The 57,671-nt window shown below is 64.3% G+C and carries 48 protein-coding genes, 1 tRNA gene and 5 pseudogenes (2 of these 54 running past the window's edge); 31 read left to right on the top strand and 23 right to left on the bottom strand.

Annotated features, from left to right (window positions below; translation table 11 throughout):
* On the top strand, positions 1-1,726 hold the 3' portion of the coding sequence (locus ACF0H6_RS18630; RefSeq protein WP_395250958.1) for a thioredoxin domain-containing protein. Its footprint begins 539 nt before the window's first position; only the last 1,726 of its 2,265 coding nucleotides appear in the window; its start codon lies beyond the left edge, outside the window; its stop codon occupies positions 1,724-1,726.
* A 73-nt stretch (positions 1,727-1,799) separates the two neighbouring features.
* Here ACF0H6_RS18630 and ACF0H6_RS18635 read toward each other — a convergent pair whose 3' ends face one another.
* Complete coding sequence (locus tag ACF0H6_RS18635; protein WP_395250959.1) at positions 1,800-2,441, bottom strand: hemolysin III family protein; 642 nt, start codon at positions 2,439-2,441, stop codon at positions 1,800-1,802.
* Between the two features lie 243 nt (positions 2,442-2,684).
* Here ACF0H6_RS18635 and ACF0H6_RS18640 point away from each other — a divergent pair, with 243 nt between their 5' ends.
* A complete protein-coding gene (locus tag ACF0H6_RS18640) occupies positions 2,685-3,446 on the top strand; it encodes an isoprenyl transferase (protein WP_395250960.1) in 762 nt (253 codons plus the stop codon).
* A gap of 371 nt (positions 3,447-3,817) precedes the next feature.
* Positions 3,818-5,092, top strand: a complete 1,275-nt coding sequence (locus ACF0H6_RS18645; RefSeq protein ID WP_395251361.1) for a PhoH family protein — start codon at positions 3,818-3,820, stop codon at positions 5,090-5,092.
* 139 nt (positions 5,093-5,231) lie between these two features.
* Here the strand turns inward: ACF0H6_RS18645 and ACF0H6_RS18650 are convergent, their stop codons facing one another.
* Together ACF0H6_RS18650 and ACF0H6_RS18655 are read right to left on the bottom strand one after the other, a co-directional pair.
* Positions 5,232-5,876, bottom strand: coding sequence for a GNAT family N-acetyltransferase (locus ACF0H6_RS18650; protein ID WP_395250961.1), 645 nt, complete (start codon positions 5,874-5,876; stop codon positions 5,232-5,234).
* Positions 5,877-5,980: 104 nt separating this feature from the next.
* A complete protein-coding gene (locus ACF0H6_RS18655; RefSeq protein ID WP_395250962.1) occupies positions 5,981-6,751 on the bottom strand; it encodes a hypothetical protein in 771 nt (256 codons plus the stop codon).
* 58 nt (positions 6,752-6,809) lie between these two features.
* Between ACF0H6_RS18655 and ACF0H6_RS18660 the strand changes: the two genes are divergently transcribed.
* Both ACF0H6_RS18660 and ACF0H6_RS18665 read left to right on the top strand, forming a co-directional pair.
* Positions 6,810-7,391, top strand: coding sequence for a prepilin peptidase (locus tag ACF0H6_RS18660; RefSeq protein WP_395250963.1), 582 nt, complete (start codon positions 6,810-6,812; stop codon positions 7,389-7,391).
* A gap of 123 nt (positions 7,392-7,514) precedes the next feature.
* Positions 7,515-7,988: an NUDIX hydrolase gene (locus ACF0H6_RS18665; protein ID WP_395250964.1), complete on the top strand. Its 474-nt coding sequence runs from the start codon at positions 7,515-7,517 to the stop codon at positions 7,986-7,988.
* Here ACF0H6_RS18665 and ACF0H6_RS18670 read toward each other — a convergent pair.
* From ACF0H6_RS18670 to ACF0H6_RS18695, 6 genes are all read right to left on the bottom strand, one after another.
* Complete coding sequence (locus ACF0H6_RS18670) at positions 7,976-8,176, bottom strand: hypothetical protein (protein WP_395250965.1); 201 nt, start codon at positions 8,174-8,176, stop codon at positions 7,976-7,978. The genes ACF0H6_RS18665 and ACF0H6_RS18670 overlap by 13 nt on opposite strands.
* A gap of 263 nt (positions 8,177-8,439) precedes the next feature.
* Positions 8,440-10,158: an MDR family MFS transporter gene (locus tag ACF0H6_RS18675; RefSeq protein ID WP_395250966.1), complete on the bottom strand. Its 1,719-nt coding sequence runs from the start codon at positions 10,156-10,158 to the stop codon at positions 8,440-8,442.
* Positions 10,155-10,823, bottom strand: coding sequence for a TetR/AcrR family transcriptional regulator (locus tag ACF0H6_RS18680; protein ID WP_395250967.1), 669 nt, complete (start codon positions 10,821-10,823; stop codon positions 10,155-10,157). The genes ACF0H6_RS18675 and ACF0H6_RS18680 overlap by 4 nt, the downstream gene beginning before the upstream one ends.
* Positions 10,824-11,024: 201 nt before the next feature.
* Complete coding sequence (locus ACF0H6_RS18685) at positions 11,025-12,461, bottom strand: class II fumarate hydratase (protein ID WP_395250968.1); 1,437 nt, start codon at positions 12,459-12,461, stop codon at positions 11,025-11,027.
* Between the two features lie 96 nt (positions 12,462-12,557).
* Entirely contained in the window at positions 12,558-13,172 is a 615-nt protein-coding gene (locus ACF0H6_RS18690) for a carbonic anhydrase (RefSeq protein WP_395250969.1), read from the bottom strand.
* A 9-nt stretch (positions 13,173-13,181) separates the two neighbouring features.
* Positions 13,182-13,910, bottom strand: a complete 729-nt coding sequence (locus ACF0H6_RS18695; protein WP_395250970.1) for a DUF4245 domain-containing protein — start codon at positions 13,908-13,910, stop codon at positions 13,182-13,184.
* Positions 13,911-14,111: 201 nt separating this feature from the next.
* Between ACF0H6_RS18695 and glpX the strand changes: the two genes are divergently transcribed.
* The 3 genes from glpX (at position 14,112) to ACF0H6_RS18710 (ending at position 16,242) form a co-directional block, all read left to right on the top strand.
* Entirely contained in the window at positions 14,112-15,131 is a 1,020-nt protein-coding gene (gene glpX / locus ACF0H6_RS18700) for a class II fructose-bisphosphatase (RefSeq protein WP_395250971.1), read from the top strand.
* Between the two features lie 147 nt (positions 15,132-15,278).
* Positions 15,279-15,572 carry a hypothetical protein gene (locus ACF0H6_RS18705; RefSeq protein ID WP_395250972.1) on the top strand — a complete coding sequence of 98 codons (294 nt, stop codon included), beginning with the start codon at positions 15,279-15,281 and terminating at the stop codon, positions 15,570-15,572.
* Positions 15,573-15,597: 25 nt separating this feature from the next.
* Positions 15,598-16,242: an endonuclease domain-containing protein gene (locus ACF0H6_RS18710; RefSeq protein WP_395250973.1), complete on the top strand. Its 645-nt coding sequence runs from the start codon at positions 15,598-15,600 to the stop codon at positions 16,240-16,242.
* An 81-nt stretch (positions 16,243-16,323) separates the two neighbouring features.
* Here ACF0H6_RS18710 and ACF0H6_RS18715 read toward each other — a convergent pair whose 3' ends face one another.
* From ACF0H6_RS18715 to ACF0H6_RS18730, 4 genes are read right to left on the bottom strand one after another with little or no spacing between them, the layout of a single operon-like run.
* Positions 16,324-17,259 carry a lipid II:glycine glycyltransferase FemX gene (locus ACF0H6_RS18715; protein WP_395250974.1) on the bottom strand — a complete coding sequence of 312 codons (936 nt, stop codon included), beginning with the start codon at positions 17,257-17,259 and terminating at the stop codon, positions 16,324-16,326.
* A gap of 3 nt (positions 17,260-17,262) precedes the next feature.
* Positions 17,263-18,513: a mannose-6-phosphate isomerase, class I gene (manA, locus tag ACF0H6_RS18720; protein ID WP_395250975.1), complete on the bottom strand. Its 1,251-nt coding sequence runs from the start codon at positions 18,511-18,513 to the stop codon at positions 17,263-17,265.
* A 53-nt stretch (positions 18,514-18,566) separates the two neighbouring features.
* Positions 18,567-19,130, bottom strand: coding sequence for a 5-(carboxyamino)imidazole ribonucleotide mutase (purE, locus tag ACF0H6_RS18725; protein WP_395250976.1), 564 nt, complete (start codon positions 19,128-19,130; stop codon positions 18,567-18,569).
* Positions 19,127-20,314, bottom strand: a complete 1,188-nt coding sequence (locus ACF0H6_RS18730; RefSeq protein ID WP_395250977.1) for a 5-(carboxyamino)imidazole ribonucleotide synthase — start codon at positions 20,312-20,314, stop codon at positions 19,127-19,129. Before ACF0H6_RS18730 ends, purE begins: the two co-directional genes overlap by 4 nt.
* A gap of 182 nt (positions 20,315-20,496) precedes the next feature.
* On the opposite strand from ACF0H6_RS18730, the gene ACF0H6_RS18735 reads away from it, so the two are divergent.
* Complete coding sequence (locus ACF0H6_RS18735; RefSeq protein WP_395250978.1) at positions 20,497-21,066, top strand: GtrA family protein; 570 nt, start codon at positions 20,497-20,499, stop codon at positions 21,064-21,066.
* Here ACF0H6_RS18735 and ACF0H6_RS18740 read toward each other — a convergent pair.
* Positions 21,053-21,751, bottom strand: a complete 699-nt coding sequence (locus ACF0H6_RS18740) for a TIGR03089 family protein (protein WP_395250979.1) — start codon at positions 21,749-21,751, stop codon at positions 21,053-21,055. The two genes, ACF0H6_RS18735 and ACF0H6_RS18740, sit on opposite strands and share 14 nt — an antisense overlap.
* A 363-nt stretch (positions 21,752-22,114) precedes the next feature.
* Here ACF0H6_RS18740 and ACF0H6_RS18745 point away from each other — a divergent pair.
* From ACF0H6_RS18745 to ACF0H6_RS18755, 3 genes and pseudogenes are all read left to right on the top strand, one after another.
* Positions 22,115-22,661 (top strand): annotated as a pseudogene (locus ACF0H6_RS18745) (WhiB family transcriptional regulator).
* Positions 22,661-26,086: pseudogene (locus ACF0H6_RS18750) on the top strand (glycosyltransferase family 2 protein). The pseudogenes ACF0H6_RS18745 and ACF0H6_RS18750 overlap by 1 nt, the downstream one beginning before the upstream one ends.
* Positions 26,079-27,929, top strand: a complete 1,851-nt coding sequence (locus ACF0H6_RS18755; RefSeq protein WP_395250980.1) for a DUF5719 family protein — start codon at positions 26,079-26,081, stop codon at positions 27,927-27,929. The pseudogene ACF0H6_RS18750 and the gene ACF0H6_RS18755 overlap by 8 nt, the downstream one beginning before the upstream one ends.
* A 12-nt stretch (positions 27,930-27,941) precedes the next feature.
* On the opposite strand, the gene ACF0H6_RS18760 is transcribed toward ACF0H6_RS18755, so the two are convergent.
* Positions 27,942-28,460 carry a metallopeptidase family protein gene (locus ACF0H6_RS18760; protein ID WP_395250981.1) on the bottom strand — a complete coding sequence of 173 codons (519 nt, stop codon included), beginning with the start codon at positions 28,458-28,460 and terminating at the stop codon, positions 27,942-27,944.
* A 97-nt stretch (positions 28,461-28,557) separates the two neighbouring features.
* On the opposite strand from ACF0H6_RS18760, the gene ACF0H6_RS18765 reads away from it, so the two are divergent.
* The 6 genes and pseudogenes from ACF0H6_RS18765 (at position 28,558) to ACF0H6_RS18790 (ending at position 33,718) form a co-directional block, all read left to right on the top strand.
* Entirely contained in the window at positions 28,558-28,932 is a 375-nt protein-coding gene (locus ACF0H6_RS18765; RefSeq protein ID WP_395250982.1) for a DUF3499 domain-containing protein, read from the top strand.
* A 183-nt stretch (positions 28,933-29,115) separates the two neighbouring features.
* Complete coding sequence (locus ACF0H6_RS18770) at positions 29,116-29,340, top strand: Trm112 family protein (RefSeq protein WP_395250983.1); 225 nt, start codon at positions 29,116-29,118, stop codon at positions 29,338-29,340.
* Positions 29,341-29,381: 41 nt separating this feature from the next.
* Positions 29,382-30,875: an adenosylhomocysteinase gene (gene ahcY / locus ACF0H6_RS18775; RefSeq protein ID WP_395250984.1), complete on the top strand. Its 1,494-nt coding sequence runs from the start codon at positions 29,382-29,384 to the stop codon at positions 30,873-30,875.
* A gap of 132 nt (positions 30,876-31,007) precedes the next feature.
* On the top strand, positions 31,008-32,384 hold the full coding sequence (locus tag ACF0H6_RS18780) for an Ig-like domain-containing protein (RefSeq protein ID WP_395250985.1): 1,377 nt from the start codon (positions 31,008-31,010) through the stop codon (positions 32,382-32,384).
* Between the two features lie 100 nt (positions 32,385-32,484).
* A pseudogene (locus tag ACF0H6_RS18785) lies at positions 32,485-33,126 on the top strand (Ig-like domain-containing protein); the annotation flags it as partial.
* A 172-nt stretch (positions 33,127-33,298) separates the two neighbouring features.
* On the top strand, positions 33,299-33,718 hold the full coding sequence (locus ACF0H6_RS18790) for a L,D-transpeptidase (RefSeq protein ID WP_395250986.1): 420 nt from the start codon (positions 33,299-33,301) through the stop codon (positions 33,716-33,718).
* A 6-nt stretch (positions 33,719-33,724) separates the two neighbouring features.
* On the opposite strand, the gene ACF0H6_RS18795 is transcribed toward ACF0H6_RS18790, so the two are convergent.
* Positions 33,725-34,525 carry an RDD family protein gene (locus ACF0H6_RS18795; protein WP_395250987.1) on the bottom strand — a complete coding sequence of 267 codons (801 nt, stop codon included), beginning with the start codon at positions 34,523-34,525 and terminating at the stop codon, positions 33,725-33,727.
* Positions 34,526-34,668: 143 nt separating this feature from the next.
* On the opposite strand from ACF0H6_RS18795, the gene ACF0H6_RS18800 reads away from it, so the two are divergent.
* Positions 34,669-35,661 carry a stage II sporulation protein M gene (locus tag ACF0H6_RS18800; protein ID WP_395250988.1) on the top strand — a complete coding sequence of 331 codons (993 nt, stop codon included), beginning with the start codon at positions 34,669-34,671 and terminating at the stop codon, positions 35,659-35,661.
* Between the two features lie 430 nt (positions 35,662-36,091).
* Positions 36,092-36,902 (top strand): annotated as a pseudogene (locus ACF0H6_RS18805) (TIGR01906 family membrane protein); the annotation flags it as partial.
* A 105-nt stretch (positions 36,903-37,007) separates the two neighbouring features.
* Here ACF0H6_RS18805 and ACF0H6_RS18810 read toward each other — a convergent pair.
* Positions 37,008-38,649, bottom strand: a pseudogene (locus ACF0H6_RS18810) (dolichyl-phosphate-mannose--protein mannosyltransferase).
* Between the two features lie 194 nt (positions 38,650-38,843).
* Here ACF0H6_RS18810 and rsmI point away from each other — a divergent pair.
* Positions 38,844-39,710 carry a 16S rRNA (cytidine(1402)-2'-O)-methyltransferase gene (gene rsmI / locus ACF0H6_RS18815; protein WP_395251362.1) on the top strand — a complete coding sequence of 289 codons (867 nt, stop codon included), beginning with the start codon at positions 38,844-38,846 and terminating at the stop codon, positions 39,708-39,710.
* A gap of 209 nt (positions 39,711-39,919) precedes the next feature.
* Positions 39,920-41,401 (top strand): NAD-dependent succinate-semialdehyde dehydrogenase, encoded by a 1,482-nt coding sequence (locus ACF0H6_RS18820; protein WP_395250989.1) that lies wholly within the window; start codon positions 39,920-39,922, stop codon positions 41,399-41,401.
* A gap of 6 nt (positions 41,402-41,407) precedes the next feature.
* Here ACF0H6_RS18820 and ACF0H6_RS18825 read toward each other — a convergent pair whose 3' ends face one another.
* From ACF0H6_RS18825 to ACF0H6_RS18845, 5 genes are all read right to left on the bottom strand, one after another.
* The gene (locus ACF0H6_RS18825; RefSeq protein ID WP_395250990.1) at positions 41,408-43,015 is read right to left on the bottom strand and encodes a transglutaminaseTgpA domain-containing protein; all 1,608 of its coding nucleotides are present in this window, start codon (positions 43,013-43,015) and stop codon (positions 41,408-41,410) included.
* Positions 43,016-43,020: 5 nt separating this feature from the next.
* Positions 43,021-43,407 carry a DUF3488 domain-containing protein gene (locus tag ACF0H6_RS18830; protein WP_395250991.1) on the bottom strand — a complete coding sequence of 129 codons (387 nt, stop codon included), beginning with the start codon at positions 43,405-43,407 and terminating at the stop codon, positions 43,021-43,023.
* Between the two features lie 83 nt (positions 43,408-43,490).
* On the bottom strand, positions 43,491-43,748 hold the full coding sequence (locus ACF0H6_RS18835; protein ID WP_395250992.1) for a hypothetical protein: 258 nt from the start codon (positions 43,746-43,748) through the stop codon (positions 43,491-43,493).
* A 131-nt stretch (positions 43,749-43,879) separates the two neighbouring features.
* Positions 43,880-45,298, bottom strand: a complete 1,419-nt coding sequence (locus ACF0H6_RS18840; protein ID WP_395250993.1) for a DUF58 domain-containing protein — start codon at positions 45,296-45,298, stop codon at positions 43,880-43,882.
* A gap of 22 nt (positions 45,299-45,320) precedes the next feature.
* Positions 45,321-46,400, bottom strand: coding sequence for an AAA family ATPase (locus ACF0H6_RS18845; RefSeq protein ID WP_395250994.1), 1,080 nt, complete (start codon positions 46,398-46,400; stop codon positions 45,321-45,323).
* A gap of 152 nt (positions 46,401-46,552) precedes the next feature.
* Here ACF0H6_RS18845 and ACF0H6_RS18850 point away from each other — a divergent pair, with 152 nt between their 5' ends.
* The 5 genes from ACF0H6_RS18850 (at position 46,553) to ACF0H6_RS18870 (ending at position 52,707) form a co-directional block, all read left to right on the top strand.
* Positions 46,553-47,437 (top strand): TatD family hydrolase, encoded by an 885-nt coding sequence (locus tag ACF0H6_RS18850; RefSeq protein WP_395250995.1) that lies wholly within the window; start codon positions 46,553-46,555, stop codon positions 47,435-47,437.
* A gap of 267 nt (positions 47,438-47,704) precedes the next feature.
* Positions 47,705-48,865 (top strand): ubiquitin-like domain-containing protein, encoded by a 1,161-nt coding sequence (locus ACF0H6_RS18855; protein ID WP_395250996.1) that lies wholly within the window; start codon positions 47,705-47,707, stop codon positions 48,863-48,865.
* Positions 48,866-48,940: 75 nt separating this feature from the next.
* Entirely contained in the window at positions 48,941-49,822 is an 882-nt protein-coding gene (rsmA, locus tag ACF0H6_RS18860) for a 16S rRNA (adenine(1518)-N(6)/adenine(1519)-N(6))-dimethyltransferase RsmA (protein WP_395250997.1), read from the top strand.
* A complete protein-coding gene (locus tag ACF0H6_RS18865; protein WP_395250998.1) occupies positions 49,819-50,796 on the top strand; it encodes a 4-(cytidine 5'-diphospho)-2-C-methyl-D-erythritol kinase in 978 nt (325 codons plus the stop codon). Before rsmA ends, ACF0H6_RS18865 begins: the two co-directional genes overlap by 4 nt.
* A 75-nt stretch (positions 50,797-50,871) precedes the next feature.
* Positions 50,872-52,707 carry an ABC-F family ATP-binding cassette domain-containing protein gene (locus ACF0H6_RS18870; RefSeq protein WP_395250999.1) on the top strand — a complete coding sequence of 612 codons (1,836 nt, stop codon included), beginning with the start codon at positions 50,872-50,874 and terminating at the stop codon, positions 52,705-52,707.
* Positions 52,708-53,339: 632 nt separating this feature from the next.
* On the opposite strand, the gene ACF0H6_RS18875 is transcribed toward ACF0H6_RS18870, so the two are convergent.
* On the bottom strand, positions 53,340-53,939 hold the full coding sequence (locus tag ACF0H6_RS18875) for a TetR/AcrR family transcriptional regulator (RefSeq protein ID WP_395251363.1): 600 nt from the start codon (positions 53,937-53,939) through the stop codon (positions 53,340-53,342).
* A gap of 275 nt (positions 53,940-54,214) precedes the next feature.
* On the opposite strand from ACF0H6_RS18875, the gene ACF0H6_RS18880 reads away from it, so the two are divergent.
* From ACF0H6_RS18880 to ACF0H6_RS18895, 4 genes are all read left to right on the top strand, one after another.
* Positions 54,215-54,286: transfer RNA gene (locus tag ACF0H6_RS18880), tRNA-Gln, on the top strand.
* A 155-nt stretch (positions 54,287-54,441) separates the two neighbouring features.
* Entirely contained in the window at positions 54,442-55,953 is a 1,512-nt protein-coding gene (gene glmU, locus ACF0H6_RS18885) for a bifunctional UDP-N-acetylglucosamine diphosphorylase/glucosamine-1-phosphate N-acetyltransferase GlmU (protein WP_395251000.1), read from the top strand.
* Positions 55,950-56,930, top strand: coding sequence for a ribose-phosphate diphosphokinase (locus ACF0H6_RS18890; RefSeq protein ID WP_395251001.1), 981 nt, complete (start codon positions 55,950-55,952; stop codon positions 56,928-56,930). The genes glmU and ACF0H6_RS18890 overlap by 4 nt, the downstream gene beginning before the upstream one ends.
* A 277-nt stretch (positions 56,931-57,207) precedes the next feature.
* Positions 57,208-57,671, top strand: partial view of a 50S ribosomal protein L25/general stress protein Ctc gene (locus tag ACF0H6_RS18895; protein WP_395251002.1) — the 5' portion only. It continues 112 nt past the right edge of the window; only the first 464 of its 576 coding nucleotides appear in the window; it begins with the start codon at positions 57,208-57,210; its stop codon lies off the right edge, out of view.

Consider the following 57,671-nt stretch of genomic DNA (forward strand, 5'->3'; position numbering starts at 1 on the left):
CGGCATGGCCGATGCCCAGCTCGCTGCGGCGGTGTTCCTGGACGGATCGCCCGGCATCGTGGACAAAGGCCTGCTGTCGGAAGCGGTGCGCCTTCTCGCCCGTTCCGAGGACCACGACGGCGGTGGTTTCGGTGGCGCGCCCAAGTTCCCGCCGTCGGCCGTGCTGGAGTTCCTGATTCGGCATGCCGCCATGCCCTCGGACACGTCCGACGCCGCCCGCGACATGGCTGGGCGCGCGCTCGCCGCCATGGCCCGTTCCGCTTTGCGCGACCAGCTCGACGGCGGCTTCGCCCGGTACTCCGTCAGCGCCGATTGGTCGGTGCCGCATTTCGAGAAGATGCTTTACGACAATGCCCAGCTTCTCCGCGCCTACGTCCACTGGGTCCGGTTGCGCGGCGACTGGGTCTTGCCGGTTGCTGAGGCTGCAGACGTGGCATCACGGGTGGCCGACTGGATGCTGGGGTCCCTGGGCGTGGCCAATCCCGCTACTCCGGACGGACTTGCCTCATCGCTCGACGCCGACACTGTAGTGGACGGAGTTCATCACGAAGGAGCGACCTACCTGTGGACCCCCGCGAGCCTCGCCGCCGCGCTTGGCCCGGAGGATGGCGCGGCTGTGGCAGGGCTGATGAACGTGGGGCCGTCCGGGACGGTCTCTGAGCTTGGATCTCCGCTCCATCCCGGGCGCAAGCTATCCGGTGCGGAATCGCGGTTGTGGAACCGTGTCGGACCCGTCTTGCGCGCCGCTCGCTCTGCGCGTCCCCAGCCGGCCCGGGATGACAAAGTAGTTGCCGGGTGGAACGGCCTCGCCATCGCCGCACTTGCAGAAGCCGGAGCTGTCCTCGACAGGTCGGAATTGATTGACGCCGCGGGAAGCGTGGCCGAGTACCTGGTGCGCGTGCACTGGCGCGCGGCGCCGGACCCCGGCGCGCCCGACTCCGGCGCGACCGTACCCGGCGCGTCCCGCTCCGGCGCCCACGTGCTGATCCGGGTCTCGCACGACGGCGTCGCCCGGGGGATCACCGGCCTCTTGGAGGACTACGCTTTTTGTGCCGAGGGCTTCCTGGCCCTTTACGCGGTGACCGGTCACCGGCGCTGGTACAGGTTCGCGGAAGAACTGATCAGCGGAGCTTGTACACGCTTCGTGGTGGACGGCAGGTTGTCGGACTCGGTAGGGGAGTCGGCCCAGGTGTTCAACGCGCAGGGGCAGCATGCTGGACTGGACCCCTTCGACAACGCGGCTCCGAGCGGGGCAGCGGCTTTCGCGGGAGCTCTCCTGAGTTACGCGGCGTATTCGGGTTCGCATGTGCACAGGACCATGGCGGGCAACATTCTGTCCCTGCTGCCGCCGATAGCCGTGCGGGCGCCAAGGGTGGCGGGATGGCTGCTGGCGACCGCCCAGGCAGCTGTGGCTGGCCCGGTAGAGGCGGCCGTATCCGGGCCGGCGGGTCCGCAGCAGCGGGAACTCCACCGTGCTCTCCTGGCCTCTTCGAACCCCGGGATTGTGGTGGCCGTCCAGGGGGGCGAAGCTGCTGAACAAGCCGCCGACGACGGCGCGCTGCCGAGTAACGCCGTCGAGGAGCCGGAGGTGCCTCTACTCGAGGCCCGCACGGCTGCCGCGGACGGCTCGCCGCAGGTGTATTTGTGCCGGGAGATGGTCTGCGACTTGCCGCTTGGCTCGGTCGAAGAGCTGGTGCAACGCCTTGCGGCCATGGCGGAGGGCTAGCCCCGCACAGGTCGGCCATGGCGGAGGGCTAGCCCCGCACAGGTCGGCCATGGCGGAGGGCTAGCCCCGCAGGCTAGCTCAGCACAGCGATCATGATCGCGATGAAATGCGCCGCGAAGGCCAGAACCGTGAAGGCATGAAAGAGTTCGTGGAAACCGAAGTTCACCGGGCTGAAGTTGGGCTTCTTGATTCCATAGAAAACAGCCCCGGCGATGTAGAGCGCCCCGCCCACACAGATCAGGACCGCGGATGGAACGTTTGCCGCGAAGAATTCCGGCAAATAGAACAAAGCGCCGCAGCCCAGGGCGATGTAGATGGGCACGTAGAGCCAGCGGGGAGCACCGGTCCAGAGGACCCGGAACAGCACTCCGGCTAAGGCGCCGGACCAGATGACCCACAGCAACACCACGGCCTCGGGCCGCTCCAGCAGTGACCATGCGAGGGGTGTGTAGCTGCCCGCGATCACCAACATGATGTTGGTGTGGTCCAGGCGCTTGAGGACCATTCTGACTTTCGGCTCCCAATTGCCGCGATGGTAGACCGCGGACACGCCAAACAGGAGTATGCCGGTGAGGGCATAGATGGCTGAGGCGATCTTGCGGTCCGCCGTAGGGGCCAAAACCACGAGGACGATCCCTGCTGCGACAGCGAACGGCGTGGCCACAGCGTGTATCCAGCCGCGCCACCTTGGCTTGATTGTGAGCAGCTCCGACATCGTTCAAGCGTACCCCGCGCCCGGATAAGTTACTGCTGAGTAATAGGCTTGGGCGTCGAATGACAAGGCTCCGGTGTGCCGACCGCCCGGCTTGGGAAGGTAGCCTTGGTGATGCACCTACGGCAGCAGTCCGGAGGTGCGGACGGTTGTTTTCCTGGGGGTGGGTTCCCCGCCCGGCCAGCCGCCGTCGTCGTTCTCAATGCTTTTCCGTTGCCGTTCAAAGGGAGTCAGGTGAGTGTCCGGATGGAGTGGCCCGGCTTCCTCTACGGCTTCTACGAGCGCAAACTGCTCCGTTCGCTCGAGCAGGAGAAGATCCCGCGGCACATCGGCGTCATGGTGGATGGCAACCGCCGGTGGGCACGGCAATTCAACGCCCCCACGGCGGAAGGCCATCAGGCCGGCGCGGACAAGATCCACGAGTTCCTTGGCTGGTGCCAGACGCTCGGGGTCAAAGTGGTCACGCTGTACATGCTCTCGACCGACAACATGAACCGTTCCAGCGAAGAGCTCGAACTGCTGATGGGCATCATCGCCAACACCCTGGACCGGCTGGACGAGGATGCCGACATTTCGGTCCATGCCATGGGTGCGCCGGAACTCCTGCCGGATTACCTCGCCGAGCGTCTCACCAAGCTCACCGCCCGGACCCCCATCCGCGAACGGCTGCACGTCAACGTGGCCGTTGGCTATGGCGGGCGGCGCGAAATCGTTGACGCCGTGCGGGAACTGCTGCACGACGCCGTCGCTCACGGCCGCGACATGAGCGCGGTAGCCGACGAACTTTCAGTGGACGACATCTCACGCTTCCTGTACACGCGTGGCCAGCCTGACCCTGATCTGGTGATCCGCACGTCAGGCGAGCAGCGCCTGTCCGGTTTCCTGATGTGGCAGAGCGCATATAGCGAGTTCTACTTTTGCGAAGCACTCTGGCCCGCGTTCCGCAAGATCGACTTCCTGCGGGCACTGCGGGACTACGCAGGCCGCCAGCGCCGCTTCGGTACCTGACCGGAATTTTTTCGGTGAGCCCCCGTTTACGGGAAGTTCACATTTGGCTACACGAATCGCCGTTTGGGGTCACCGGAAATGTAATGGCACGGGAATACGTTAATCCCATCAGCAGGCAAACCGCCGGCTGATCGGGGAGGCCAGTAGATGGAGCGAATCATCGCACCAGTTACGAGGGGGCCGCGCCCGGCCTTCAGGCCGAGCCGCCTCACGAATAAGCCGGGTGTAAGCCCGGGGCTGGAGTCGATGTGGCTATTTCTGAGCAACTGCCCGTAGTCGTTTCCGACGGGGAAAGTTCAGCTACCTCTCGCACCAAGCGGGCCAACGGTGGGCGGACTTCCAAGTCCAATACCCCGGTTGGCCGAAGCTATGTGATTGACACTTCCGTGTTGCTCTCCGATCCGCACGCGCTGTTGCGCTTCGCTGAGCACGAAGTCATTGTCCCGATCGTGGTCATCACCGAATTGGAAGGGAAACGGCACGATCCCGAGTTGGGCTACTTCGCCCGAAAAGCCCTCAGGCTCCTGGACGACCTCCGCATTGAGCATGGCGGGTTGAACCAGCCCATCCCGATCGGATCCGACGGTGGCACGCTCCGGGTGGAGATGAACCATGTCTCCACCGAGGTACTTCCCGCAGGATTCCGGGGGGCGGACAACGACAGCCGCATTCTCGCCGTCGCCAAGAACCTCTCCAACGAAGGCCACAACGTCACGGTCGTCTCCAAAGACCTCCCGATGCGCGTCAAAGCCTCCGCCATGGGGCTGTTCGCGGACGAGTACCGCAACGAACTCGTCAAGGACTCCGGGTGGACCGGCATGGCGGAGATCGAAGCCAACGAGGAAGAAATCAACACCTTGTACGGCCACGAACCGGTTTTCATCCCGGCGGCGGCCGAACTGCCGGTCAACACCGGCCTGGTGCTGCTTTCGAACCGGGGTTCCGCCCTGGGCCGTGTGGGCGCGGACAAACAGGTTCGGCTGGTTAAAGGGGATCGCGATGTCTTCGGACTGCACGGCCGCTCGGCTGAGCAGCGGCTTGCCATCGATCTGCTGATGGACCCCAGCGTCGGAATCGTCTCGATCGGCGGGCGGGCCGGTACCGGAAAGTCCGCCCTTGCCCTGTGTGCCGGACTCGAAGCAGTCCTGGAACGCCGGGAACACCGTAAAGTGATCGTTTTCCGGCCCCTCTATGCGGTGGGTGGACAGGAACTTGGCTACCTGCCCGGTTCCGAGGCAGAGAAGATGAACCCCTGGGCGCAGGCGGTCTTCGACACCCTCGGTGCACTCGTGAGCCAGGAAGTCGTGGAAGAAGTCATGGATCGCGGCATGCTCGAAGTCATGCCGCTGACCCACATCCGCGGACGCTCCCTTCACGACGCCTTCGTGATCGTGGACGAGGCCCAGTCGCTCGAAAAGAACGTGCTCCTTACCGTCATGAGCCGTATCGGCCAGAACTCCAAGATCGTTCTGACCCACGACGTGGCGCAGCGGGATAACCTCCGTGTCGGACGGCACGACGGCGTTGCCGCCGTCGTCGAGACCCTCAAGGGGCACCCGCTGTTCGGCCACATCACTCTGACCCGCTCTGAGCGCTCACCGATCGCGGCACTCGTGACGGAACTGCTCGAAGGGGCGGAGATCTAAGCAGCTCCATTTCAGCCGAGGGTCGTGGCCGGGTTCGCCGGGTCACGGCCCTCCGCCGATCCTCATGCCTTTCCGGCCCGGCGCTCGGGTTTCCTGCCGATGCTCGCTCAAGTATGTCGGGTTTCCTGCCGACGTTCGCTCACATACCTAGGAACTTGGCTGTGGGCTCGTGGCCCTCTACCTTTAGCTTCCAGTCCGGTCTGATGAAGGCTTCCGGAGTGAGTCGAACGCGTTGGACTTCCACGACGTCGGTGTCCCATTGGTCGCGATAACTGCCGTTGAACTCATAGCCGAGGCTGGTGGATACACCCAGGGATTGCTTGTTCCACATGGCAGCTTCCGATATCGCCAATTCTGCGTTCAGGTAGTCGAAGACATAACTGAGGGCGGCCGCGCGCATCTCCTTGCCGAGGCCTTGGCCTTGTGCGCCTTTCTTGAGCCAGGAGCCGGTGGAGACGGTCTTCAACGATGCGAAGTTCTTTGCCTCAACATCCTGGCAGCCAAGGAACTCGTCGTTGTGCCAGATGCCGAGGAGGAGCGTCCATGATTCCGGAGTCATTCCCGCACGGCAGCGCCAGTACCATCGGGCCATGTTGGCACCCAACTCATCTTCGGGCAGTTCCGTCCAGGCGTTCCGGAAGGGCGATTTCCCGGGCTCGTGGATGCCACTGAGGGCGGCCCGGACCGCTGCGGGGATGTCAGCGTCCTGGATAGGGCGCAACTTCAAGCGGGGTGTGGCCAGGGTGAGACCGAAAAGGGGCCAGATCGCACTTAGCTCGTTCATTCGGGAAGCCTAACTGACGGGGTCGGGAAGCTTGTCATCTGTCGACCCGGGCCACCGGATAGGTGAGCGGGGGTTTGGTGGGGGCCCTTCCGGCGGACGCCCTCTCACCTTTGGGGGCCGATATCCCAGCTGATGTGCTTCCGGACGTCCGTGAGATTCATGGATTCGGCGAGGAACAGATCGTCCAGCATGTATTCGTCCACCCCGAGGATTCGCATCCAGTGGCCCTGGCCTGTGGTGTCGCCGTCGAGCGACTGGCTGGAAACGCACACCCCGGTCCCCGAATCCACCCGCAACAGGGTGCGTCCGGGAAAACAGAGTGGCGTTGCCGAGTCAGACGCAACGTAGCTGTGACCCGGCGTCGCGATGGTTTCCAGTGCCGGACGCCCCTCGTGATCTACCTCCCGGATGGGACCGAGAGCCACCCGGTTGGACTCCGGAAACTCAATGGGCACCGGCGCATTTCCGGCGATTTCCACGGGATCCAATGCAGCCGCTAGCCTTCCGTTGCCGAAGGAGGGCTCACCGTAGGCCGCCTCGGGACGTCGACGGACCAGGCGTTGAGAGTCGTACACGGGGGTCACGAGATGTGCCGGCAACAGCCAGGACTTGCGCTTCGAACCCAGATAGAGCCCGTCCCGGGAGTCGTTGATGCCGGTGGTGCTGTGCAGCAGCATGCCGTCCGGGGTTTCGAGCCGAAGCGCTCCCGGGCGACGCAGCCAAGCGCGGACCGTGTCCGGAGTGTTGCCGCGCCGGTCCTGGTACTCAAACCTCAGGCTGGTCCATTTCCAAGGGGATGAACGGCAGAGATTTCGGAATGTGGAGGACATGTCGGCGTCCGGACTGCCTTGGATTTCTGCACTGTAGCGCCCCATATCCACAGTCTAAACGGCGTGACGGGCGCGGGTTTGAGAAAACCGATAGCATCCGAGAGTGATCCGACGACTCGGCGAATTGTGGGGGACCAGCTTCCCGGCCTTCTGGCTGCTCCTGGCGGCATGCGTGTACTTTGCGATCATGGCTGCCCGGCTGACAGTCATTGACGTCCGCCACCACCTGTTGCCCAACCGGATCGTGTTCCCCTCATACGCCATCGCAGGCGTGTTGCTGCTCGGCGCGGCTATCGCCGTCGCCGTCTCGGTCGGCTCGTCCGGGAATCCGTCCGGCGGCTCCGCAGTGAACGCGCCCGACGGCGGTGCTTCCTTCCTGGGCGTGCCGGCCTTGGGAATCGTGGCCGGGGGAGCTGTGCTGTGGCTTTTCTATTTCGTCTTGCGTTTGGTGTACCCGCCCGGGATGGGTTTTGGCGACGTGAAACTGGCCGGGGTTCTCGGCTTGTACCTTGGCTATCTAGGCTGGGCCCATGTGTTCGCCGGAACGTTCGCCGCGTTCCTCTTCGGAGGGCTGTGGAGTCTCGGGGTCCTGGCGGCCCGGCGAGGGACGCTGAAGTCGTCAATACCATTTGGCCCGTTCATGCTCGCCGGTGCCGCTGCGGCGATGCTTGCCCTGCCTGCCTGAGCGGAGCTGCGTGAACGTTGAGCCCCATGTGCGGGCTGAACAGCCCGAACAATGCTGTCATTCGGGCAGTGGCGGTGGGATACTCGCCGTACTGGTGGTCCGATCCGGAGCGGAGGCATTGCAGTGGCGGTCCCGGAATTCATCGTGAACATCCGCGAGAAAATCGGCAATGACCCGCTGTGGCTGCCCGGGGTGCGCGGGGTGGTCCTGGACGACGAGAACCGCGTCCTCCTGTGCCAACGGAGCGACAACGGCCGTTGGACGTTGATCACGGGAATGCTGGAACCGGGGGAGCATCCGGCTCCCGGCCTGATCCGGGAAATCTTTGAGGAGACCGCCGTCGTTGCCGAAACGGAGCGAATCCTGGCTGTTGGTGCGATCGGCCCGGTCACTTATCCCAACGGGGACGTCTGCGACTTTCTGGATATTGCCTTCAAATGCCGCTATGTCTCCGGAGAGGCACGAGTCAACGACGACGAGTCAATCGCCGTCGGTTGGTTTGCCCTCGACGAGTTGCCCGACATCAGCGCGGGCCACCGCGAAACCATCCGGCTTGCCCTGGAACCGGGCTCCGCCGTCGCCTATCAGCGCGATTGACGGGCCACGAGAATCGCGCGGGCGGCGAAGAGGCAAGAGGCGACGCCACAGGCAATCGCGCCGGCCACTGTCCACCACTCGCCCCGGGCGAAGGCCATGGAGACGGCCAGCAGGCCGAAAAGCACTGCTCCCAGGCCCCACCGGACGGCTGGGCTGATGTTCGCGGATTCCTCGGGCTCTGAACTCATGGTTCAAGCCTAGGCCAGACGCCACTGGACCCGACGCCACAGGGCCAGACGCCACTGGACCAGACGCCACAGGGCCAGACGCCACCGGACCAGCCGCCACTGGGCCAGACGCCACTGGGGCGCCGCAACCCCCGAGGATTGCGGCGCCCCAGTTTGGCGGCCCGGCGGCCCAGTGGACATGCCCTGCTTTGCATCCGGGCACTGGGCATATTCCTCATATGTCCTCTGGTCCGAGCCAAGGCCGGGCATGTCCCGGGCTGGGGTCAGCGTCTGGCGAGCTCGCCGTCGTCGTTCACGCTGTCAGCAGCAGGCACTTCAGCCGGCACGTCATCCGGCACAGCAGCGGGCGCGTCAGCCTGGACGGCCCCAGCGCCCTCAGTAGCCCCGCCAGCGCGCTCGGCTTCGAGTCGTTCCGCCTCCGCGCCGCCGACGGCCTCGCCCCTGGCCACCATCCCGGCGGTGTCGGAGAGTGGGATCTGCTTCAGGGTGATGGCGAGCAGCAGTGCAACCGCGATGAACGGGATCAGGTACCAGAACACCGGTGCCAACGAGTCGGCATAGGCGTTGATGATGGCGTCCTTGATCTGGGCAGGCAGCTGGGCAAGCGTCTGCGGATCGAGCTTGCTGGTGGACTGCGAAGCCTGTGCGGCAGAAGCGCCGGCTCCCGTGAAGGCTTTGGTGAGGGACTCGGCCAGCCGCGTCGTGAAGATCGAGCCGAAGACGGCAACCCCCAGGGAAGCCCCGACCTCGCGGAAGTAGTTGTTGGTGCTTGTCGCCGTGCCGATCTGCTCGGGCGGAACCGCGTTCTGTACCACCAACACGATGACCTGCATGATCAGGCCAAGACCGGCACCGAAGATGAACAATTGGATGCAGATGACCCAGATGGGTGTTGCCGCGGTGAGGGTGGTGAGCCACAGCATGGCGAGGACGGTGAGGGACGCTCCGAGGATCGGGAACATCTTGTACTTGCCGGTCTTGGAGATGCGGATACCGGAGTAGATGGAGGTGCCCATGAGCCCGACCATCATCGGCAGCGTCAGCAGCCCGGAGACGGCGGCTGAGGTACCGGAGGACATCTGCAGGAACGTCGGGACGAAGGCGATGGCGGCGAACATGCCCAAACCAAGGGTGAAGCCAATAGCCGTTGCGTTGATGAAGATACGGTTCTTGAACAGGCTCAACGGAATGATGGGGTCTTCGGCCTTGCGCTCCACGAGGACGAAAAGGAAGGCAGCAAGCACCATGCCGGCGCCGAATGCCCAAGTGAGCGGAGAATCCCACCCCTGGTCCTTCTTGCCGCCGAAGTCCGTGAAGAAGATCAGGCAGGCCGTGGCCGCGGACAGCAGCAGCACCCCCAGGATATCGATGCGCTTTTCGGCCTTCTTGTTCGGCAGGGTGAGCGTGAACCAAGCAATGGCGAACGCCGCGATCCCGATGGGGATGTTGATGTAGAAGGCCCATTCCCACGTCAGGTGATCGACGAAGAAGCCGCCCAGAAGCGGGCCTGCAACAGCGGAGAGGCCGAAGATGGCGCCCAAGGGACCCATGTACTTGCCGCGTTCCTTGGCTGGAACGATGTCGGCGATGATGGCCTGGGACAGGATCATGAGGCCGCCGCCGCCGAGTCCCTGGATGGCGCGGAAGATCACGAAGCCCCAGAAATCGGTGGCGAAGGCACAACCAATGGATGCTGCCGTGAACAGGCCGATGGCGATGAGGAACAGATTGCGTCGGCCCAGGATGTCGCCGAACTTGCCGTAGATGGGCATGACAATGGTGGTGGCCAGCAGGTAGGCGGTGGTGATCCAGGCCTGGTTCTCCACTCCGCCGAGCTTGCCGACGATGGTGGGCATGGCCGTGGACACAATGGTCTGATCCAGGCTGGAGAGCAGCATTCCGGCGATCAACGCCGAGAAAATGATCCAGATCCGTCTCTGGGTCAGGAGCAGCGGTTCGGCTGCCTTCGAAAGAGTACTCACAGTTGGTCCTTCTGGGGTTCGGCGGGGTTGGTGTCCAGCGGCTGGGCGAAAAGCGTGCGCGCTGCGTTGAGGTTTTGGTCCAGCAGTTCGCGGTAGGGGCGGGTGTTCTCCTCGGAAAAGAACTGTTGGCTCGTCTTCTTGGTGACGGCGCCGAAGACTGCCGCGGCCATGACGATCCCTGGGTGGTCAGCGGTGAGGCCTTCGCGTGCGGCGATGAGCCCGGCGAACTGGCGCTCGCGGACTTCGCCTTCAAGGGTCAGCCTGCCGAGGAGCTGCGGCTCGGCCGTGACGGCCGCGATGAGCTGGCGGATCTCGGCCGGGCTGACGGTGGACCGCTCAAGGACTGCCAGGGTGAACTGGCGCAGGGCCGATAGCAACGTGCCGGAGATTGTGCCGGTGGCACTGGCAGGATTGCGGCTGAACGCCTCAAGGGCGTCTTCCGGTAGCTCGTCCGAGAACGAGCCGATGACCGCATCTTCCTTGGTGTGGAAGTAGTTGAAGAACGTCCGACGGGAAATGCCCGCTTGCTCGCAGGCTTCCTCCACGGTGAAACCGTTGAGGCCACGCTGGGCCGTCAGGGACCGCGCGACGGCGGAGATCGCCGCGCGGGTCTGGGCTCGCTTGCGCTCCCGGAGCCCGCCTTCATTAGTTGCACTATCATTCACAAAGTAAAGTTTTGCACTCTTTCATCAAAAGTGCAAAAAGCTTGAGAGTTTGTGTACATGTCGTGTCCCTTAATCCGCGGCTTAAGGGACACGACATGTACACAAACTCGAGGGCGAGACGACGGCGGCGGCCGGCACCTTCCGTGGGGAAGGCGCCGGCCGCCGTCGGGTTGGCCAGTCGGACTAGCTACAAGAGTGAGGCTAGGCCTTGTGAGCCGGGCGCGTCATGGTGGTGACGTCGAGGGCTTTGTCGAGCTGCTCCTCCGTCAGTTCGCCCCGCTCGAGGTAGCCGAGCGAGATGACCGCTTCGCGGATGGTCAGGCCTTCGGCGACGGCCTTCTTGGCAATCTTGGCCGCTGCTTCGTAGCCGATGAACTTGTTCAACGGGGTCACGATGGACGGGGAAGCCTCGGCGAGGAAGCGGGCGCGCTCCACGTTGGCAGTGATGCCGTCAATCATCTTGTCGGCCATGACCCGGCTGGTGTTGGCCAGCAGGCGGATGGACTCGAGCAGGTTGGCGGCCATCACGGGGATGCCGACGTTGAGCTCGAATGCGCCGTTGGTTCCGGACCAGGCAATGGCGGTGTCGTTGCCGATGACCTGCGCGCAGACCATGATGGACGCCTCGCAGATGACCGGGTTGACCTTGCCCGGCATGATCGAGGAGCCCGGCTGCAGGTCAGGGATGGAAATTTCGCCAAGGCCGGTGTTGGGGCCGGAACCCATCCAGCGGAGGTCGTTGTTGATCTTCATGAAGGAGATTGCGATGTTGCGCAGTTGGCTGGAGCCCTCGATGAGGCCGTCGCGGTTGGCCTGGGCCTCGAAGTGGTCGCGCGCTTCGGTGAGCGGCAGGCCGGTGTCGGCGGCGAGTAGCTCAATGACGCGCTCCGGGAAGCCTGCCGGGGTGTTGATGCCGGTGCCCACCGCGGTGCCGCCCAGCGGGACCTCGGCGACGCGGGGGAGGGCTGCGTTGATGCGCTCGACGCCGTAGCGGACCTGCGCGGCGTAGCCACCGAACTCCTGGCCCAGCATGACGGGCGTGGCGTCCATGAGGTGGGTGCGGCCGGACTTGACGACGTCCTTGAACTCCACGGCCTTGCGGTCCAGGGAAGCAGCCAGGTACTCAAGTGCCGGGATCAGGTCGTTGATCAGGGCCGAGGTGGCGGCGACGTGGACCGACGTCGGGAAGACGTCGTTGGAGGACTGGGAAGCGTTGACGTGATCGTTCGGGTGGACAACTTTGTCGCTCCCGGCGGAGGCGAGGGCGCGCGTTGCCAGCTCCGCGATGACCTCGTTGGTGTTCATGTTGGAGGACGTGCCGGAGCCGGTCTGGAAGACGTCGATGGGGAAGTCGCCGTCGTACTTTCCGGCGGCGACCTCATCGGCAGCGTTGGCAATCGCCTCGGCGAGCTCGCCGTCGAGCACTCCGAGTTCAGCGTTTGCGAGGGCCGCGGCCTTCTTGACGCGGGCCAGGGCCTCGATGTGGGTGCGCTCAAGCGTCTTGCCGGAGATCGGGAAATTCTCCACCGCGCGCTGCGTCTGGGCGCGGTACAGGGCGTTCACGGGGACGCGAACTTCGCCCATGGTGTCATGTTCAATACGGAACTCGGCCGTGTTCGATTCTTGGGTGGAAGTCATGGGGCTAGCTTATTGCGAGTGGCCGCTCCACCGAAAACCGGCGGTGCAACGCTACGGCAGGTTTTCGCGGAGCGGCGCCGCCCGCCGTCGTGCGTTCTAGAGGCTACCGATTCCGGAAACCAGCGCCGCGCGGCCTTCGTCCAGTTTGTAGGAAAGCCCGACGACGGCGGTCCGGCCCTCGTCAATCGCGGCGGAAATCACACGGGAACTGTCCGCCAGGCGACTGGCCGTCTGCTTGACGTGCTCCACCACCATCTCGTTGACGTCCGTCTGGTCATTCCGGAGTGCGGTCAGCACTGAAGGGGTGATGCGTTCCACGAGGGAACGGATGAATCCACCCGGCATTTCGCCGGTCTCGACAGCGCTCTTGGTGGCTGTCACAGCACCGCAGCTGTCATGTCCGAGGATCACGATGAGTGGGACGTGAAGCTGGCTGATGCTGTACTCGAGCGAGCCCAAGACGGCGTCGTCGATCACCTGACCGGCGGTGCGAACCACGAAGGCGTCGCCCAGACCGAGGTCGAAGATGATTTCCGCGGCCAGGCGGGAATCCGAGCAACCGAAGATCACTGCGAAGGGATGCTGGTCCTCCACCAAGGAATGCCTCCGGGAAGCGTCCTGGTTGGGGTGCCGGGACTCCCCGGCGACGAATCGTTCGTTTCCTTCGCGCAAACGGCGCCAGGCAAGGGCAGGAGTCAAGTAGGTGGCCACGGCGCTACTTTACGGCTTTTGGGTAGCCGGTTGCGAAACTGTTTCGCCCGGCTTCGTGCTCGCGTCCGGCGAAGCAACGGGAGCTGCATCCACTGCTTTCACGACGGCGGCGGCCAAGGTGGAGAACTCGTCGAGTTCCGCGGTGCCGCTCAGGATGACGGTGGTGCCGCGATAGTTCAGGACCATGCTGCGGTTGCCCTTGGCTGTGTCATGGAGCTCCCAGTCGTGGCCGCCGGCGCTGCGCGTGCCGGTCACCGGGGCGCTGCCGGTCTGCTGGAAAATCCAGGTGGGATTGGCCTTGCGGGTCTGGACAATCCCGATGAATGCTTGCTTGGGAGTGACGTAGCCGACCTCCCAGGTGGGTACGCCGTCGCCGGTTCCGGAGTTCCAACGGGCGTAATTTGGCCTGAATGTGTCGCCTGTATTGGGTGCTACCGGTGTGAAACCCGCCACATCTTTGGCGTTGGCCGACGTGGCGGCCACATCGACATTGGGCCGGTATCCGTCGCTCTTGGGTGCCGGGTTCATGAGGACGATCGGCAGGAAGGCCAGCACGCACACAAACAGTGCGATGATCATGCCCATCACTGAGGCGTTGGCCCTTTTGGCGGCTTTCGCCGCGATAACGGGCTTGACGGCGGGCTGACCGGCGTCGCCGGACACAGTAGGTCCGGTGCCGTCACTGTCGCCATCGCTCGAGGGGAAGGCGGCAATTGCTTTGTCCTGCGTATCACTCACGCTTCAATAGTCCCTTATCCCAGCGGCTAATACACATCGGGCGGCCCGCGCAAGGGGCGTTCCGGGACTCGGTCATCCCATGACTGCGTGGCATTGCCCCGACTATGATCTTTTGTAGGGGAATCATCCAGGCCACCAAGCGTGGCCATTCCTGGTCCCACGAATCGCATCGAAGAAGAGGTTCACGTGTCTCCAGCGCCAATGTCCCAGAAGTATTCCACGCTCTCGCCCTCGCTCGCAGTCGGAACCGATGAACCGGACCGCAACCTGGCCCTCGAACTTGTCCGCGTCACTGAGGCCGCGGCCATTGCCGGCGGTCACTGGGTTGGTTTCGGCGACAAGAACAAGGCCGACGGCGCCGCCGTCGACGCCATGCGTTCGTTCCTCCACACCGTCCATTTCAACGGCGTCGTTGTCATTGGCGAGGGTGAGAAGGACGAAGCACCCATGTTGTTCAACGGCGAACACGTCGGTGACGGTACCGGACCGGAGTGCGACGTCGCCGTCGACCCCATCGATGGAACCCGCCTGACTGCCTTGGGCATCAACAACGCCCTCGCCGTGCTGGCAGTGGCCGAACGCGGCACCATGTTCGATCCCTCCGCTGTGTTTTACATGGAGAAGCTCGTCACGGGCCCCGAGGCCGCCGACATGGTGGACCTGCGTCTGCCCGTAAAGCAGAACCTGCACCTGATCGCCAAGGCCAAGGGCGTCAAGGTCAACCAGCTCAACGTCATGATCCTGGACCGCGACCGTCACCGTCCGCTCGTGGAGGAAATCCGCGAGGCCGGTGCGCGCACCAAGTTCATCATGGACGGCGACGTCGCGGGCGCCATTGCGGCGGCACGTTCCGGCACCGGTGTCGACGCCTTGATGGGTATCGGCGGCACCCCGGAAGGCATCGTTGCTGCATGTGCCATCAAGTCCTTGGGTGGTGTGATCCAGGGGCGCCTGTGGCCCACCAGTGACGACGAGAAGCAGAAGGCCATCGACGCCGGGCACGACCTCGAGCGGGTCCTGTCCACGAATGACCTCGTCACGAGCGACAACTGCTACTTCGCGGCCACCGGCATCACCGACGGCGACCTCCTCCGGGGCGTGCGCTACTCCAAGGACAAGGTCCTGACCCAGTCCATCGTGATGCGGTCCAAGTCCGGAACCATCCGCTTCGTCGACGGCGAACACCAGGCCAGCAAGTGGGAAGGCTACGCCCGCAAGTAAGCCGCCCTCCCGCCGCTCCGCGCGAACTGGCAGCAGATGCCCTCTAAATCCTGATTTGGAGGCATTTGCTGCCTGTTCGCGTTAACGGGCTGAAATCCGTCCTGTGGATAACTCAAATTGGGCCTCCCATCCGGGCAAGAATTGAGCATGTCCAGGACCCCGATGCCTCCGCAGCTCCCGAATGGCTCCTTCCCTGCGGCGGCCGCTGAGAGCCTCGGCCTCAGCCAGAAGCAGTTGCGCCGGGACGGCATCGTCACGGTGTCGCGGGGACTGCGCCTGCCGATGCACAGCACAGGGACCGTTGCGGAGCACTTACGGGGTTACACCGAGCTTGACGCCGAATGCTGCCTGACTTACGGGTCCGCGGCGAGGGTCCATGGCATCAGTTTGTCGGCGCCCCTCGACCAGGAACTGGCGGATCCACCTCGCCCGTTCCGCTGAAAATTGGAAGCCGCGGAGACGAAACGTGGTGGGCCACCAACTGACGTTCAAGCCCGGTGAAGTAATAGTGTTCGACGGCGTCCGGCTCACCTCGCCTGCGCGGACGTGGCTGGACTTGGCCCAATTGATGACAATCGACGGCATCGTGGCGGCGGGCGACTCGATCGTCGTCGAGCACGGCGAAAATCATCCCAGGCCGCGCAAGGCCTTGGCGTCTGTTGAGGATTTGAAAGCGATGGTGGCCGCCCATCCGGGAATGCGCGGAGTCCGTCAGGCCAGGCTGGCCCTCGATCTCATTCGAGTCGGTGCGGATTCACCACGGGAAACGCAGATGCGTCTCCTCTTGGTGCAAGCAGGTCTGCCTGAACCTACCCTTAACCACGTCATATTCAACACCTGGGGCGCCCCTGCTGTGTGGCCGGATGCCGCCTACGTCAAGGAACGGATAGCCCTCCAGTACGACGGGTGGCATCACGGCGAACCCGAGCAATACCAGAGAGACATCAAACGTCAGGCTTTGACCGAACGGCTCGGTTGGCGCGAACTCCGGATCTACCACGATGATCTGCTGGGGTTGCGGCCGGAGGTCGTGCGAAAAGTCAGGTGGGCGCTTCGCACCGGCCGCGAGTTGCGCGAGCTGGCAGCAGATGCCCGCAAAATTGGATTTTGAGGGCATCTGCTGCCAGTTCGCGCGGGTGTGGGGGAGGAGCTCGCGCAGGGTGGGGGAGGAACTCGCGCAGGGGGTGGGGAGTTAGCGGAGTTTCTCGCGGAGCTTCCGGGCTAGCTGGTAGGCGCTGTAGCGAAGCTTGTTGACGGGGAGGTCCCACGTGCCGGGGTAGGCGATTTCGCGGCCGCCGAAGGACTTCTTGAACGCGGTGAATCCGGCCCACTTGTGATCGGGTTCGCCCTCGGGAGCCACGCCCCACAAGTCAACGTGCTTCAGTCCCTTGTCCTTGGCATCTGCCATGAGCGTGACGAGCAAAGGGATGCCCGCGCTGAGCTTGCGGTGCGTGTCATCGAGCGCCGCGTGGGCATAGGTACGGGTGTCGGCTGAGTCATACGCGAGGGCGGCCGCAATGGGCTCGCCTTCGAGTTCGGCGATGAACAGGGTGCCGGCACCAGCCGGCATGAGGGACCGGGCAACAGAGCTCAGATAGTCGTCGCTCTGCGGCTTGAAGCCGTTGCGCGCGGCGGTCATGTGCAGAAAATTGAGGAGCACCGAGATCTCTTCAGGATCCTGCGAGGACCGGAACGTGACACCCTTCTTGTGGATGTTGCGATAAAGATTGCGGTTGGTGGGCTTCATTCCCGCCAGGACGTCCTTGAAATCGCCCTCCAAGTCAACAATCCAGCTCAGTTCCGGCTGCTGGTTGGACGGCGCGGGCTGCAAGCCGCGCGCCCGCAGTACCGCATCGCCGTCGGCGGCTTCGAACCCGGCGGTGACGGGTTCCATCCGGATGAATACCGCATGGCTCCGGCGCGCGAGCGAACGAAGCGAATCAAGAGCCGCGTCGAAGGCCTCGAGCGATTCGGCCACGGGCCCGTAGGGAGTGTAGATCACCTTGCCGGCGGGATTCTTTTCCTCCACGGCGAGGAAGCGCCATCCGGGTCCAGACTCCTCGTGCACCGTGCGGCCAAGGGAACGCTGGAAAGACGCCCACGCGGGCGTCTGCAGGAAGTACTCCACCGATCAGTTCCCCAGCCCCGTTGTGACGGCAAACGCGACACTGGTTGCCTCGGCTCCGGCCACCGGGTGCACCATGACGGGCTCCTCGGATGCCGGAATGAAGGCGCTGCCGCCGCGCGCTACGGGGAGTTCGCTCTTGGGGGAGTCGAGCACCACTGAACCGGAGACAACCACGACGACGGCGGGACCGGCCTGCGCCAGCGGCACCGGTTCAGCGCCCGGAGCCAACTCGATGCGCTGGAGCTGGAATTCCCGGAACGGTGGCACGTAAAGCTCTTGGCCAAAGCCCGAGGTCCGCGGCTCAATGCGCGGCACGCCGAGGGCTTCGAACTCGATGGTCTTGAGGAGTTCAGGAACGTCAATGTGCTTGGGAGTGAGACCGCCGCGAAGCACGTTGTCCGAGGCTGCCATCACTTCCACGCCCAGGCCCTTGAGGTAGGCGTGGACGTTTCCGCCGGGCAAGTACACGGACTCGCCCGGGGCTAGGAACACAAGGTTCAGGAGCAGCGAAATCAGGACGCCGGGATCGCCCGGGTATTCGCTGTTGATGCCTGTCAACGTGGTGAGCTCCGCGGCGTGCTGACCCATGGGCGCGCCTGACTTCAACACGGAGACTACTTGCCCGGTGGCCTCCGAGACGGCATCCCCGCCCGTGATCAAACGGGTGAACGCGGCCTTGAGGGCGGCGGGCTCGTCGGAATCGGACAGGTCCGCGATGACCCCGCTGATGACCTCCGGAAGGTCGACGGCGGCCAAGTCCAGGAGGGTTGCGAGGTGCTCGAAGATCCGCTTCGAATCGACGGCCGGACGGAAACCGCAGAGGGCCTCGAACGGTGTCAGCGCGAAGATCATTTCGGGCTTGTGGTTGTCGTCGCGGTAATTGCGCTCAGCTGCGTCCGCTGCCAGACCCGCGGCGTTTTCCTTCGCGAAGCCTTCCCGGGCCTGCTGCAAACGGGGGTGCACCTGCAAAGACAGAGGCTTGTCAGCAGCAAGAAGTTTGGTGAGGAACGGCAAGCGGGGACCGAACTCGGCCACGCTGGTTTCTCCCAGGAAATGGGCGGGATCCACGTTGATCAGGGCATCCAGGGCAACGGAGGATCCGTCCGGACGGGTGGCCATGGAAGGCGAGTCGGGGTGCGCACCGATCCACAATTCAGCCTCCGGGCCGCCCGATGCGGGCCTTCCGAGAAGGGCGGCGATCGCCGTCGTCGATCCCCAGGCGTAGGGGCGAAGAACGTTCTCAAGCTGGTACACGGCAGAGGGTCCTTGTCATTGCGGGCGGGTCACTGGTGGGAACAGGCAGCCCCTTAGTGGCTGCTCCGGGCGGAGACGTTGGCAGTGGAGAACACTTCGGCCACTTTATCGCGGAGCCTCGCCCCTTTTTCGGTGGCCGTGTTATTGAGCTCCTGGGCGAAATCGAGCAGCTCGCCGCGGAGCCGGACCGCCAGTTCATCAGTTCCGGAAGCGAGGATTCGCACGGCCAGAAGGCCGGCGTTGCGGGCGCCGCCGATCGAAACCGTAGCCACGGGAACGCCCGCGGGCATCTGGACGATGGACAGCAGGGAGTCCATACCGTCAAGCGTTTTCAACGGCACCGGGACACCGATGACGGGTAGCGGTGTGACCGAGGCGAGCATGCCTGGCAGGTGGGCTGCGCCGCCTGCTCCGGCGATGATGACCCGGATGCCACGTCCGTGCGCCTCCTGGCCATAGCTGATCATTTCCGTCGGCATGCGGTGGGCGGAGACGACGTCGGCTTCGAAAGGGATGCCGAATTCGGCCAGGGCATCAGCCGCAGCTTCCATCACCGGCCAGTCGGAGTCGGAGCCCATGACGAGGCCTACGATCGGGGCGGCGTTTTCGGCACTCATGCGGTCTCCTCGGTGGTGGTCTCGGCCGGCATGCGGCCGTCGCGAATAATGTCGGCCACCACGGTGGCACGGTGTCGGAGGGAATCGAGGTCTGCGGCTGAAGTCCCGACGAGGTTCACATGGCCGATCTTGCGGCCGGGGCGCACGGATTTGCCGTAGCAGTGGACCTTGGCGGCAGGCTCGTAGGCGAGGGCCCTGGGATACGCGCTGAAGAGGTCCTGGTTTGCGCCGCCGAGGAAGTTTTTCATGACCGCCACTGCCCCCAAGGCGTCAGTCGCCCCCAGAGGGAGGTTGAGGACGGCTCGCAGGTGCTGTTCAAACTGGCTGGTGACCGAGCCGTCTTGCGTCCAATGGCCGGTGTTGTGCGGCCGCATGGCGAGCTCGTTGACCAGGAAGCCGACGCCGACGCCGGGGGTTTCGAAGAGCTCCGCCGCCATGACACCCGTGACTCCGAGTTCGTTCGCGATCCGCAGCGCTGCCTCTTCGGCGGCCGCGGCCACCTCCACGGGAATGTCCTGCGCCGGCGCTATGACTTCGTCGCAGACGCCGTCCACCTGGACGGTGTGGACAACGGGCCACGCCCGGGATTCGCCGTCGGGAGTTCGCGCAACGAGTGCGGAGAGTTCGCGGCTGAACTCGACCTTAGCCTCCGCGAGGAGCGGGCTCATGCCCTCGAACCAGTCCGTGGTGGTGCGGGCGTCGTCGGCGGAATGGACGATGCGCACGCCCTTGCCGTCATAGCCGCCGCGGGGGGTTTTCAAGACGATCGGCCAGCCGATCTGCTCGCCGAAAGCCACCAGGTCCTCGACGCCGTGGACGGCAGCCCACGCGGGGTTGGGAAGCCCGAGGCGGTCGATCGCGGCGCGCATCACGAGTTTGTCCTGCGCGTGCACCAGGGCATCGGGCCCGGGCTGGACGTTAACGCCCGCCTCGATCAGCGCCCTCAGGTGCTCCGTGGGAACGTGTTCGTGATCGAACGTCATCACATCCAGGCCCCGGGAGAACTCGAGCAGGGCCGCAAGGTCCTTGTAGTCGCCGACCGGTGCCGTTGCCACGGCCTGGACTGCCGAAACGTCCTCACCTTCAGCAAGGACACGGAGTTCGAAGCCAAGTGCGGTTGCGGCCGGGGCCATCATTCGTGCGAGCTGGCCGCCGCCCACCACGCCAATTACAGGAAAAGTCACAAGGTTCAGCCTACCGAACTGGGGGCTGGTTCCTTGATTCCGCAGCAGCGGCTGCCCGGCTGGATCCCGTTGGAGCGCGACGCGAGGCCTTTCTCACGGGAAGATTCGGCAAGCTTCAAGGAAACGGGGCTAAAATGGTGACTCGGCCCATCGGCCCCTTAGAACTACGGCCATGGAGGGTCATGATCAACACACTTGCAGATCGCTTTCGCGGGCTCGCCTCGCTTTTTTGGCGCGAAGTGGCCAAGTTCGGCGCTGTTGGCGGTGTTGCGTTCGTCATAGACAACGGACTGACCTTCTATCTCATGCACGGCCCGATGTCCGACAGCGAGGCCAAGGCCCGCTTCGTCGGCGCCACCGTGGCCACGGTGTTCTCCTGGGTCGCGAACCGTTTTTGGACCTTCCGCCACCGCCGCCAGGACAACGTGGTGCGCGAGTTCGTGATGTTCATCGTCATCAACGGCATCGGCATCGGTATTTCCACCGGCTTGACCGCCATCGCCAAGTACGGCATGAACATCCAGGACAAGAACGTCCTCTTCGCTGCCGGCGTCGTTGGCATCCTGGTGGCGACCGTGGTGCGCTTCTTTGCCTACCGCTTCTGGGTGTTCAACAAGGAACTGGATGAGGAGCTGGCCTTCTCGCATGACCACGAACTCATCGAAGCCCACCGTCGGGCAAAGGCCACCCGCCCCGGCGCCGGCTTCGACGCCGGTTCGGATGAAGGCGAAGAAGTAGTCAAGCGCCCGTGACGCGCTCGTTGTCCAGCAGGTGCTGGGTAACGTCAACGTCCGGATGAACCAGTACCACTGAGCCGTCTTCCTTCCAGGCACCCAGTGCGTCGGCGAGGGCTGACTCCAACCCGTCAGCTGCGCGAACCAGCAGCCGGACGCCGGCCTCATGGTCCTTCGCAAAGCCGTCCAGAAGTTCACTGTGCGCATGCCCGGTTTCGGAACGCCGCAGGGCAGGCAGGGCAGCGTCGGCTTCCGCATGCGCCATGAACACGTCGCCATGGGAGCGGACTTCTGCCGCATAGTCCACGACGCCGACCGGGAGGTCTCCGGGCCAGCTCATCGCGAGTGCCGCGAGCGGAACGGCGACGACGGCGTCAAAGTCGGCGCCCGCACCGACGTCGGGGGTGTCCGTGACGAGAAGATCCGCGCCCCCGCCATCGAGGACCAATTCCATGCCCAATTGCCAGCCTGCCAGCGCCCATACAAGGGACTTCCAGTGGGCCGGCAGGTCCAGCCGCAGGCTCATGCCCGGCTCGGCGTCGAACTCGTCCTGAAGAAGGTTGCTGGTCTTGGCGACCCAGTTGTCCAAGACCCGGCCGGAAAGTTCTACGCGCTCGGCGTCCGGTCCGTCCCAGGTCAGGCGGGGCGAAGTGGCGTGTCCGGAGCGCAGGGCTGCCATGAGGTTCGTTGCGGGGGTGCTCATGGTTTACATCCTGCCACGGGGCATTCTGCGCGTCGTCGGTCGATGTGAATTGCGCCACTCCGAGCGGCAAGGCTGCGAGCCCCGACCCTTCAGGGCGCGAATGATTTCCCTGAAATTCAGCGGAAATTCATCTTAAGTGATTCGACGCTTCCGTTTTTCCCGGGAACGCGCGGGCGCGGCGAAAAAATCCCGGGCGTGGCGCGGCGGGAGTTAGTGCAGAAAGTTGATTATTATTCCGGCGCGGCTTGACGGCTTGGTAGTTACACGCGTGTAATTAGATATCGAACGCCGCTGCGGGAGTATCGGGTACATAACCGAGTACCGAATGAGCACGGCAGCAGCTGCAACATCAGGAGAGGCGCCATGGGGCAAGCGTTGCGTATCCAAGAAGATGCAGTCGTCGCGGAATATGCGTCGGTCAAGTACCGATCGCGGGAAGTTCCGGGGGATTGGTATGTTGATCCGGCAGATCCGCAGGCGGCGGACCGCTATATCGAGACCACACGGGAGTCGCTTGAAAGACCAGGCTACGGCCCTTCTTGCTGCCCACGAGGCTCTCGTGGGGGACTCGCCGGTAGATCCGGAGGACGATCTCGACGATCCTCCCATGGAGTTGCGCCGTCCGCTCGATACCCCGGCCCAGCCGGTATGGATCGGGCTCCCGGGCCAGGGGAACTTCGACGACGAAGGCGAACTTGGTTGGCAGACGGACGCTTTGTGCGCCCAGACGGACCCAGAAGCTTTCTTCCCTGAAAAGGGCGGATCGACGCGGGATGCCAAGAAGGTTTGCGGTGCGTGCAACGTGCGTTCGCAGTGCCTTGAATACGCACTCGCCAACGATGAACGTTTTGGTATTTGGGGCGGACTCTCCGAGCGTGAGCGCCGCAGGCTGAGGAAGCGAGCGGTCTGATTCTCAAGGCAGTACACGTTACCGCCGTCGTCGTTTCGCACGACGGCGGTAACTACCTGCCCAGAACCCTGGCGGCTCTGCTGGACCAAACGCGTCCGGCAGATGCCGCCATTGGCATTGATACGGGCTCCCGGGACAAGTCCGCAGCGTTGCTGCGGCGGGCGCTCGGCGAGGCCAACGTCACCAGCACCGGCGAAACCAAAGTGGGTTTCGGCGCGGCCGTCACAGCGGGACTCGCCCGCTTGGCCCCTTCGAGGGGCCCACGCGCTGCGGAGGAGTCCGGCACCGTCGAGTGGATCTGGCTGTTGCACGACGACGCCGCTCCCGCCCCGGAGGCACTCGCCGAGTTGCTTCAGGCAGTGGAGCGCGCTCCGTCGGTCACCGTGGCGGGCTGCAAGCAGTTGGCCTGGGACGCTGAACGCAGACTCGTCGACGCCGGGCTCTCCACGAGCCGCTGGGCCGAACGCCTGACGCTTATTGAGGCCGATGAACTCGACCAGGGCCAATACGACGGACGCACTGACACTTTCGCTGTGAATTCAGCCGGCATGCTGATCCGGCGCGACGCTTGGGAACATCTGGGCGGCTTTGACCCCGCGCTTCCTGGCGTGGGAGACGACATCGATTTCTGCTGGCGCAACTGGCTTGCGGGCAACAGGGTTGTGGTGGTTCCGGCGGCGCGCATGTTCCATGTGGAGCACCGCCCTCATGGCCTGGCGACACCTGCTGCCGCGCGCAAGAGCCAAATCCATCTAAGGCTCACGCACGCCGCCCCCTGGAAAGTTCCCCTCCATGTACTCGGCGCATTGCTTGGTAGCGTCGTGCGTCTCATCTTGAGCATCCTCGTCAAGGAGCCGGGCTACGGGATATCCCAGCTCGGTGCGACGCTTGCTGCCCTCGGCCGGCCGAGGGCCATCTGGCGGGCCCGGAGGAACGCGGCCCGCACGCGGCGCGTCCGACGCTCAGTCATCAAGGGCTTGCAGACTCCGCGGCGCGAGGTATCGGCTCACCGGCGTTCGCTCGTCGAAGCGATTGGTGCAGACGAATTCCAGGAAGCCCAGCAAGCCCAGGATTCCCTGGCCCCGGAACCGAGCGGCGATGCCGGCGATGACTTCGCGGCTCTCGCGACGAATGAGCGAGGCTGGGTTGGCGGCGGTGCGGTGGCTGCCGGATTCATTGCCCTGGCTGCATCGATCGTAGGACTGCTGGGCCTTCTGGGTGCTAGCGGGGTGATTGGGGGCGGACTCCTGCCGTTGTCTACGGCCGGCGAGATCTGGCGGTCAGCTTCCAGCTGGTGGATCAGTTTGGGTGCCGGCCTGCCCGGGCACGGAGATCCGTTCGCATATGTCCTGTGGCTCGTGTCAATGCTTGGAGCCGGCGATCCGAACACGGCCATGGTGTGGCTGTTGTTGCTGGCCATGCCGCTGTCCGGCCTGCGGCGCCTGGTTTGCCGCTGGAGCGTTGACCACGCTGCGCCGTTACCGTTTCATGGCTGCGCTGATCTGGGCCGGAGCGCCAGCGCTCCAAATCGCCTTGAACCAAGGAAGGGCCGGAGCGCTTCCTGGCCCACATGGCGATGCCCCTGCTGGTCCATGGCTCTCTTGCGGGCTACGGGATCGGCGCTCGGCCGCGCTACCCTGACGCAGACTACTTCGAACAAGACCAGCGCGAACCAGATCCGCTCGAACCAGATTCGCGGAAACCGTATCCAGCCGGCCGCCTCCGCCTCCGCCAGCGCCAAGCCCCTGCCCGGCAAGCCCGGTGTCAACGGCACGCCGTCGTGGACGGCTGCTGCCGCGGCCGGTCTGGTGCTGGCTGTTGTGGCGGCATCCGCGCCGTCCCTGCTCCTCCCGCTGGCAGCCCTCATCGTGTTTTGCGGTGTCGCCATGGGGCGGCGTGGACGGACTATTTGGTGGTCGTTGCTTCCGAGCGCGGCGCTCTTTGCGCCGTACGTCCTCTCCGTCCTGGAGCGTCCCCGGGCCATGCTGGCTGATCCAGGCCTCCCGCTGGGCTTCGACGCCGCACCGTTGTGGCAGCAATTGCTGGGTCAACCCCTGAAATTCGACATCAACGGTGGACTGGCCGGCCTGGCATTGTTCGGCCCCTCGAGTGTGCCGTGGGCGTTGCTCCTTGCACTGCTGCTCGGCGCGCCGGTCCTCCTCTTGGCCGTCGTAGCGCTCTTTGTGCCCGGGCGGCGCTCCCGGGTCACCCGTTTCCTCTGGGCAGGTGCCCTCCTTCTTTTGGCTTGGGCTTGGCTTGTTGGGCACGTGGCAACAGCCGCCAATGGCAACCTGCTCGTGGCCCCTTTCACAGGGCCTGCTGTTTCTGCCGCCGGCTTCGCCGGTCCTGGGTGCTGCGCTGATCGGAGCCGAAAACCTCCTTCAATTGACGGCCAAGGCAGAAGGCGGAAGGGCAGTCCGGTATGTCGCGTTGCGCATAGCGTCCGCGGTGGCGACTCTTCTCCTCATCGCCGGGCCTCTGGTGAGCATGGGCGTATGGGCAACACAGAATGTCTTGGCGTCGGCAGTCACAGGCTCCGGGACCACGGCCGCACTGGGCACGGCACGGCTGGTCCAAGCAGCGGGGCAGGGAACGCTTCCCGCCACTGCCGTCGACCACGGCCAAGGACCCGAACAGACGCGCACGCTGGTTATCACCGCCGGTGATAACGGCGGCTATACGTCATCGCTGATGCGAGGAGCCGGTACCACCCTGGATTCGCTCTCGACGGTGGCTGCCGCCAATTCCATTGTGGGAACCCCGGCCAGGAACGCCTTGTTGCTGACGACGACGCCACTGCGTCCATCCGGAACGCCGTGGCCACCATTGTCGCGGGTACCGGTGTAGACCCGCGGCCAAGCCTTGAGCAGCTCGGCGCCGGTTTCGTTGTCCTGAAGTCAGCCGATATTGCTGCTCAGCTGACGGCCAACCGGATCGATTCCGTTCCAGACCTGGTGGCTGTGGGAAAGACGGATTCCGGGTGGCTGTGGCGCGTAACGCCGCTGAACCAGGCCGCAGCCGCCGACGCCGAAACGGCGCACCGCGTCAAGGTGGTCGATGCCAAGGGTGCGGTTGTTGCCCTCCTGCCCTCCATCGGAACGTCAGTCAAGGGGAGTATCCCGGGAGGCCAGGACGGGCGGCTGGTGGTGCTCGCTGAGCGCGCAGATGCCGGCTGGAGCGCTTGGCTGGATGGCCGTCCCCTCAGCCCGACCACGGCTGGATGGGCCCAAGCATTCACTTTGCCGGCGGCCGGCGGCCAGGTCGAGATCCGTTACACCAGTGTTTGGGATCCTTGGCTCAGCATCCTGCAGGCCGTTGTCATCGGATTGACTGTTCTCTTGGCCATTCCCATGCCCGCCCGCAGGCCGAAGACCGGCCTCCGCAAGGAACAAAACTCTCTCCGTAAGGAGTACAGCAGTGTCTGACAACAAAGACCGGGGGCCAGAGGGCCACCCGCTGGCACCAGAAAAGGCGTCAGCGAAGGCCCCAGAACAGGCCACAGTAAAGGCACCTGGGCAGGCGTCAGTAAAGGCACCAGCGAAGGCACCCGAGCAGGCGTCAGAAAAGGCGCCAGCGCCGGAATCATCCGAGCGTTCGAAGGTCGCCTCCGCCCGGCGTCGTAGCGAGGAGCCAAGGACCCGCGGGCAGCGCAAAGCCGGGAACAAAAACAAAGCAGGGAACAAGAACAAAGCCGGGAACAAAAACAGGGGCGCGGTGTTGGGCGTCCTTTCCGCGGTCGTGCTCCTTGCGGCCGGGGCCGGCGTGGTCTCGGCGGCATCCATCATGCCGGCGCCGTCGGGAAACAAAGCGCTGGACATGTCCTTTGCCAATGTCCCGGCGGGCAGGACAAACGCAGTGTGTCCGGCACCGCCCCGACTCCCTGAGGGAACCGCCGCGGGTACTGACACCCAGTTCAGCCCTGTGTCCAAGTCAGCCAAGAGCTTCCTGGATGCGGTAGTGCTCAGTGACGCCAGCGGATCCGTTCCCGGAAGCAGCCTCGCCTCTTTGAACGGCTCACCGATCGCCGAAATCGCGAAGGCTCCTGCCGCCGTCCAAACACCTGCTCCCGGGCCTCCCGTCCTTAACGCGGGGGTCGTGGCACAGCGGCCAGCGGCAGATGTCACCGTGGTTGGCGCGGATCCCATCAGCGGCCAGAGGGCCGCCGTCGCGGGCCTGATGAGCTACACGGCCAGCGACGGCGATCTCCGCGGGCTGGCTGCCGCACCTTGCGAGCAGCCCGTGAACGACGCGTGGCTCGTCGGTGCAGGCACGGCGCTGGGCCGCACAGCGGTTTTGAACGTCAGCAATGCATCGGGCACGCCGGCCACCGTCAATCTTGACTTGTTCGGCGCCCGTGGCCAGATCCAAGCCGCGGACAGCCGTGGCTTGCTGGTTTCGCCAGGAACAACCCGGTCCATCAACTTGGCCGGACTGGCCCCGAACGAGGGCCAGCTCTCAGTGCACTTGCGCAGCAGCGGAGGGCCGGTGGCGGCAAGCATCCAGGAGAGCGTCCTCCGCGGACTGACGGCTGGTGGTGTCGAGCTCATTACCCCTGGTGCGGCTGCGGCCGATTCCCAGGTGATGACCGGCGTAGACATCCAGGATCCGGCCGCCGTGAAGTCGCTCGCGGACAAAGCGGGTTTCTCCGACGTCGTTCCCGCGCTGCAGATTACCGTCCCCGGTCCCGCGGATGCCGTGGTGGATGTGCGCTTGTTCGGGCCGAACGGCCAGCGGGCCTTGTCCGGCGGGGGAGCGGTCACCGCAAAAGCCGGTTCGGTTACCCAAGTGCCGCTTACGGGTGTCCCCGCGGGCATGTACACCGTCAGTGCAACCTCGGACGTTCCCTTTGCCGCGTCCGCCCGGGTGACCAGGGGACTTAAAGCCGAGGATCCCGTTGACTTCGCGTGGTCTCCCGCTGCGGTCCGCTTGGGCAGCCAGCACGTGGTGGCGGTGCCTCAAGGCGGCACGCGCGCCCTCAGTTTCGGCGTGCCGGCTGGCCGGGCCACCGTGAGTTACACCCCGGTGACCTCGGACGGCAAGGTGCACAAGACGGAAACCGTGGATATCGCCGGGGGAACCACCTCGGTCATCGGAGTTCCGGAGAAGTCAGACGGGGCTGCGATCTCGGGCTACATTGTCTCGGCGGCAGGCGACGCGGCCTACGGCGCGCTGGTACTTGGCCAGAGCGAGCAATCAGGGATTTCGGTGCTGACCATCCAAGACGGTGCGGCCGGCCATGAAAAAGTACAAGTGACGCTCGGCTACTGAGCCCCGTTTGGCCTACTGATAACGACGGCGATACACCGGGTCCAGGGTCTCTGGCGGCACTCCGAGCATCTCGGCGGTGTACTCGACGACGACGTCGTGAACCAGATCCTGGAGGTCTTCCCGGCCGGCGGTGGTGTGCTCGACGACGCGCCGATAGATCGTGATGACCGGCCCCAGGCCTTGGGCAGCCGGGGTGTACGTGCCGAGCGGCGCGGCGGTGCCTTGGGCCACCAGTTGCTCGAGGTTCGGTGGGATCTCCTCGACGGCGAAAGCGACGCCGTCGAGCCGCTTGCCCCACATATCCTGCAGCCGTTCCGCGGAATCCAGCACGAGGTCATCGAACCGCTCCGAACGCGTCCGGTAGCCGGGAACGTTGGGAAGCATGATTTCGCCGCGCAAACCGCGCCCATGGCGGTTTCTGCGGCGCTGCCTGAAGCCGCGTGCGGAAGTACCCGCCGTCGTCGTTTCCTGGCTGTCCTCGGTGTCAGACAAATGGACTGTGAAGCCCGGAACGTGGTGCTGTGACTGCATACATCGACTCTAGTCCCGTGGTTCCGGCAACGCGACATAATGCCCGCTAAGAGGCAATGCACCGCGCCGCGGCCAAGAGCGGCTAATCTGGGATGTTGTGGGTGCAATTCGTCAGTGTTCCAGATCAGCGTGCCGCCAATCCGCGGTGGCTACTTTGACGTACGTCTACGCCGAATCCACAGCAGTGCTGGGTCCCTTGGCCATGTACGCCGAGCCCCACTCCTATGATCTTTGCGCGCAGCATGCTGAGTCGCTGACGGTACCGAGGGGCTGGGAAGTCATGAGGCTCGCGATGCCGTCCTCTCCACCGCAGCCCGGGCCGGACGATCTCCTCGCCTTGGCGAATGCGGTTCGCGAGGCCGCGTCAGCCCCTGCAGCACCGGAACAGCGCACCGTCCGCGCGCCCTTTGACGGGCCACCCCCGGCCGATGGAACACGGCGTCATCTGCGCATTCTCCGCGATCCGTCCTGATCTTCCCGGGATGCCCCGGGAATCCTCCGGCGCCGTGCGCGGTGCGCCGCTGCTCCCTTTGTGACGATGTCGCAGTGGCACGTTCCTTGTGACAACGCGCCCTGTCCCGCCGGGTTGTACTCTGGAAGCTGCATATCAGTCCACAGCGGCGTCCAAGGGATGCCATCCAGGGAGCTTCAAAACATGCCAAAGGTCAGTCCTGAATTGTTGTCCATCCTGCGTTGCCCCGTGACTGGGTCCCCGCTGGAACAGGACGGCGAGGAACTTGTCTCGACTGTCGCGGCCGCCTCGGGTGAGAAACTCCGCTATGCCATCCAGGACGGCATCCCCTTGCTGCTGCCCCCGGAGCTGTTGGCAGCAGCCAGCGCAGCTGCCTCCGACCAGCACGACGGACCCCTCAGCGCCTGAGCCCGCCTGACGTCAACCACCCGGTACTTCTAAGGACTTCCATGACTTTCGACTACAAGGTTGCAGACATTTCCCTGGCCGAAGCCGGTCGCCACCAGATCCGCCTGGCCGAGCACGAAATGCCGGGACTCATGTCGCTGCGCGCCGAGTTCGGACCGAGCCAGCCGCTCGAGGGCGCACGCATTGCGGGATCCCTGCACATGACCGTGCAGACCGCGGTGCTCATTGAGACGCTGACGGCCCTCGGCGCCGAGGTCCGCTGGGCGTCCTGCAACATCTTCTCCACGCAGGACGAAGCCGCCGCAGCCGTCGTGGTCGGAAAGGGCACCGTTGAGGATCCCCAAGGTGTTCCCGTTTTCGCCTGGAAAGGCGAGACCCTCGAGGAATACTGGTGGACTGCCGAGCAGATCCTCAGTTGGCCGGGCGCGGACTCGAACCCGGAGTTGGGCCCCAACATGATTCTCGACGACGGCGGCGACGCCACGTTGCTGGTCCACAAGGGCGTCGAATTCGAAGCCGCGGGTGCGGTGCCGGCTGCCACGGAGAACGACCCCGAAGAATACGCACTCATCCTCGATGTCCTGCGCAAGAGCCTTGCCGCAGACCCGGAGAAGTGGACCCGGATCGCTGCCGGCATCCGCGGCGTGAGCGAGGAAACCACCACGGGCGTGCACCGTCTCTACCAGCTCGCCGAACAGGGCAAGCTTCTGTTCCCTGCCATTAACGTCAACGACTCGGTGACCAAGAGCAAGTTCGACAATAAATACGGCATTCGGCACTCGCTGCCGGACGGCATCAACCGTGCCACGGATGTCCTCATGGGCGGCAAGGTCGCCGTCGTCTGCGGCTACGGCGACGTCGGCAAGGGCGCTGCTGAGGCCCTCCGCGGCCAGGGTTCCCGCGTCATTGTGACCGAGATCGACCCCATCTGCGCGCTCCAGGCCGCGATGGACGGCTATCAGGTGGCCAAGCTCGATTCGGTGCTGGAACAAGGCGATATCTTCATCACCACCACGGGCAACAAAGACGTCATCATGGCTCCGGACATGCTCCGCATGAAGAACAAGGCGATCGTTGGCAACATCGGCCATTTCGACAACGAGATCGATATGGCCGGCCTCGCCAAGCTCTCCGGGGTCCAGAAGGTCGAAATCAAGCCGCAGGTTCACGAGTGGGTTTTCCCCGCATCCGATGGCCGGACCGAACGCTCCATCATCGTGCTGTCCGAAGGGCGACTCCTGAACCTGGGCAACGCCACCGGCCACCCCTCGTTCGTCATGAGCAACTCGTTCGCGAACCAGACGATCGCCCAGATCGAGTTGTGGACCAAGAAGGACCAGACTGGCTCTGGCCCCGAGGACGAGCGTGAATATTCGAACCAGGCTGATGTGCTGCCGAAGATCCTGGACGAGAAGGTGGCCCGTTTGCATTTGGATGCCTTGGGCGTGGAATTGACCGAGCTCAGCAAGGATCAGGCTGAGTATCTGGACCTTGACGTTGCCGGGCCATACAAGCCGGAACACTACCGGTACTAAGAACACCGGCGGGGGGCGCGCTGACCGGCATGCTCCCAGCCAATATCAAGCCACGCCCCTTAGAATGCGGCTGGGAATGTGCGTTGTGGGGGCGTCAGTTATTGGGGGACGGGATTTTTGGAGAAAGCGAATATGGGTCATCATCCTGACGGCGAGGACGTGGACGATTTCGCGCCCCTGGACGAGTTCGGCAACGTCGACGCGAGCGAAAGCTCTGACGCCAACGAAAGCTTCGACGCCAACGAAAGCTTCGACGCCACGCACGACGGCCACGCTGTCTACACGGACAAGAAGCGACGCCGGTTCCGCAAGGCGGCCTGGATCGTGGTGGTCTGCCTCGTTGCTGCGCTCAGTGGTACATTCGCGGCCGTGGCGCCGCACGCGGCCAGTGCAGCAATCGAGTCCGAAGGATCGGCGGGGGAACGCAGCCAGGCGGCTGCGGTGCTGCCCGTCGTCAAGCCCGCTTCGGTGGTTGCCTCACCCGTCAGCGGTGCCAAGCAGGTGAATCCCGCTGCCCCCGTCACCATCGCCGTCAAGGACGGAACCCTGGACAGGGTCTCGTTGACGAGTACTAAGGGAACAACGGTCGACGGTGCGTTGACTCCGGATGGCCTCAGCTGGACCGCGTCCACGCCCCTCGAATTCAACTCCTCTTACACGTTCAACTACACGGTTGCGGATGCCGCTGGCCGCGCCACGTCAAAAACCGAGTCCTTCACGACGGTTTCCACGCAGAACGAGGCCGACGCTGCCATGTACCCCTTGGACGGGTCCAAGGTGGGCGTTGCGCAGCCGCTCCAGCTCACTTTCAGTGAACCGGTGGTCAACAAGGCCGCCGTCGAGGCTGCCATCAAGGTCACCTCCACGTCCGGGCAGGCCGGTGCCTTCCACTGGTTCAGCGACACCATGGTGCGCTACCGTCCGGAGAACTTCTGGGCAGCGAACAGCACCGTCACGGTGGACCTGAAACTGTTTGGTGTGGATTTCGGCAATGGCCAGATCGGCAACTTCAACAGGACGAACACCTTCAAGATCGGCGACAAGAAGGTAGCTATTGCGGACGCAGTTTCCCACACGTTCACTGTCAGCATCAACGACCAGCAGGTGGGCGAATGGCCGGACACCATGGGTGACACCAGGTTCCCTTCCGCTCGCGGCTACCTGGTGCTGATGGAGAAGTACCGGGTGGAGCACATGGATGCGTCGACTATCGGACTCAAGCCGGGGGACCCCGCCTATTACGGGCAGCTTGACGTGAACTACGCAACGCGTTTGACTCCCAGCGGTGAATTCATCCACCAGGCCACGGACTCGGCACTGCCATACATCGGTGTCACAAACCTCTCCCACGGATGCGTGGGATTGGGACCTGACGGGGCGAAGTGGGTCTTCGACAACATGGGCACCGGAGACGTCGTCCAGGTGGTCAACACACAGGGTGACTACGCCAACTTCGACGACGGTTTTGGCGACTGGAACATCCCCTGGGCGCAGTACGCCAAGCGATAGGCGTCCTCAGCCGGCGTTCATCGGGACGCCTCCGTTTCCCCGGTAGAATTGGCGGGTCAGTCTTGGGGGCTGGCGTCTACTGGGGATGTGGAGTCTTACGATGGCGTGGCAAAGGAAACAAAAGACCGGGAGGATTCTCGGAATCACAGGTATTTTTGCTGGTGTTGCGGCCGGAGGCATCGGTGTAGCCACCGCGCCTGACTGGGTTGGTACGGCAGTCGAATCAGAGGCGGGATCCCCACAGCGCACCCGTCCCGGACTCGCGTCCGGCGTCGTAAAAGCCGTGGAACTGGGTGTTACTCCACGGGACGGTGCCCGTGAGGTGAATCCCGCCGTCGGACCTTCAGTGAAGGCCCTGCACGGCACGCTGAAGGACGTCGAACTGGTGCCGCTCAAAGGCGGCACTGCCGTCAACGGGACCATCAGCGCTGATGGAAGCACCTGGTCCACCGTGGACGCCTTGAAATTCAATACCGAGTACAGGTACGGCTTCACCGTGGTTGACGCCGCCGGCCGGGAAACACGTCGGACCCAGGCCTTCACCACGGTCTCCACGGCCCGTGAAGCCGATGCCGCAGTATTCCCCCGGGACGGTTCCACCATGGGTTCGGGGCAACCCATCGAAATCAACTTCAGCGAGCCTGTCACCGACAAAGCAGCGATGGAACAAGCGGTGAAGATCCATGTCTCCTCGGGCCAGGAGGTGGCCTGGCGCTGGTACTCGGACCGGAAAGTGCGCCTTCGCCCGGAGAAATTCTGGGCGCCCAACACGAGCATCACCATGGACATGCCACTCTTCGGGAGGGATTTCGGGAACGGCATGATTGGCAATTCCAACGTCAAGGCCACTTTCAGGACCGGTCCCCAGCGGATCGCCGTCGTGGATGACGTCACTAAAACCATGAACGTCTACTTTGACGGGAATCTCGTCAAGACTGCTCCCGTCACCCTGGGTAGCCAGCGACTGGCTTTCGCCCACCGGTTACGCCGTGATTATGGAGCAGGAGCGCCATTCGAAGTTCAACGCGGGCAGCATCGGACTCAAACCGGGCGACAAAGGCTACTACGCCCCTCTAGTGGTGGAGCACGCCAACCGGCTGACAAACACAGGAGTCTATGTGCACCAGGCACTCCCGTCAGCCTACGGCGCAGTGGGAGCGTTCAACGTCTCGCACGGTTGCGTGGGTTTGCTTCCGGACGACGCCTCCTGGTTTTTCAACACTATGAGGACAGGGGACGTGGTGCAGGTCCTCAACACCGGCGCCCCGGCGGTGGAACCGCTTGAAGGCTTCGGCGACTGGAACATCGCCTGGGCCGATTACGCAAAGCGCTGAGCCTCGCTAGCGCGTGTACGGGAGCTTGTTGAGCCGTTCCCCGACGACCGCGCTGCGTTGTCCTGCCCGGCGCAGCCGTTCCAGGTCCCGGTTCCGTCGTTCACACAATACTGCAAGGACGTAGTCCTCCGGCGTCGTTCCGGGCGGCGGCGGTGGTGCGACGTAAGTTGCCAGTTCCGTCGCGAGGCTTGCGGACAGGTTGAGGCGCGATTCCGGAGCTATTCGCGACGCCTGCTGGATGAACTGTGAGGCCCGCCGCGCCGTGCCGTCGGGCACCCTGCCGATATCGGCGATTCCAGCCCAAGACTGCAAATAGGGGGGTGTGTACGGGAGGAACTTGCGTTCAGCCGGGACCCGCTGCCTGAGTGAGTAGCTTCCCGCCACCACGTCTCCGAGCCGCTTCGACTTATCGTTGAACAGCGCCACGGCAATCGCCAATCCGCCGAACGTCGCGTAGATCTCCAGGAAGCCAATCAACCCCCGGATCAATGCATGCCGGAAGCGGATGGAACCGCCGTCGTCGCGCACAATCCTGAGTCCCGTAGCCAGCTTGCCCAACGAGCGGCCACGGCTTAGGGTTTCCACCGCCACCGGGACCACAACAAGGCACAGCACCACCGTGGACAGAGCCATGGCGCGGCCGGCGGCTTGGTCCACATCCGGCGCTACGAGGCCGAGGAGGAGAAGCAGACCGAGGAGCAGCACAACATTCACCAGGACATCGAGCATGAGCCCCAACGCCCTCGCGCCGAACGATGCAGGCCGCAGCTCAAGGACCACGGCTTCTCCAGTAATGATCGAAGTCACGCCGGTTCCCTCCTGCGACTGCACACAATGTGGGCGGACCGAACGGCACCCCCGGGACGAGTCTAACCGTGGGTGCGGATTCGGAGCAGGGCTTGCCGTGGAAGGGGCGGGACTGCCTTGGACGCTGGGATTAGGGTAGAGCCGTGGACATGGATGCCTTCTCCGTCGTGAACGGGACCAAATGGTCCCGCTTGCACGAGCTCGCGCACAAACGACGCCTTGACGGCGGCGAAGCCGATGAGCTTTTGCGTTTATACCAAGTGGTGTCATCACACCTGTCCCTCATCCGATCCGTGGCGCCGGAGAGCGCCCTGTCTGCGAACCTGTCTGCGGCTCTCGCCCAGGCCCGCACGCGCTTCACCGGGGCTCGGTCTAATTTCATGGAAGACCTCGCGGGCTTCTTCGTCGTGTCCTTGCCGGCCGCGTTCTACCGTCTGCGCTGGTTGACGGTCTGGTGCGGGACCTTCTTCTGCCTTGTGGCGGGAGCATATGCGCTCTGGATCGGGACCTCGCCGGAGGCGTTAAGGGCACTGGGAAGCAGCAATGCCGTCAAGCAATACGTCGAGCAGGATTTTGTTGGCTACTATTCGGCGAACCCGGCTGCGTCCTTCGCGGGGGCAGTCTGGACCAACAACGCCTGGATCGGCGCGCAGGCCGTAGCGCTGGGCATTACCGGCTTCTGGGTGCCGTACACGCTGTTCTCGAACGCCCAAGGCATGGGGATCGCTGCGGGTGTTTTTGCGGCTACCGGCAAGATGGACGTGTTTTTCAGCTACATCCTCCCGCACGGCCTCATGGAGTTGACCGCCGTGTTCATTGCTTCCGCGGCCGGACTTCGCATCTTCTGGGCCTTGGTTTCGCCAGGCCCGCGGCGGCGGATGCAAGCTGTGGCGGAAGAGGGCCGCGCGCTCATCACGGTTGCCCTGGGTCTGGTGATCGTCCTCTTCGTTTCCGGACTCGTTGAGGCTTTTGTGACGCCAAGCCCGCTTCCCGTCTGGGCCAAGCTACTCATCGGTTCGCTGGTTCTCGCCGCATACTGGGTGTATACCCTGGTCCTGGGCGGACGGGCGTTCCGTGCCGGCGCCACGGGTGACCTGGACAGCAACGACGCCGGTTATCGCGAGATAGCCGCGTGAGGGGTACCGGGTCTGTCCGCAATCCGACGCCCGCCGGGGTGGCTCCTCGTCTCTCCGCGAGGCCTGACTGTAGGCTCGAACCCAGAGAAGATTGCCAGCAGACCGTTCCTGCTCCGGCATGTGAATCCTACGGAAGTGAATTGAAGTGACCGAGAAGAGCCCGATCCCCCAAGACCCGGACGCGGATATCAACGACGACGGCGATGAGCCGGCCTTCGAATGGATGAAGCCTGCCCCTCAGTCCGGGGCCCCGGTCGTAGGCCCGGCAAGGACTGCTGACGCAGCCCAGAGCTCTTCGAGCAAGCCCGTGCCGGAGAGCAAGCCCCTGCCGGAGAGCAAGCGGGCAGGACGAGCCCTCAATGGACAGCCCGAGAGCCGGGCGGACCGCAAAGCCGCCGAGGCAGCGGAAACCGGGCCGGAACCGGCCCTCTTCGCCGAGCCGCTGCCGACGTCGGCCCTTCAGGTCCGGCCGCCGGAATCCGAGGTGGAACGGCGCAACCACGAGCGCGAACAGGCTGCCAAGGCGAAACCGGTGGCGCCGCGCATTTTCCAGGTCTCTGTTGGCCGTTTTCTACCCGGTGGTCCTCTGTGATCCTGGCAATCCGTGCCGTGGCCAGCCCGCTGTTTCTGTGGGTGGAGTACTACCGCGCAGGGTTCCCGGGCGATGGTTACGGTTTCAACGCCGATGACCGGATGACCTACGGCTCCTACGCCATGGACTATCTGAGCAACGGGTCCGGACCGCGCTACCTGGGCGAACTGGTCAACCGAAACGGGGAGAAGCTCTTCAAAGAGGGCGAAGTTTCCCACATGGCCGACGTCAAGACCGTGATGCTTTCCGCATTCGGTGCCGGCGCCCTCATGATCATCATTGGCATCATCGCCATGATCTACCTGCGCAAGCGGAGCACGGGCGGAATCCGCCGCGGCCTGTTCGTAGGTTCAATTGTCACTTTGGTCCTGATTCTTGGGCTCGGCACGCTTGCCGCACTCGGCTGGCAACAGTTTTTCACGGACTTCCACGAGATCTTCTTCGCGAACGGCACCTGGACCTTTGCCCTTGACGACACTTTGATCCGTTTGTTCCCTGACAGTTCTGGATGGATGCGGGCATCGTGATCGGGGCCTTGGTCTTCCTCACGGCACTCTTGACGCTCATCTTTACCTGGCCCACCCGCCGTCGTCGCGGACTTCCTGCCAGGAAAGGCGGCCGCTGCGGAAGGCAGCGCGGATGCTGCTGAAACCGACTCCGAGGCCGTCCCGCTGGAGAAGTAGCAAGCAGCAAGACCAAGAAAAGCGTCCCCCGGGAACGGATGTTCCCGGGGGACGCTTTCTTGTTCGCAGAATCAGCGACTCAGATCCAGCGAAGGCATCCACATACGCATGCGCCAGTCCTGGTAGCTGATGACTTCAGCTGTCCACACCGGATAGAAAAACGCCGACAACAGCACGGCAAGAACCACCACAAGGCCCACAACGTAGAGCCCGGAACGGCGGCGCCACGGGGGAGCGTCGCTCTTTCCGAGCACGAGCCCCAGCCCGTAGACGAGGGCAAGCACCAGGAAGGGTTCGAAGGAGAGCGCATAGAAGTAGAACATGGTGCGGTCCGGATACATGAACCACGGCAGATAGCCCGACGCAACCCCTGCCAGGATGGCTCCCGCCCGCCAGTCGCGCCGTCCCGCCCACCAGAACAGCACCACGAAGAGTGCAATGGCCGCACCCCACCAGACCACCGGGTTGCCGACCGATAGGACGGCCGAGGTGCAGCTGGGGAGGTCGCAGCCCGGCGTTCCGGCCTTGGGGGACTCGTAGTAGAACGACGTGGGCCGTCCCATGACCAGCCAGCTCCACGGACTCGATTGATAAGGGTGGGGCGAGCTGAGGCTTTGGTGGAAGTTGTAGGCCTCCATGTGGTAGTAAGCAAGTGAGCGCAACGGTCCGGGAATCCACCCCCACGTGGCAGACGGATTCGATTCTGCCCATTGCCTGTAGTACGCGTCTTTGGAAAGGAACCAACCGGTCCACGTGGACAAATACACGGCTCCCGCTACGGGGATCATGGTGAAGAACGCCGGCACCCCGTCCTTGATGATCGCGGAGCTGGGCCAACTCCGAATGCCGGCGATGCGGCGTGCGCTCATGTCCCATAAGACCGTCATCAAGCCAAAACCAGCAACGAAGAACAGTGCCGACCACTTGGTGCCTACCGCCAAGCCGAGGCAAACACCGGCCGCCAGGCGCCACCATCGAAATCCGAGCCACGGCCCGGAGGCGAGTTGCGTCGGCGTCGGCCGCCCGTCCTTCGACGTACCCGCCAGCGCCGCGAGCCGTGCCGCCAGACGGCGGCGGCCGTCGTCGCGATCCATCAACAGGGCGCCGAACGCGGCGAGCAGCCAGAACATCAGGAAGATGTCCAGAAGGGAAGTGCGCGACATGACCAGGTGGTGGCCGTCGACGGCGAGCAACAGCCCCGCGACCGCGCCCAGAATGTGTGAGCGGAACAGCTTCAAGGCGATCAACGCGATCAGGAAGATCGAGAGGGTGCCCGTCAGTGCCGCGGAAAATCGCCAGCCGAATGAATTGTCCGAACCGAAGAGCCACATCCCGAACGCGATCATCCACTTTCCCACGGGCGGATGGACCACATATTCGGGGGAATTGAGCAGGACGTTGGGGTTGCCGGCGTTGAAGGCATCGTTGGCTTTGTCCGGCCACGGCCCGTTCGTATCCGCTGAGCAGCATCGAATAGGCGTCCTTGACGTAATACGTCTCGTCGAACACGAGGCTGTGCGGGGCATCGAGGCGGACGAAGCGCAGAATCCCGCCGATGACGGCCGTGATGGTGGGGATCAGCCAGAACCACAGCCTCAAGGACGGTGGATAGTCACGCCAACTCTGGATGCTTCCAATGAGCCGTGTACGGAGGGCCTCGGCGGTGAACGCCTCGCGAGGCCGGGTCAACCAGGTCTGCGGGGCGGGGCGCACGGTGGTATCGGGTCACTCAGCCCATGCTGCCTTTTGCCCCCGATAGCTCCCTGACGGCACCCCGGACGCCGGAAAGCAGTCGCGCGCGCACCCGGGAAGCAGTCCCGCACGTTGCGCCGGGGCACTAGGCTGGATGGGTGACTGAACAGCTGAGCTCCCCGGATGAAGCCATCGATCCTGCTTCGGCGGAGCCCTTGGAGACGCAGGCGCTCCCCCCGGTTGCCGACGGCGTGGGCCGGATCGTGCTGGCCGCCACCCCCATCGGAAATGTGGGCGATGCCTCCAGCCGGCTGATCGAGTTGTTGCAGACAGCGGACATCGTTGCTGCAGAAGACACCCGGCGCCTGCATCGCTTGGTCCATTCGCTGGGCATCACGGTGTCCGGCCGGGTCATCAGCTACCACGAGCACAACGAGGCAGCCAAGACCGAGGAACTCCTGGATCACGTCAGGGCCGGCAAGACCATCATCATGGTGAGCGACGCCGGAATGCCTGCGGTCTCCGATCCAGGCTTCCGCCTCGTGGAAGGCGCTGTTGCCGCCGGACTTTTCGTCACAGCGTTTCCCGGCCCGTCTGCCGTGTTGACTGCCTTGGCGCTTTCGGGGCTGCCCACGGACCGTTTCTGCTTCGAAGGATTCCTGCCCCGCAAGGCCGGCGAACGCAGTTCCCGGCTTGCGGACCTGGGCACAGAGCGCCGAACCATGGTGTTCTTCGAGGCGCCGCACCGCCTTGAGCCCATGCTCCGCGCCCTGTACGAGCGTTTCGGCGCGGACCGTCGGATCGCGGTATGCCGCGAATTGACCAAGACCTACGAGGAAGTCATCCGGGGAACCGTCCGGGAACTCCTCGAATGGGCAGAAAACAACGAGGTTCGCGGCGAGATTGCCGTGGTGGTGGCCGGCGCGCCCGAACAGGCGCCGGGCAAGCCTGAAGACCACGTCGCTGCGGTCAATGAACTCGTGGCCAAGGGCGTCAGGCTCAAGGAAGCGGTGGCCGCCGTGGCCGAGGATGTCCGCATCAGCAAGCGTGAGTTGTACTCAGCGGTGCTCGCAGCGCGTTAGGGCCGTGCTAGCAGCGCGTTAGGGCGGTGCTCGCGGCGTGCTCGGCCCCCTCCAGGCCGAGGCTGTGCAACTGCACAAACTCGAGTTCTTTCGGCAGTGCGCGAAGGCGTAGACACTGCTTCGAGACGGGCAGTACCGTGGCAGTAATTCCACAAAATCAAGCGTTGGTGCATCCCTACAAAAGTGCATCAACTGACGAAGGAGTCATTGTGACTGTTACCGCCGATCGCGAAAGCGAACTTCTCGCCTCCGTTCCCACGGGGCTGCTCATCAACGGCCAGTGGCTGCCTGCGGCGTCCGGGAAGACGTTCGACGTCGAGGATCCCGCCACGGGCAAGGTGCTGATGAGCATCTCCGACGCCGGAGCAGAGGATGGTGCCGCCGCGCTGGACGCTGCCGCCGGAGCCCAGGCCGCCTGGGCCCGCACCGCTCCGCGCGAACGTGGCGAAATCCTTCGCCGCGCATTCGAGCTGGTCACGGCACGAGCCGAGGATTTTGCGCTGCTCATGACGTTGGAAATGGGCAAGCCCCTGGCTGAAGCCCGCGGCGAAGTAGCCTACGGCGCCGAGTTCCTTCGTTGGTTCTCCGAGGAAGCCGTCCGCGTCAGCGGCCGCTACTCCGCAGCACCGGACGGCAAGAACCGCATCCTGGTCCAGAAGAAGCCGGTTGGACCGTGCCTGCTGATCACCCCGTGGAACTTCCCGCTGGCCATGGCCACCCGCAAGATTGCCCCGGCTGTCGCCGCCGGCTGCACCATGGTGCTCAAGCCCGCCAACCTGACTCCGCTGACCAGCTTGCTCTTCGCCCAGGTCATGCAGGAAGCCGGCCTCCCCGCTGGCGTGCTCAACGTTATCCAGACCTCCACGGCCGGCGCAGTCACCGGGCCCCTCATCAACGACGACCGCCTGCGCAAGATCTCCTTCACTGGTTCCACCGCCGTCGGCCAGGCCCTGATGCGCCAAGCCGCGGACAAGGTGCTGCGCAGCTCCATGGAACTCGGCGGCAACGCACCCTTCGTGGTGTTCGAAGACGCCGACCTGGACAAAGCCGTGGAAGGCGCCGTCGCAGCCAAGATGCGCAATATGGGCGAGGCATGCACGGCAGCCAACCGCTTCATTGTGCACGACTCCATCTCCGATTCCTTCGCCGAGAAGTTCGCTGCCAAGATTGCCGCGCTCAACACGGCCCGCGGCACCGAGCCGGACTCCACGGTTGGCCCGCTGATCGACGGCAAGGCCCGCAACGGTGTTCATGCTCTCGTCTCCGAAGCCGTCGCCAACGGTGCAGTTGCCGTGACCGGCGGTGCCCCGGTGGATGGCCCCGGCTACTTCTACCAGCCCACGGTGCTCAAGAACGTGTCCGCGGATGCCCGCATCCTGAAGGAAGAGATCTTCGGGCCGGTGGCGCCGATCGTGACCTTCAAGAGCGAAGACGAGGCCATCAAACTCGCAAACAACACCGAATACGGCTTGGTTGCTTACGTCTACACGAGGGACCTGAACCGCGGGCTGCGTGTCAGCGAAAAGATCGAGACCGGCATGCTCGGCCTCAACGCCGGCGTCATCTCCAACGCCGCAGCGCCCTTTGGCGGCGTCAAGCAGTCCGGACTGGGCCGTGAAGGCGGCTCCGAAGGCATCGAGGAATACCTCTACACGCAGTACGTCGGCATCGCGGATCCTTACGCCGACTAACGCCGACTAACCTCGACGCCTCCAGCGGAACGGTGACGAGACCACCTGAAACCACCTGGACATCAAGGATGGTGGGAACCAGTCCGCACGGAAGGCCGTGAACCACGAGGCGTTGCGCCGCAATGCGCTCCGGACGGCGGCGATCCGGGGCGCCGGAGAATCTGCCGCGGAAGCAGCCGGGGGACCGTAGCGCTGCCTCTCGAATTCTCCGGTGAGGGATACGACGGCGAGTTGGCCGGCGTCGTCGGCGGTTCCCGACGGCGCCGCAGCCGCCGTCGGGCCTCCGAGTGCAGCTGAGCCGCGCAATCTGGCCGCAAAGTGCCGGGGCGTTTCGCTGGACACGGGTGGCACGCCGTAGTCGGTGGCAAGGTCCTGCAGCTCGGCCCATGCCAGGACAGGGCCGTCCGCCGGTGGAGCGAGACCCCCGGCGGCTCCGGAACGGGCCTTTCCAGTCCGTGCCGGCTTCAGGCGCCGTGCCCGGATGCCGGTGCGGATCAGTCGTGGGGAGGCCGTCAGTGCCGCCAGGAGGAGCACGACGGCGGCGACGTACAGGAAAGTCCAGGAATCGGTGCCCTTGCCAGATCCAACCCCCGGCCCCGCAAGGTGCGGTACTGCCGAAGTGCTGGGCTGCGGAGTCGCGGAACCCGGGGTCAGGTTTTCGTCGTGCAGGTTGGTGGTCGGGGCGCCCGCAGCAGCGGGTTCCGAGGCGTAGGGCGGAACGACGCCGCGTGACGGGGTCGGTTCAAAGGCCACCCAACCGTAACCCTCGAAATAGAGTTCCGGCCACGCGTGGGCGTCGCGGGCATCCACTTCGTACTCCGGCAAAGGCTCCTGCCCGGCCACGGCCACGGTGGTCCCGGTGGAGTGCCCCGGGGCATATCCGACGGCGATGCGGCTGGGGATTCCCTCCAACCTCGCCATCACTGCCATGGCGGAGGCGAAGTGCACGCAATAGCCGCTCTTCTGGTTGAGAAAATCTGCCAGCACGGACATGCCGTTGCCGTCATAACCGCCCTGGACTGGTGCTTGCAGGGAGTAGGTGAACTGTGTGGAGCGTAGGTAGTTCTGGATCGCCATCGCCTTGGCGTAGTTGCCATTCGCGCCGCTCGTGACCGTTTTGGCGGTGTTCCGGACGATGTCTGGAACATTGCTGGGCAACTGTATGAAGTCCTGGGAGATGGACGTGGGCCGGGCATTGTCCTGGCTCAATTCCGCGGACGTCAGGGTTGGCAGCGCCGAATACACCGTGTATTGCTGGTTCCGTGTGGTGGTGTCCTCGCCACGGAGGCTGAGTGTTGTGGGGTCCCATGACCAGCGTCCGCTCAGCCCGTTCACGGCCGTCGGGGCATACGGAGCGGGCAAATAGGGACTCGTGAACTGTCCGGTATCAATCACCGTTAATTGGCGTGCAAGCTCAGAGGGCAGCGCGTAGTCCGGCGCCATGCGGCCCGGTCCGACCCGTCGGGAGGCTTCACGATCGTCCGGGGCCCACGTGTCGCCGTCGAACTTGTCGATCGTGACGGAGCGCAGGTACAGAGGGGCGGTGGAACTCGTAGCGTACGTGATGCGGCCATCGCCGGAGGGATTCCGCAGGCTGTTGCCGAGGGTGATCATGGGGTTCAGGCCATTGGAAGCCCCCAGGGGTTCAACCTCGAGCCCACCGGGAACGTTCCGCGCTCGAAGCCGGGAACCGCCAAAGGCAACAGCAGCCCGAGGACAAGGGCGACGCCGCCGATCACCGCCAACCGTCTGAGCTGTCCTTTGCCGGGCGCACTTTCGGTCTGCAGCCGGGAATCCGGTGCGAACCATTGGCTGCAACCCAGGATCAAGACGAAGCCGACGGCGGCGGCAAGGGAGCCGGGCAGGCCCACGCTTTGCGGCTTGATGATGGCCGGGAATACGAGGATGGCGAGGAGGCCCAGGCCGCTGGTTGCGGGCATGCCAAGCGCGACCGCCAAGGCATCAATGAGGACAGTCACCAGGCCCAGGCCTCGCGCACGCGACAAACACTATTCCTGCGTTGGGGGAGACCGGCGCAGTCTCCGAAACCACCGTTTCACCGGCGCGTTTGAGGAATTGGCCTAGCGCATCAAGGGTTGCGGCGGAGGGGATGAAGCCCGCGATGCTTTGCGGGCGGAAGAACGTGAAAGGCCAGGATGAAGACGAGGGAGACGAGTCCGCCGAAAGTGGTGAGCAACGGCCGCACCCTCAGGGCACGAAGGACAGCCAGTGTCAATGCGACCGTGCACACCGTGGTGATCGCAGGAACCAGCCACGCCCAGCCTCGGAAGACTCCGTTGAGCGAGAGCGCCGTGCCCATTACCGCAATGGCTATGGCCGTCGACATGGCCCACGGATAAGGTCCGGGCCCCGGTTTCCGGAGGCGCGGCGCCCTTCCGGGGCCTCGCAGGGAGGCCCCGCCCGTGCCTGTTGGCTCCGGACCCGGTGTTTGTGGGAACTCATGCCGGGACGTTGTGGTCATCGCGGCACCGCCGCGCCGCGCCTGACGTCCATCGCTGCTGCAGCTGCAGCGAGGATTTCTCCCTGATCGAAACCTGCCCACGCGACGGCAAGATCCGTTCTCGAATTGACGGCACCGGCCCGCCAGCCCCCCAGCTTCAGGGCTTCGATCGCGGGCTGGACGTGGTGCGGATGATCGGTGACCATCAACGCGAAAGCATTGGCGCCGTAGCCCGCGGCGGGCGCCAACGCACGTGCCTCGGCGAGAGACATATTGCCGAGTAACGCAAGAACCGGTCCGCGCAAGCGGTGTGCTGCGAGTTTGTCCATCAGATGGTCATCGAAGGGCGCCTCCGTGCCGTCCACGACGCCCGTTGTCTCTTTGCGGCGCTCGCCATGGACATGCCGCGGACCGCCCAGCTGAATGGCGGCGAGGCTTTCGGCGATGGATTGCAGGCCGCCCAAACCGCTGAACTCTTCGGTTTCCGGGAAGGGCGCAGAGCGGGATCCACGGAATGCGGGATGCCCGGCAGCATCAAGGAAACGCAGTGAATAATTACGGTCGGCGAGGTGGGCGCTGATCGACATGGCCGCCGTCACGACCCACTCGAAGTTCTCGCTGCTGAGCAGTTCAAAGGAATCCTCGTGGGCCGGGCCGAAGACCGCTCCGGACCCGGACACAAAGGCGGAGTACCGCTGGTCCATGATGATGGTCGCCTCGGGTGTGGTCACGGATTCCTCCTGCCGCACCATGAGTTCCCCGTGCCGCGCCGTCGCGGCCCAGTGCACGCGCCGCATGGGGTCGCCGTGCCGGTACTCGCGGGTCATGACATCGTCATCGCTCGGATTCGCACGGATCCGGGTGGCGGTCACACCGTCGTTTCCGCGGGCGCCCGCAAGGCCCGTCGCGGGAAGCTCGACGGCGGCAGGCGTCACCGTGAGGATGTCGCCGTCGTCGATTGCGTGCCGGTGCAAGGACAAGCCAAACGGATCGCAGAACTCGGCGGTCACCGGCCCGATCCTGAACTGTCCGCGCTTTCCAGAGCGCAAATGGTATTCGTACCGGCTGGTGCCGCCCGAGGACGTATGGGCCGGAAACCGAAAAGCCGGAGGCTCACCGAATCGAGGAGGCAATTGCTCTTCCATGATCACCGGGCCCATGCCTACGCCGGTCCGTGCCACCGCCAGCCGCACCGTTGCCGTGGAGGACGTTTCCACGGAAGACGGATTGAATTCGCGGAACACTTGGAAGCGCGGTTTCAGGACGCGGACCCCGGCAAGGGATATCAGCGGCAGTACCAACAACAAAATGCCTAGCGCGAGCAGGTCGCGCCTGCCCATGACCTGTGCCAGCAGCAGGAAGCCCGCCCCGCTGGCGAGCAGCCCCCAGCCCCGGGTGGTGAACAGATGCTTGGGAAGTAGATCTATCAGTGCCATTCGTGCCCCCTCCCTTGATTTCCTAGCTGCCTCGGCGTTCCGCGCCAGCGTCATGGACCACCGGGAGGGACGCCAGGATCGCCCGGACGATGCTCTGCGGAGTGTCGCCGGAACTGGCAGCTTTGCGGTCAAGGATGATGCGGTGGGCCAGCACTGATTCAGCCACGGTGATGACGTCGTCCGGGAGGACGAAATCCCTACCGTCAAGGGCGGCAGTCGCTTTGGCCGCCCGCAGCAGCTGCAGGAGGGAACGCGGGCTGGCTCCGAGACGCAGGCGGGCGCTGTCACGAGTGGCCCGGCCCAGAGCTACCGTGTATTCCTTGACGGATTGGGAGACGAAGACCTGTTGGACTGTGGCGATCATGGCTGCCACGTCGGAGGCGGTGACCACTGGCGTGACTTTAGCAAGGGGGGAGACCGCCTGATGGGTCTCGAGCATCTCGATCTCTGAGAGCTTGTCCGGGTAGCCCATGGAGATCCGTGCCATGAACCGGTCCCGCTGGGCCTCCGGCAGGGGATAGGTGCCTTCCATTTCAATGGGGTTCTGCGTCGCCACCACCATGAACGGCTCAGACAGTTGGTAGGAATGGCCGTCCACCGTCACCTGGTGTTCCTCCATGCATTCGAGCAGGGCGGACTGGGTCTTGGCCGAGGCACGGTTGATCTCATCGCCAATCACGATGTTGGCGAATACCGCCCCCATCCTGAACTCGAACTGCCGGGATGACTGGTTGTAGATGGAGACACCCGTGACATCGGAGGGAAGGAGGTCAGGGGTGAACTGGATCCGGCTGACCTTGCAATCGATGGCGCGGGCGAGAGTCTTGGCCAGCAAGGTCTTGCCGACCCCCGGCACGTCCTCCACGAGAAGGTGGCCTTGGGCGAGCAGCACGGTCAAAGCAAGCTTGGCCGCTTCGGCCTTGCCGTCGATGACTTGGCTGATGGCCGCGAGGATCTTCTCGCTCGCAGCGTGGAACTGTGCGGGATCCATGACCGGCGGCTTGTGCCCGTTCAAGGACTCCCGTTCGGTTGGAAGGGCTACAACAACAGCTTCTTCCCGCAGGAATGGCTCATCAACGGTATCGTGTCGCTTTGAATCCATGGACAACCCCTCAGCCATGACAGCCCCTCAGCCCGGCAGCGGTGCCTGACCGGATATACCGCCCTTTGTACCAGACTACCCAGCCAAGGGCCGCCTCAGACAGAGGCGCAGTCCGCACGGGAGGACACCGGAGGGAAAGATAAGGTGGAAGCATGTGCAATTCCCTCCCGCCGGCTCCGTACCAGGCTCCTGAAAGCGGAGATTCACGCAAGGAATACCCGCCGGCTCCCGAGCCGCTGCCGGTTCCTGTGATGGACAACCACACGCATCTCGACTTCCGGCACGGCCTGCTCGAAATTGCTGTTGCGGATGCGTTGGACGCGGCCGAAGCCGTGGGTGTCCAGGGGGCGGTTCAGGTGGGTTGCGACCTTGAATCGTCGCGATTCACGGTCCAGGCGCTGGACATGGACAAGCGTCTCCTCGGGGCTGTTGCCATCCATCCGAACGACGCTCCGGCCTACGCTGGCCGCGGGGAACTGGAATCGGCGCTCGCGGAGATCGAAGAACTGGCGGCCCATCCGAGGGTCCGCGCCATCGGCGAAACCGGTCTGGATTTTTTCCGCACGCAGGGCGACGGCCTGGTCCACCAGCGCCATTCTTTCCGCCGTCACATCGACATCGCGAAGAGGCTCGATCTCACCCTCCAGATCCACGACCGCGATGCGCATGACGACGTCGTCCAGGTTCTTCGCGAAGAGGGTGCCCCTGAGCGGGTGGTGTTCCATTGCTTCTCCGGCGATGAGGAATTGGCACGGATCTGCAATTTGAACGGCTGGTACATGTCCTTTGCGGGCACCATGACCTTCAAGAACGCGGCGAATTTGAGGGACGCATTGGCCATCGCGGACCCGGAACTCGTACTCGTGGAAACCGACTCTCCGTTCCTGACTCCGCATCCCTACCGGGGCCGTCCGAACGCGAGCTACATGGTGCCCTACACCGTTCGTTCCATGGCTGACGTGACCGGAACCGAGCTTTCCGCGCTGTGCTCGCAGCTTGCCCAAAACACGGTGGCAACGTATGGATCGTGGGACTGAGCAGAAGTTAAGTTACATACCCGGTATGTAAAATTCTTGGCCACTTTATAACGCTTCGGTTACAGTGGGTAACCAGTAGCCGGGGTCGGGGAAGGCCTTCGGAAAACTAACTCCGTTCGCAATTGGCGTTTTCAGTTGAATTGAGTGTGGCGGCGCATCACTCCGCTGCAGTCCTCCTGCATGGCTTCGGCCTGCATTCCGGGCCGCAGCAGGAGACTCCTGTGCGCTTTTCCCCGTGCCCGGATGGTCTAAAAGTTACGGGCAAACATGGTTAAGTTCTTCACCACGGACGGCAAGTTCAGTTTCGTCAAAGTGGGTGCGCAGCTGCTGGTGCTTTCGGCACTGGTGCTCGGGGTGGTTGCCTTCACGGGCAACAACAAGTCAGTCACCCTCAACGTCGACGGCAAAGTGAGTTCCGTCCAGACCTTTGGCGGCACCGTTGACCAGGTGGTCAAGGCAGCCAAGGTCGATCTGAAGGCTGAAGACCGGGTTTCCCCGGCCTTGAGCACTTCGGTGCAGAACGGCTCCATCATCAACGTGAACCTGGCCAAGGCCGTCACTGTCAGCCTTGACGGCGCCCAGCGCACGGTCAACACCACGGCCCCCAACGTCGAAGGGCTCGTCTCCGAGCTCGGCGTTGCGAGCGCCTCGGCTGTTTCCCAGCCCAAAGACACTCAGTTGGCAGTTTCCGGATCGTTCGTCTCGATCCTGACCCCCAAGACCGTCAGTCTGATTGTGGACGGGCAGAGCTCTTCGAAGACCACGACGGCGCCGGATGTCGGCACCATCCTCAGCGATGCCGGCGTCGCGCTCGGCCCGAACGACCGCGTATCGCAGCCCAACTCAGCCCCTGTTGTCGCGAACATGGTCATCAAGGTTTCCCGCGTGGACACCAGCAAGACTGCCACCGAGACGGAAAACGTGCCTTTCGATACCGTCACCACACAGGACCCCGCCCAGTTCAAGGACCAGAAGACGGTCACCCAAGAAGGTGTCCTCGGGCTGCTCAGCAAGACGTTCAAGCTCGTCCTGGTAGACGGCCGTGAGGCTTCCCGGACCTTGGTCTCCTCTGACGTCACGGTCCAGCCGGTCTCCGCTAAGGTGACGGTCGGAACCAAGGATCGTCCGCAGCCGGCTCCCGCCGCTCCCGCCGCGGCCGTCGCCTCCGGACCTACCGGCGCGCCGAACGAGGCCATGTGGGACAAGGTCGCTAAGTGCGAGTCCGGTGGAAACTGGGCCATCAACACCGGTAACGGCTACTACGGCGGCCTGCAGTTCGACGTCCAGACCTGGATCGGTTCCGGCGGTGGCGCATACGCCCCGAACGCATCCTTGGCCAGCAAGGCCCAGCAAATCGACATCGCCAACCGCGTCTACGCAGCGCGAGGCCTTGGGCCGTGGGGTTGCGGCTGGGCAGCTTCCAGCTAAGTACTCCAGCTAAGCAAGACGCGTGGGGCCGGGTCCAGGGGACCCGGCCCCACGCGCAGACGATACGATACCTAGGTGACTGAACCGAATTCCGAACACGCCGCCGTCGCGCCCCTTCTGGGAGCTGCGGACATCCGACGGCTCGCCGAGGAAATCGGTGTCCGCCCAACCAAAACCTTGGGCCAGAACTTCGTCATTGACGGCAACACCATCCGGCGGATCGTCTCGGCGGCCGGTATTGACCCTCAGGAAACCGTGTTGGAAGTCGGCCCCGGGCTGGGTTCCCTGACGCTCGGTTTGCTCGACGCCGCAAAGACAGTTGTCGCCGTCGAAATCGATCCCGTATTGGCCGGCAAGCTGCCGGAAACTGTCCGTAGCTGGCGGCCGGAGGCGGCGGACGATTTCCACCTTGTCCTCTCGGACGCCATGAAGGTCACTGAACTTCCTGTGCAGCCCACGGCCCTTGTGGCCAACCTGCCTTACAACGTGGCGGTGCCCGTGGTACTGCACCTTCTGCAGCATTTCCCCAGCCTGCAGCATGGGCTGGTCATGGTCCAGGACGAGGTGGCGGACCGGCTGGCCGCAGGCCCTGGGTCCAAGATCTACGGGGTCCCTTCGGTCAAGGCCGCTTGGTACGGGCACATGCGCAAAGCCGGCGTGATCGGGATGAATGTCTTCTGGCCGGCGCCGAAGATCCACTCCGGACTCGTGTCCTTCACCCGCGGCACCCCGCCGGAGACGCACGCTACCCGCGAGCAGGTTTTCGCCGTCATCGATGCCGCGTTTGCCCAGCGCCGCAAAACGCTCCGCGCGGCCTTGGCGGGCTGGGCGGGGAGCGCCGCGGAGGCCGAGCGTTTCATCGTGGCTGCCGGCGTCGATCCGACCGCCCGCGGAGAGGTCCTCGATATCAACGGATTTATCCGCATCGCCGAGGCCCGCTACCCCCTGGACGCATGAATCCGGTCATCAGCGTTGCGAACCGTGGGCGCTTCGTCGCCCGGACAGTGCGTGCCCGGGCTCCCGGAAAGGTGAACGTCTCCCTCAATGTCGGGCCCTTGCGGCCGGACGGATACCACTCCGTCGCCAGCGTTTACCTTGCCGTGTCGCTCTACGAGGAAGTGGCTGCCACGAGCACCGAGGGTTCAGGGATCACGGTCGGCATCAGCCCGTCCAGCACCTTGGACCTTGACGGGGTGGACGTCCCTTTGGACGAACGGAACCTTGCCTACAAAGCAGCCGCCATCATGCGGGATGTCTCGGAGAATGCCACGGGCGTGCATTTGGAAATCACCAAGCGGGTCCCGGTAGCCGGGGGCATGGGAGGCGGTTCGGCCGATGCCGCGGCGACCCTCCTGGCGTGCGACGCCCTCTGGAACAGCGGATTGTCACGCGAAGAACTGGCCCATCTCGCAGCCGAGTTGGGCGCGGACGTGCCGTTCTCGCTCCTGGGGGGCACCGCCGTCGGGCTCGGAGTGGGCGACGAACTGTCACCTGCCCTCGCGAAAGCGCAGATGGACTGGGTCCTGGTTTGCGCCGATTACGGACTCTCAACGCCCGAGGTCTTCCATGCCCTGGACAGGCTCAGGGACGCCGAAGGGCTGGACATCCCGGAACCGCTCGAGGTCGATGCCAAGATCCTGCAGGCCCTTCGCAACGGCGATCCGGACGCCCTGAGCAGGGTCCTCATCAACGACCTCCAGCGCGCATCGATCGAGTTGGCTCCGCAATTGCGGGACACTATCGGGCTGGGGGAGTCGAACGGTGCCATCGCGGGAATTGTGTCCGGATCCGGCCCGACGGTGGCTTTGCTCGCACACAACCCTGCGGTCGCCGAGAGCCTTGCAGAGGACCTGCGGCACCTGGGTCACAACGCCCTCGCCGTTCACGGCCCGGTTCCCGGTGCACGGATCATCTCCGATACCCTCCTTTGACGGGCTCGCCCGAATAGTCGCCCCAAGATTCGCTCAGTAGCGGATTCCCCTCTTTCCACCAGAAAGTAGTACCCAGTGGCCCACCTGCTCGGCGGTGAAAACCTCACCGTTTCGTTCGCAACCCGCACCATCCTCGACGGCGTAACCCTTGGCTTGGAGGATGGCGACAGGATCGGTATGGTCGGGCGCAACGGTGACGGTAAATCCACCCTGATGCGCCTGCTGGCATTGCGTTCGACGCCGGACTCCGGCCGCGTGACCAAGCGCGGCGACGTGAATGTCGGCTACCTGGACCAGTCTGACGTGCTCGACGGCGACCTCACCGTAGGGGCCGCGATCGTCGGCGACCAAGCCGACCACGAATGGGCTGCGAACCCCAAAATCCGCGAGATCATGGGCGGCCTCGTGGCCGACGTCGACTGGCACGCCAACGTGCATGCCCTCTCCGGCGGGCAGAAACGACGGGTCGCTTTGGCCAAGCTGCTCATCGAAGACCATGACGTCATCATGCTCGATGAACCCACCAACCACCTCGATGTGGAGGGGGTCGCCTGGCTCTCCCGGCACTTGAAGACCCGCTGGCGGGCCAACCAGGGCGCGTTCCTGGTGGTCACTCACGACCGTTGGTTCCTGGACGAAGTCTGCAACCGGACGTGGGAAGTGCATGACGCCATGGTGGACCCGTTCGACGGCGGTTATGCGGCCTACGTGTTGGCCCGCGCCGAGCGCGACCGCACCGCGTCCGTCGTCGAAAGCAAGCGGCAACAATTGGTCAAGAAGGAGCTCGCGTGGCTCCGCCGGGGCGCCCCGGCCCGCACATCCAAGCCCAAGTTCCGCATTGAAGCAGCCAACGAACTGATTTCCGATGTCCCGGATCCGCGCGACTCCGTAGCCCTGAGCAAGATGGCAACCGCCCGTCTCGGCAAGGACGTGCTGGACCTTGAAGGAGTTTCCCTTGATTTCGAGGGCGGCATCGCCGGGCAGAAGCTCTTCGACAACGTCACCCTGCGCCTCGCACCGGGGCAGCGGCTCGGTCTGGTTGGCGTGAACGGTGCCGGTAAGTCAACGTTGCTGCGGTTGCTCAACGGCGAGATCACTCCGAGTTCCGGCAAGGTCAAGCGCGGCAAGACTGTTGTCACCGCAGTACTGAGCCAGGACGTCCAGGAGCTCGACGACGTTTCGGACCTTCGCGTGATCGAGGTCATCGAACGCGAGAAGCGCTCCTTTAGTGTGGGTGGCAAGGAATTCACGGCTGGCCAGCTCGTGGAGCAGCTCGGCTTCACGAAGGAAAAGCAGTGGACGCCCGTCACCGATCTATCCGGTGGTGAACGCCGCCGCTTGCAACTCCTGCGCCTGTTGGTAGGCGAGCCCAACGTCCTGATGCTCGACGAACCCACCAACGACCTCGATACCGACACCCTCGCCGCCGTCGAGGACGTCCTGGACGGTTGGCCCGGCACCCTGGTTGTCGTCAGCCACGACCGCTACCTCCTGGAGCGCGTCACGGATTCCCAAATGGCGCTTCTCGGCGACGGCAAATTGCGCGGGCTGCCGGGCGGCGTCGACCAGTACCTGGAACTGCGCGAGGCCGCGCTCGCGAGCGGTGCGGTGACCGGCGGCGCGTCGAGCGGGAGCGCCAGGCCGACGGCGGCAAGCGGCTCAGGCGCCGTCGTTTCCGGGCCCAGCGAAGCTGAGAAGCGTGAGGCTCGGAAGGATCTGAACAGGATCGACAGGCAATTGGGCAAGATCGCGCAACAAGAAGAAAAGCTCCACGTCCAGATGGCGGCCAAGTCCGAATCCGGCGACTTCGACGGCCTCGGCGAGCTGAACACCAAGCTGCAGGAACTGCTCGACGAAAAAGAGGGCCTCGAACTCGAGTGGCTTGAGGCGGCGGAGGCTTTGGGGGAGTAGGCGCCTGAGTCTGGTGGGCGTGCGTTCGCGCGTTCTCGCTGGGGGCCGGGAGTCGGAGACGGCTCTTCCGCGTCGCTTAGACACGGCGCATGTGTGGGCCCTCGGTCGCTGGGCGACCTCCGGCCCACGATGCGCCGCGATGCGCTCCTTTCGGAAGAACCGCCTCCGACGTGAGCGGGCGGCTCACTTCTCTGCCGCCCCAGGCCTCAGGGTGAAAAGGGGGGAACGGTGTGCCGGTTGGAAGCTGTTGGTTTGTGGCGATTTCGACACGCAAATGTGCTGTCGACTCGGATCGAGAAAACCGACGCGCGAATTCCGGGGTCGACAGGGATTTTGTGTGTCGAACGGACACTTCGGCGTCGGGGACGAGCCCAATGGCGACACAGGCAGGAGCGGCGCTGCGGGCTTTCGGGGGACCAGCGCAGCGGCGACCCCAGGCAGGAGCGGTGCTGCGGACCTTCGGGTAGGAGCGCATCGCGGCGCATCGTGGCCGGGAGGTCGCCCAGCGACCGAATGGCCACGATGCGCTGTGTCTAAGCGACGGCGAAGGGCCGTTGCGCCGCGGAGGCAACCACGGCAAACCGCGGAGGCGACCGCGCACCACAGCGCGGAGGCGACCACGCACCACAGCCCTAACCTTCGGACCGCAGCTCCGGTTCTTTTTGCAGGCCCGTCAGACCGTTCCATGCCAGGTTCACCAAGTGCGCAGCGACGGCGCGCTTGTCCGGCTCCCGGTGGTCAAGCCACCATTGGCCGGTCATGGCTACCATGCCAACCAGCATCTGGGCGTACATGGCGCCGTCGGCAGCGCTGAATCCGCGGCGGGAGAATTCGTCGGCGAGCAGGTTTTCCACCCGGTCCGCTACATGGGAAAGCAGGGTGGAAAACGCCCCTTCGGGCTGGGAAGGCGGGGCATCCCGCATGAGGATCCGGAAGCCGTCGCTCCGCTCTTCGATGTAGCCAAGCAGAGCGAGCGCCGCTTGTTCGACCAGGACGCGTGGTTTGGCTTCGGCGGCCAGGGATTCGTTGATGGCTGCGAGCAGGATCCGGAATTCCAACTCCACAACCTGCGTGTAGAGTCCCTCTTTCGATCCGAAGTGCTCGTAGATCACAGGCTTGGACACTCCGGCGGCCGCCGCGATTTCGTCAATGGTGGTGGCGTCCAGGCCGCGGGCGGCAAAAAGGCGCCGGCCTATTTCGATGAGCTGGGAACGGCGCTGGGACCCGGTCATCCGGGCGCGCACCACCTGGGCTGCCGGCGGGTGGGTGATCACCCCTGTTCCGGCCGAAGGCTCCGGTATTCCTGTGCTCTTGCTCACGCATCCATCATGCCTTATGTCAACCCTGAAGCGGCTTCGAAAGGGCCTGCGAGGACCATCGAAAAGGGGTCAGGAGTGTGCCAAGTCGCGAACACGCAACGGTCATGGCAAACTAGATTCTTGTGTGTGCGACCCGGTCAAGCGGGAACCCCGCGGGCCTGGCGTCCGCAAGGGCCACGAACACACGGTCCGCTCTGGTGTAATGGCAGCACCCCGGCCTTTGGAGCCGTGGAGTATAGGTTCGAATCCTATGGGCGGAACTTGTCGGTGATCTGCCGGCACTGCCCTCTGAACGCACCGTCTCTCCCGAAGCTATCCATTGGCTGCGGGGAAGGCTGTGAATCGGCAAGAGTAGGATAGAGCAGATGCCGCAGCCGGGTTCTCCCGGACGTAACCGAGCAAGGAGAGCGACTTCGTGAGCCCCGATACTACTGGCCCCGCCGCTGTAATCGTCCTAGCCGCCGGAGCCGGTACGCGCATGAAGTCGCGGACTCCCAAAATCCTCCACGAAATCGGTGGGCGTTCCATGGTGGCCCACGCCATCCTCGCCGCACGTTCCATCGATCCCCAGCAGCTGGCCCTGGTGGTGCGCCACGAGCGGGACCTCGTCGCTAAGCACATTGAACTGATCGATCCCGACGCCGTCATCGTGGACCAGGACGAGATTCCAGGAACCGGACGTGCTGTCGAAGTAGCCCTCGACGCCCTGGATGCGAAGGCCGAGCTCAACGGAACGGTTGTGGTCACCTACGGCGATGTCCCCTTGCTCACCGGTTCCCTTCTTTCTGAGCTAGTTGCGAAGCACGAGTCCGAGGGCAATGCGGTGACGGTCTTGACCGCTATCCTCGACAACGCCAACGGTTATGGCCGCATTCTTCGTGCCGACGACGGGACCGTGCTCGGCATTCGCGAACACAAAGACGCCAGCGACGCCGAGCGCTCCATCCGCGAGGTCAACTCGGGTATCTACGCTTTCGACGCCGAGGTCCTCCGCACCCAGCTGCGTAAAGTCACCACGGAGAACATCCAGCGCGAAAAGTACCTCACGGACGTCCTCGAACTAGCGCGCGACGCCGGAGGCCGGGTTGCCGCGGTGGTCACCGAGGACCGCTGGCAGGTGGAAGGCGCCAACGACCGCATCCAGCTGGCCGCTCTCGGAGCCGAGCACAACCGCCGCATCATCGAGACATGGATGCGTGCCGGCGTCACGGTCATTGACCCGTCTACCACGTGGATCGATTCCACGGTCACGCTGGATGAAGACGTCCGCCTCCTGCCGAACACGCAGCTCCACGGCGCCACCACCGTGGCGCGCGACGCCGTCGTCGGCCCCGATACGACCCTCACGGACGTTTCAGTGGGCGAAGGCGCCAAGGTGACCCGCACTCACGGCTCAGGTTCCACCATCGGTGCCGGGGCCAGCGTGGGCCCGTTCACGTACCTGCGCCCGGGCACGGTACTGGGGGAGACCGGCAAGATCGGCGCCTTCTACGAAACCAAGAACGTGACAATCGGCCGCGGCTCCAAACTCTCCCACCTCGGCTATGCCGGAGACGCCGAGATCGGCGAGGACACCAATATCGGCTGCGGCAACATCACCGCCAACTACGACGGCGAGAAGAAGCACCGTACGGTGATTGGCTCCGGTGTGCGGACCGGTTCCAACACCGTCTTCGTGGCCCCCGTGACAATTGGTGACGGCGCCTACAGCGGAGCGGGAGCCATCATCCGCAAGGACGTTCCCGCCGGAGCCCTTACCCTCAGCGTCGCCCCTCAGCGCAACGCTGAAGGCTGGGTCATCGCCAACCGCCAGGGCAGCAACTCGGCCCAGCTGGCGCAGGCTGCCCAAGCCGCCGCGCCCGGCTCCGCCGCCACCCCCGATTCCTCAAGTACTCCGGCAACCACAGAAGAGGGCACACAGGCATGAGCGAAATTACCGCACACGGCGAGAAGAAATTGGTTCTCGCCGCCGGACGGGCGCACCCCGAGCTGGCGCAGGAAATCGCCAAGGAACTGGAAACGGAACTCCTGCCGATCGACGCCTACGACTTCGCCAACGGTGAAATCTACGTGCGCTCCGCGGAGAGCGTCCGCGGCACCGATGCCTTCGTCATCCAGGCGCACCCGGCTCCGCTGAACAACTGGCTGATGGAGCAGTTGATCATGATCGACTCCCTGAAGCGCGCCTCGGCCAAGCGGATCACCGTCGTCTCGCCGTTCTACCCCTACGCCCGCCAGGACAAGAAGGGCCGCGGCCGCGAGCCGATCTCCGCCCGCCTCGTGGCGGATCTCTACAAGACTGCCGGCGCGGACCGCATCATGTCCGTGGACCTCCACACCTCCCAGATCCAGGGATTCTTCGATGGCCCGGTGGACCACCTCATGGCCATCCCGCTGCTTGCCGACTACATCCGCACCAAGGTCGAAGCAGACAACATCACTGTTGTTTCTCCGGACACCGGCCGCGTCCGCGTGGCGGAACAGTGGGCCGAGCGCCTGGGCGGTGCGCCGTTGGCGTTCGTCCACAAGAGCCGCGACCTGACGGTGCCGAACCAGGCGGTCTCGAAGACCGTCGTCGGGCAGATCGAAGGCCGTACGTGCGTCCTGATCGATGACATGATCGACACCGGCGGAACCATCTCCGGCGCCGTCCAGGTCCTCAAGAACGCCGGTGCCAAGGACGTCATCATCGCGTGCACCCACGCAGTGTTCTCCGAGCCTGCGGCCAAGCGCCTGGCCGAATCCGGTGCCCGCGAGGTTGTTGTCACCAACACTCTCCCGATTCCGGCGGACAAGCGCTTCCCGCAGCTCACGGTGTTGTCAATCGCGCCTTTGATTGCGCGCGCCATCCGCGAAGTGTTCGACGACGGTTCTGTCACGAGCCTTTTCGACGGCAACGCCTAGCTCCACTCACCCAGTTGGGCTGGGGCCGTTTTCTCTTTGGTGGGACGCGGCTGCTAAACTCTTGGGGATACCTTGGCGAGGGAGAGCACATCCGATGAGAATCGGGTTGCGGGTCTCCGTTATCGACTGGGTCTGAATCTCCTTCAACGAAGGCGGACTGGATCGGCTGCTACTGCGGCCGGAAGTCCGCCGGGCGTGGAAGGTCACCACAGACCTCCGCCCTTGCTGATCGACTTGCCTGGCATTATGCCGGCGCCACAGTAATCAAGGAGTACACATGTCTGAGCAGAAGCTCGCAGCAGAACTGCGCACCGAATTCGGCAAGGGTTTTGCCCGCCGCGCCCGTGCAGCCGGCCAGATCCCGGCCGTTATCTACGGTCACGGCGCAGAGCCCATCCACATCAACCTGCCGGGCCGCGCCACCACCCTGGCCGTCCGCGTTTCCAACGCCCTGCTGTCCCTGGACATCAACGGCGAAGAGCACTTGGCCTTGGTCAAGGACATCCAGCGCGACCCGATCAAGCAGATCATCGAGCACATGGACCTCCTGACCGTCCGTATGGGCGAGAAGGTCACAGTTGACGTTTCGGTGCACGTCATCGGCGAAGCTGCCATTGGCGCAGTTGCCAACCAGGAAGCCACCACGGTTTCCCTCGAAGCCGAGGCAACCCACCTGCCGACGTTCGTCGAAATCAGCATCGAAGGCCGCAACGCCGGCGAGCACGTCCACGCTTCGGACAT

The organism is Arthrobacter sp. NA-172, assembly GCF_043952055.1.
Classification (GTDB): domain Bacteria; phylum Actinomycetota; class Actinomycetes; order Actinomycetales; family Micrococcaceae; genus Arthrobacter.

What these genes read in the sequence shown, in the direction of transcription:
- ACF0H6_RS18740 (WP_395250979.1), bottom strand. Translation starts at nt 21,751, where the DNA reads ATGAGCACCCCCGCAACGAACCTCATGGCAGCCCTGCGCTCCGGACAC.
- ACF0H6_RS18875 (WP_395251363.1), bottom strand. Translation starts at nt 53,939, where the DNA reads ATGACCGGGTCCCAGCGCCGTTCCCAGCTCATCGAAATAGGCCGGCGC.
- ahcY (WP_395250984.1), top strand. Translation starts at nt 29,382, where the DNA reads ATGACTTTCGACTACAAGGTTGCAGACATTTCCCTGGCCGAAGCCGGT.
- ACF0H6_RS18890 (WP_395251001.1), top strand. Translation starts at nt 55,950, where the DNA reads ATGAGCGAAATTACCGCACACGGCGAGAAGAAATTGGTTCTCGCCGCC.
- ACF0H6_RS18760 (WP_395250981.1), bottom strand. Translation starts at nt 28,460, where the DNA reads ATGCAGTCACAGCACCACGTTCCGGGCTTCACAGTCCATTTGTCTGAC.
- ACF0H6_RS18840 (WP_395250993.1), bottom strand. Translation starts at nt 45,298, where the DNA reads ATGGCACTGATAGATCTACTTCCCAAGCATCTGTTCACCACCCGGGGC.
- ACF0H6_RS18770 (WP_395250983.1), top strand. Translation starts at nt 29,116, where the DNA reads ATGCCAAAGGTCAGTCCTGAATTGTTGTCCATCCTGCGTTGCCCCGTG.
- ACF0H6_RS18850 (WP_395250995.1), top strand. Translation starts at nt 46,553, where the DNA reads ATGTGCAATTCCCTCCCGCCGGCTCCGTACCAGGCTCCTGAAAGCGGA.
- ACF0H6_RS18635 (WP_395250959.1), bottom strand. Translation starts at nt 2,441, where the DNA reads ATGTCGGAGCTGCTCACAATCAAGCCAAGGTGGCGCGGCTGGATACAC.
- purE (WP_395250976.1), bottom strand. Translation starts at nt 19,130, where the DNA reads ATGAGTGCCGAAAACGCCGCCCCGATCGTAGGCCTCGTCATGGGCTCC.
- ACF0H6_RS18655 (WP_395250962.1), bottom strand. Translation starts at nt 6,751, where the DNA reads ATGGGGCGCTACAGTGCAGAAATCCAAGGCAGTCCGGACGCCGACATG.
- ACF0H6_RS18825 (WP_395250990.1), bottom strand. Translation starts at nt 43,015, where the DNA reads ATGATCACCCTCGGCAACAGCCTGCGGAATCCCTCCGGCGATGGCCGC.
- ACF0H6_RS18780 (WP_395250985.1), top strand. Translation starts at nt 31,008, where the DNA reads ATGGGTCATCATCCTGACGGCGAGGACGTGGACGATTTCGCGCCCCTG.
- ACF0H6_RS18705 (WP_395250972.1), top strand. Translation starts at nt 15,279, where the DNA reads ATGTCCAGGACCCCGATGCCTCCGCAGCTCCCGAATGGCTCCTTCCCT.
- ACF0H6_RS18685 (WP_395250968.1), bottom strand. Translation starts at nt 12,461, where the DNA reads ATGACTTCCACCCAAGAATCGAACACGGCCGAGTTCCGTATTGAACAT.
- ACF0H6_RS18845 (WP_395250994.1), bottom strand. Translation starts at nt 46,400, where the DNA reads ATGGATTCAAAGCGACACGATACCGTTGATGAGCCATTCCTGCGGGAA.
- ACF0H6_RS18670 (WP_395250965.1), bottom strand. Translation starts at nt 8,176, where the DNA reads ATGAGTTCAGAGCCCGAGGAATCCGCGAACATCAGCCCAGCCGTCCGG.
- ACF0H6_RS18650 (WP_395250961.1), bottom strand. Translation starts at nt 5,876, where the DNA reads ATGAACGAGCTAAGTGCGATCTGGCCCCTTTTCGGTCTCACCCTGGCC.
- ACF0H6_RS18835 (WP_395250992.1), bottom strand. Translation starts at nt 43,748, where the DNA reads ATGTCGACGGCCATAGCCATTGCGGTAATGGGCACGGCGCTCTCGCTC.
- ACF0H6_RS18855 (WP_395250996.1), top strand. Translation starts at nt 47,705, where the DNA reads ATGGTTAAGTTCTTCACCACGGACGGCAAGTTCAGTTTCGTCAAAGTG.
- ACF0H6_RS18735 (WP_395250978.1), top strand. Translation starts at nt 20,497, where the DNA reads ATGATCAACACACTTGCAGATCGCTTTCGCGGGCTCGCCTCGCTTTTT.
- ACF0H6_RS18865 (WP_395250998.1), top strand. Translation starts at nt 49,819, where the DNA reads ATGAATCCGGTCATCAGCGTTGCGAACCGTGGGCGCTTCGTCGCCCGG.
- ACF0H6_RS18640 (WP_395250960.1), top strand. Translation starts at nt 2,685, where the DNA reads ATGGAGTGGCCCGGCTTCCTCTACGGCTTCTACGAGCGCAAACTGCTC.
- glpX (WP_395250971.1), top strand. Translation starts at nt 14,112, where the DNA reads ATGTCCCAGAAGTATTCCACGCTCTCGCCCTCGCTCGCAGTCGGAACC.